The organism is Nitrospirota bacterium, assembly GCA_016212185.1.
Lineage (GTDB): Bacteria > Nitrospirota > Thermodesulfovibrionia > UBA6902 > DSMQ01 > JACRGX01.
In genome coordinates, this window is the sequence record JACRGX010000068.1 from 1 (window position 1) to 40,537 (window position 40,537).

At 42.9% G+C, this 40,537-nt stretch carries 35 protein-coding genes and 1 riboswitch; of the genes, 4 read left to right on the plus strand and 31 right to left on the minus strand.

All coding sequences use genetic code 11. The features are described 5' to 3' along the window. The 24 genes from HZA10_07915 to HZA10_08030 form a co-directional block, all read right to left on the minus strand. Positions 1-605, minus strand: a 605-nt coding sequence (locus tag HZA10_07915; GenBank protein ID MBI5196233.1) for an energy-coupling factor ABC transporter permease, incomplete at its 3' end; no start/stop codon positions are given. Then, on the minus strand, positions 602-1,342 hold the full coding sequence (locus tag HZA10_07920; protein MBI5196234.1) for a precorrin-8X methylmutase: 741 nt from the start codon (positions 1,340-1,342) through the stop codon (positions 602-604). The genes HZA10_07920 and HZA10_07915, both read right to left, overlap by 4 nt. A 264-nt stretch (positions 1,343-1,606) precedes the next feature. Further along, positions 1,607-3,169: a cobyrinate a,c-diamide synthase gene (locus HZA10_07925; GenBank protein ID MBI5196235.1), complete on the minus strand. Its 1,563-nt coding sequence runs from the start codon at positions 3,167-3,169 to the stop codon at positions 1,607-1,609. A gap of 20 nt (positions 3,170-3,189) precedes the next feature. Continuing rightward, positions 3,190-4,404 carry a threonine-phosphate decarboxylase gene (locus tag HZA10_07930; protein MBI5196236.1) on the minus strand — a complete coding sequence of 405 codons (1,215 nt, stop codon included), beginning with the start codon at positions 4,402-4,404 and terminating at the stop codon, positions 3,190-3,192. Then, positions 4,401-5,420 carry a cobalamin biosynthesis protein CobD gene (cobD, locus tag HZA10_07935; GenBank protein ID MBI5196237.1) on the minus strand — a complete coding sequence of 340 codons (1,020 nt, stop codon included), beginning with the start codon at positions 5,418-5,420 and terminating at the stop codon, positions 4,401-4,403. Before cobD ends, HZA10_07930 begins: the two co-directional genes overlap by 4 nt. Continuing rightward, complete coding sequence (locus tag HZA10_07940) at positions 5,414-7,030, minus strand: cobyric acid synthase (protein ID MBI5196238.1); 1,617 nt, start codon at positions 7,028-7,030, stop codon at positions 5,414-5,416. The genes cobD and HZA10_07940 overlap by 7 nt, the downstream gene beginning before the upstream one ends. Positions 7,031-7,069: 39 nt before the next feature. Further along, positions 7,070-7,813: a histidine phosphatase family protein gene (locus HZA10_07945; GenBank protein ID MBI5196239.1), complete on the minus strand. Its 744-nt coding sequence runs from the start codon at positions 7,811-7,813 to the stop codon at positions 7,070-7,072. Continuing rightward, entirely contained in the window at positions 7,792-8,598 is an 807-nt protein-coding gene (gene cobS / locus HZA10_07950; protein MBI5196240.1) for an adenosylcobinamide-GDP ribazoletransferase, read from the minus strand. The genes HZA10_07945 and cobS overlap by 22 nt, the downstream gene beginning before the upstream one ends. A gap of 99 nt (positions 8,599-8,697) precedes the next feature. After that, complete coding sequence (gene cobT, locus HZA10_07955) at positions 8,698-9,756, minus strand: nicotinate-nucleotide--dimethylbenzimidazole phosphoribosyltransferase (GenBank protein ID MBI5196241.1); 1,059 nt, start codon at positions 9,754-9,756, stop codon at positions 8,698-8,700. Between the two features lie 141 nt (positions 9,757-9,897). Beyond that, the gene (cobU, locus tag HZA10_07960; GenBank protein MBI5196242.1) at positions 9,898-10,419 is read right to left on the minus strand and encodes a bifunctional adenosylcobinamide kinase/adenosylcobinamide-phosphate guanylyltransferase; all 522 of its coding nucleotides are present in this window, start codon (positions 10,417-10,419) and stop codon (positions 9,898-9,900) included. Positions 10,420-10,782: 363 nt separating this feature from the next. Further along, positions 10,783-10,985, minus strand: a riboswitch (cobalamin riboswitch). An 82-nt stretch (positions 10,986-11,067) separates the two neighbouring features. Further along, positions 11,068-11,436 (minus strand): hypothetical protein, encoded by a 369-nt coding sequence (locus HZA10_07965; GenBank protein MBI5196243.1) that lies wholly within the window; start codon positions 11,434-11,436, stop codon positions 11,068-11,070. A gap of 141 nt (positions 11,437-11,577) precedes the next feature. After that, positions 11,578-12,585: a DUF3187 family protein gene (locus HZA10_07970; protein ID MBI5196244.1), complete on the minus strand. Its 1,008-nt coding sequence runs from the start codon at positions 12,583-12,585 to the stop codon at positions 11,578-11,580. Continuing rightward, the gene (locus tag HZA10_07975) at positions 12,582-13,001 is read right to left on the minus strand and encodes a PIN domain-containing protein (GenBank protein ID MBI5196245.1); all 420 of its coding nucleotides are present in this window, start codon (positions 12,999-13,001) and stop codon (positions 12,582-12,584) included. Before HZA10_07975 ends, HZA10_07970 begins: the two co-directional genes overlap by 4 nt. Continuing rightward, positions 12,988-13,233: a CopG family transcriptional regulator gene (locus tag HZA10_07980; protein ID MBI5196246.1), complete on the minus strand. Its 246-nt coding sequence runs from the start codon at positions 13,231-13,233 to the stop codon at positions 12,988-12,990. The genes HZA10_07975 and HZA10_07980 overlap by 14 nt, the downstream gene beginning before the upstream one ends. 188 nt (positions 13,234-13,421) lie before the next feature. Continuing rightward, positions 13,422-14,582: a hypothetical protein gene (locus HZA10_07985; protein ID MBI5196247.1), complete on the minus strand. Its 1,161-nt coding sequence runs from the start codon at positions 14,580-14,582 to the stop codon at positions 13,422-13,424. Between the two features lie 111 nt (positions 14,583-14,693). Then, entirely contained in the window at positions 14,694-16,445 is a 1,752-nt protein-coding gene (locus tag HZA10_07990; protein MBI5196248.1) for a hypothetical protein, read from the minus strand. 777 nt (positions 16,446-17,222) lie between these two features. Continuing rightward, a complete protein-coding gene (locus HZA10_07995) occupies positions 17,223-17,735 on the minus strand; it encodes a hypothetical protein (protein ID MBI5196249.1) in 513 nt (170 codons plus the stop codon). Positions 17,736-17,743: 8 nt separating this feature from the next. Further along, on the minus strand, positions 17,744-18,787 hold the full coding sequence (locus tag HZA10_08000) for a tetratricopeptide repeat protein (GenBank protein ID MBI5196250.1): 1,044 nt from the start codon (positions 18,785-18,787) through the stop codon (positions 17,744-17,746). Between the two features lie 15 nt (positions 18,788-18,802). Next, on the minus strand, positions 18,803-19,366 hold the full coding sequence (locus HZA10_08005) for a hypothetical protein (GenBank protein MBI5196251.1): 564 nt from the start codon (positions 19,364-19,366) through the stop codon (positions 18,803-18,805). Positions 19,367-19,382: 16 nt separating this feature from the next. Further along, positions 19,383-19,844, minus strand: a complete 462-nt coding sequence (locus HZA10_08010) for a hypothetical protein (GenBank protein ID MBI5196252.1) — start codon at positions 19,842-19,844, stop codon at positions 19,383-19,385. Then, entirely contained in the window at positions 19,844-25,864 is a 6,021-nt protein-coding gene (locus tag HZA10_08015) for a transglutaminase (GenBank protein MBI5196253.1), read from the minus strand. Before HZA10_08015 ends, HZA10_08010 begins: the two co-directional genes overlap by 1 nt. Before the next feature lie 347 nt (positions 25,865-26,211). Further along, positions 26,212-26,607 (minus strand): PIN domain nuclease, encoded by a 396-nt coding sequence (locus tag HZA10_08020; protein ID MBI5196254.1) that lies wholly within the window; start codon positions 26,605-26,607, stop codon positions 26,212-26,214. 3 nt (positions 26,608-26,610) lie between these two features. Then, positions 26,611-26,811, minus strand: a complete 201-nt coding sequence (locus HZA10_08025; GenBank protein ID MBI5196255.1) for a type II toxin-antitoxin system VapB family antitoxin — start codon at positions 26,809-26,811, stop codon at positions 26,611-26,613. 86 nt (positions 26,812-26,897) lie between these two features. Continuing rightward, a complete protein-coding gene (locus HZA10_08030) occupies positions 26,898-28,217 on the minus strand; it encodes a phosphoglycerate kinase (protein MBI5196256.1) in 1,320 nt (439 codons plus the stop codon). Positions 28,218-28,647: 430 nt separating this feature from the next. Here HZA10_08030 and HZA10_08035 point away from each other — a divergent pair, with 430 nt between their 5' ends. Beyond that, positions 28,648-29,043, plus strand: a complete 396-nt coding sequence (locus HZA10_08035; GenBank protein ID MBI5196257.1) for an adenylyl-sulfate kinase — start codon at positions 28,648-28,650, stop codon at positions 29,041-29,043. Here HZA10_08035 and HZA10_08040 read toward each other — a convergent pair. The 3 genes from HZA10_08040 to HZA10_08050 all read right to left on the minus strand — a co-directional run bounded on the left by HZA10_08040 (position 29,000) and on the right by HZA10_08050 (position 32,427). Continuing rightward, entirely contained in the window at positions 29,000-29,437 is a 438-nt protein-coding gene (locus HZA10_08040) for a DUF1344 domain-containing protein (protein ID MBI5196258.1), read from the minus strand. The genes HZA10_08035 and HZA10_08040 overlap by 44 nt on opposite strands. A gap of 160 nt (positions 29,438-29,597) precedes the next feature. Next, positions 29,598-30,977 carry a sigma-54-dependent Fis family transcriptional regulator gene (locus HZA10_08045; protein ID MBI5196259.1) on the minus strand — a complete coding sequence of 460 codons (1,380 nt, stop codon included), beginning with the start codon at positions 30,975-30,977 and terminating at the stop codon, positions 29,598-29,600. Positions 30,978-31,005: 28 nt separating this feature from the next. Beyond that, entirely contained in the window at positions 31,006-32,427 is a 1,422-nt protein-coding gene (locus tag HZA10_08050; GenBank protein MBI5196260.1) for a HAMP domain-containing protein, read from the minus strand. A gap of 106 nt (positions 32,428-32,533) precedes the next feature. Here HZA10_08050 and HZA10_08055 point away from each other — a divergent pair, with 106 nt between their 5' ends. After that, the gene (locus tag HZA10_08055) at positions 32,534-33,274 is read left to right on the plus strand and encodes a ZIP family metal transporter (protein MBI5196261.1); all 741 of its coding nucleotides are present in this window, start codon (positions 32,534-32,536) and stop codon (positions 33,272-33,274) included. Positions 33,275-33,279: 5 nt separating this feature from the next. On the opposite strand, the gene HZA10_08060 is transcribed toward HZA10_08055, so the two are convergent. Next, positions 33,280-35,715, minus strand: a complete 2,436-nt coding sequence (locus HZA10_08060) for a DNA internalization-related competence protein ComEC/Rec2 (GenBank protein ID MBI5196262.1) — start codon at positions 35,713-35,715, stop codon at positions 33,280-33,282. Positions 35,716-35,981: 266 nt separating this feature from the next. Here HZA10_08060 and mtgA point away from each other — a divergent pair, with 266 nt between their 5' ends. Then, positions 35,982-36,719 (plus strand): monofunctional biosynthetic peptidoglycan transglycosylase, encoded by a 738-nt coding sequence (mtgA, locus tag HZA10_08065; protein ID MBI5196263.1) that lies wholly within the window; start codon positions 35,982-35,984, stop codon positions 36,717-36,719. Positions 36,720-36,887: 168 nt separating this feature from the next. Here mtgA and HZA10_08070 read toward each other — a convergent pair whose 3' ends face one another. Genes HZA10_08070 through HZA10_08080 form a run of 3 tightly spaced genes read right to left on the minus strand, consistent with a single transcriptional unit; the run spans position 36,888 to position 39,680 of the window. Further along, a complete protein-coding gene (locus HZA10_08070) occupies positions 36,888-38,264 on the minus strand; it encodes a phosphoglucosamine mutase (protein ID MBI5196264.1) in 1,377 nt (458 codons plus the stop codon). Positions 38,265-38,266: 2 nt separating this feature from the next. Continuing rightward, on the minus strand, positions 38,267-38,917 hold the full coding sequence (locus tag HZA10_08075) for a YbbR-like domain-containing protein (protein MBI5196265.1): 651 nt from the start codon (positions 38,915-38,917) through the stop codon (positions 38,267-38,269). Further along, complete coding sequence (locus HZA10_08080) at positions 38,907-39,680, minus strand: TIGR00159 family protein (protein MBI5196266.1); 774 nt, start codon at positions 39,678-39,680, stop codon at positions 38,907-38,909. Before HZA10_08080 ends, HZA10_08075 begins: the two co-directional genes overlap by 11 nt. A gap of 48 nt (positions 39,681-39,728) precedes the next feature. Here HZA10_08080 and cysK point away from each other — a divergent pair. Next, positions 39,729-40,537: cysteine synthase A (cysK, locus tag HZA10_08085; GenBank protein ID MBI5196267.1), on the plus strand; the 809-nt coding region annotated here is incomplete at its 3' end.

A 40,537-nucleotide genomic window follows, 5' to 3' on the forward strand; every position in this document is an offset into this window, starting at 1 on the left:
CGTATGCCTGACGCAAGTTCAATGGATGTAGTGGTGTATGTTGCCCAGTCTGCAAGAATACCTGCCATAAAACCTGCAATCCAAAGATTAGCCTTTAACGCCCTCAATCCCCTGAATGTCAGGTATCCTGCAAACGATCCTGCCACGCCCATTGACATTATATCCGCTCCCCATGTGCTTAATCCGCCGTGAGCAAGAAAAAGCGCCTGAATGAGCAGCGCTACTGCAGTAACAAGTATGCTTATTGTAGGTCCAACGAGTATCCCGGATATTCCAGTTCCTGCTGGATGTGAGCAGGTGCCTGCGGTCGGCACAGGAATTGGCATGCAGGATATTACAAACACTATCGCAGCCATGAGTCCGACAAGAGGTTTGAAGGAAATGTCAGCATTTGACAGTTTCTTCAGTCTATACAAACCGAATGCTACAAATGGTATTGCAACGGCAAACCATAAAGCCGCCCAGTTAAACGGCAGAATACCCTCAGAGATGTGCATGGCATAGACATTGGTGACAAGTGATAAGTGACAAGTGACAAGTAAAAAAACTGTTGAAAAAATTAGTCCATAATTTTTAGATTTTAACTTTAAACTTTGAACTTTCATAACGTCTCCTCCGCTATTTTCAGCAATGCATTGACAATTGCCGCTGCCGCCGGGCTGCCGCCTTTTCTTCCAAGCGATGTGATAAATGGATACTCCATATGCAGCAGCACTTCTTTAGATTCCTGCGCCTTGACAAACCCGACAGGTACGCCGATCACAAGAATTTGAGACTTTGAACTATTTAAAAGTTTCATCACCCTGTAAAGTGCGGTAGGCGCATTTCCGATTGCAACAATGCCAATGTTTTTGTTTTCCTTTAATGCCTTTTCTATCCCCATTTCTGCTCTTGTTCTTTCTCCTGACTCCTGACCCCTGACTCCTGACTTCTTTATATTGCAAATCACCTTTCCTCCCCATCTTTCAAGCGCTTTTTTATTTATCCCGGCCTCTGCCATTCTGACATCCACAAGAATATCCTTCCCATTCTTTATTGCCTTTACACCCGCCTTCACAGCATCAGGATGAAACCGCATAATCCTGGCAAAATCAAAATCTCCGGTGGCGTGTATAACCCTTTTTACAATAGGCAGTTCCGCCTTCTTGAAATTTACTTTCCCCATTTCTTCTGTGATTATTGCAAAACTTTTATTTTCAATTTCACAGGGTTTCAAAATTTTAACTCCCTTAATATCTTTTTGGGCCCTTTCAAGAACAACCTTTGCAATGTTTTCATGTACACCAAGGGGCTCGGTAAGGATAAATTCAATTTTGCCGTACTTTCTCCGCGCATCCTCCATCATTTCAACAATATCCTCATGGAAGTGCCTTCCCTTGTACAGAAAATAAGGATGTATTATTATTTTCTTAGCGCCCTTTTTAACACATGTTGAAACTCCTTCAAAAAAATCAGGCTTTGCAAACTGCAAAAATGCAATTTCCACAAGCGGCACATCACCCATTTCCCTGACCATATGCGCAATCTGTTTAAGCGCCGCATTTGCCTCTGTCAGCCTGCTGCCGTGCCCTATAATCAGTATTGCATCTCTATGAGCCATATACCATTATTTCTCCCTGATAAAATTCATAAATTCTCCGGCACTACCGTAGTTCGAGCCAAAATGCACATGCACATAACTCGCGAGAGTGTTTTTGTATTTATAGCCTTCGTCATACAGCGTTTCACCAACATTATTGCGAATAGAGTATATTTGAGTGTCAGAGTGTCCGAGCATCAGAGTATCAGAGTTCTTGACACTTTGACACTTTGACACTTTGACGTCTTGATGCTTGATTTCCGAGTAATGAAATTCGTGTCCCTTTAATTTATCTCCCCTTCTGCCCAAGATACAATCTTCCTTTAATAAAACTTCTCTGTATCCAAGAAGCGCCCTTCCCTTAGTCATTTTTGTTTCAAAAGAAAAGACACCCGCCATTTTATGGAATTCTCCGTCAAAATCATAAATTCCCTCTGAAAGATACATAAGCCCCCCGCACTCAGCATACAGAGGTTTCCCGGAATCGGCCCATTGAAAAATGGATTTCAGCATAGATTTATTTTCCGAAAGCAATTTTGCATAAAGTTCAGGATATCCTCCTCCGATATAAACGGCGGATATGTTATCAGGAAGTTTTGAGTCAGACAGCGGGCTGAATAGAACTATTTCCGCACCGCTGTCCCTTAATAAATCAAGATTGTCCTCATAATAAAAACAAAACGCCTTATCATAGGCAACGGCAATCTTTGGTGAATAGGTGGACAGGTGAACGGGTGAATGGGTGTCATTGCGGCTTGTCCGCAATCCTTCCGTCTTTGTTGTCATTCCGACTTGTTCGGAATCCATTCCAAGAAAGATTCTGGACAAGCCAGAATGACAGGATTGGGCAAGCGGGAATGACAGAACTGTAGTCTTAGCAGATAACTCAACTATCATATCCACATCAATATGTTTTAAAACAGCATCTGCAAGCCTTGAGATATTTTCCTCAGCAACAGGATTTTCTTCAACAATCTGCAGCCCAAGATGCCTGTGGGGAATTTCAAAACTCATGTCCCTCGGAAGGCAACCGAAAACAGGCACATTACGGACACTATTTTTCAGCCGCTGATAATGTTTCTCCGATGCGACACGATTGAAGATAACACCGGCGATAAATTGTTCAACATTGTTTAACTGTTTAAAATCGTTCAACATCGGCTCAGCTTGAACTACTTCAAACAATTTAGAACTATATTGAACAAATCCGTTGACAATTGCCCCTGCGCTTTCAGCCATCCCGTAAGCATCAACCACAAGGACAATCGGCAACCCCAACACACCTGCCAGCCTTGCAGTGCTGAATTCTCCGTCGTACAAGCCCATAACTCCTTCCACCACAGATACATCAGCATCAGCAGAATTTCTACAAAAACAGTCCTTCACATAGCTCTCTCCGCACATCCACAGGTCAAGGTTTCTTGAATGTCTGCCGGTAATAAGACGGTGAAGGCCCGCATCAATAAAATCCGGTCCGGCCTTAAATGCCTGTATGCTAAAACCCTTTTTCTTTAATGCGGCAAGAATCCCAAGCGTTATGGTTGTCTTTCCGCAGCCGCTGTGCGTTCCGGCTATTACTATGCCCTGCATAGAGTTCTCATTTCATTCTGTCATTCCGTCCCGATGTTTCGGGAATGCGGAATCCAGTTCTTCTTTTCTGGATTCCCGCTTTCGCGGAAATGACGACCATTGTTAGTGGTATAAAACTTCATAATTTCATTTAACAATATCTTGTTGTGTTTACGTAATTTGACGGCAATCCTGATATATGAACCGTCAAGCCCCCTAAAGGTTGAGCAGTCTCTCACAAGAATGCCTTTTTTTCTTAAACATGCAATTGCTTTTCCTGCATTTTCTATTTTTAATAAATAAAAATTGGCATCTGACGGAATAAACCTGACGCCGGATTTTTTAAAATTTTCTTCAAGAAATTGTTTTTCTTTTTTAATTAATTTAAAAGTTCTATTTGCATAATCATAATCATCAAGCGCCGTCAGAGAGGCTTTTTGCGCCAGCGTGTTTACGGTCCACGGCTCTTTAAATTTTTTCAGCCTATCAATCAGGTTCAGGGGGAAAACCCCGAATCCTGCTCTCAGCCCCGAAAGTGCATAGAACTTTGTCATGGACCTTAATACTATAAAGCAAGGATTGTCTTCAACGCTTCTTACCACAGACTCTTCCGGACAGAAATCAATGAATGCCTCATCAACAATTAAGTAACATTTAAGTTTTTTGGCAGCCTTTGCAATTTTCAGAACGCTGTCTTTCCCTAACAAGCGCCCCGTCGGATTATTGGGATTGCAAAGAAATGCCGTATCGCATCCTTTCATTGCTGATATAAACTCGTCAGGATTAATATCAAAATTGTTATTTTCAGTTAATTTGAAATTTGAAATTTGAAATTTGAAATTTGCCATCCTGCACGCCCTTTCATATTCTGAAAAAGTCGGTGTAGGAATCAACACATTTTTCGGTTTTAACGCCTTTGTAATAAGATATATCAATTCTGTGCTTCCATTGCCGCAGATGATGGATTTCGGATTTACACCGTGATATTTACCGAGAATTGTACTAAGTCTTTCGGCATCCGAATCAGGATAATTATGCAGACTTCCAATATGGTTGCAAATCTCCAGTCTGACCCTCTGAGAAATACCGAGAGGGTTGATAGATGCGCTGAAATCAACAATCTTGTTCTCAGACACTCCTAATCCTGCGGCAAATCTGTAAATGTCCCCCCCATGCTCGTAAGAGCTTAGAGCCTGCCTGCCAACAGGCAAGGTTCGGAGTTTAGGGCTCGGAGTAATGGTTTTTCCTTCAATCATATAGCAGCCCTCATGTACAGCAATATCAGTGCAAGTCCAAGACCAAGCAAAGAAGTAAGCTTAACTATTGAGACTGCATTCTCTGAAGCATTGAAATAAATATTGTCGTCCATCCGGTCGTTAGCTCCCGGCTTATGCTCCCCTACATACGGTTTTTCCATCAGCACACCGCCGTAATAAGACGGTCCTCCAAGCACCACGCCTAAAGCGCCTGCCATTGCGGCCTCAGGAACACCACTGTTCGGGCTTGAGTGCTTCCGGCCGTCGCGCAATAAAGTTCTCAGTGAACAGCGAACAGTGAACAGTGAACGGCAGACAAAAACAGAAGAAACGGCTATCAGCAGGCCCGTTATCCTTGCAGGAATATAATTGGCAGTGTCATCCAGTCTTGCCGCTGCCCATCCAAAATTCTTGTACCTCTCATTTCTGTAACCGACCATTGAATCAAGGGTATTAACCGCCTTGTAGGTCATTGCAAGCGGTAATCCACCAATTGCAAAATAAAAAAGCGGGGCAATTATGCCGTCAGAGGCATTCTCGGCAAGACTCTCAATTGCCGCCCTTAATATCCCCTCCCTGTCAAGCCTCCCGGTGTCCCTGCCTACTATATGGCTTAGTTTTTTCCTCGCATCCTCAATGCTTCCCGTATATAAAGTTTTACTCACCAGCTTCACCGAATCAATAAGCCCCCGTGTTGCAAGTGTTGCAGAAATCAGATAAACCATCAGTAAAACAGTGAATAGTGAACCTGCCTTGCCGGCAGGCAGGTAGTGAATAGTGAACAGTTGATTAATTAGAAAAAATAAACCGTAAGTGCCGCAGGTAATAATTATCACAAGCAGTATTCCTGCAAATTTTTCCGCTTTTTCGGTTTTTGAAATAATATTTCTCAAAAAAGTTTCAATCTTTGAAATCGCATATCCTATAACCCTTACCGGGTGCGGCAAGTATTTGGGATCGCCAATTACAAAATCAAGGATATATGCTGATATAAGCATTACAGGCTCACTCATAATTCACCCTGCATTTGATATTCCTTGCAGCATTTTGCATCCAGATTCAGCAGCCGGAGGATAAAACATATATCTACGCTTTTTCTCAGGACATCCGCCCATTTTTTTATTGCATCTTCCCTGCAGGCAGAATAATTAATTGCCTCACCCTTCGCAGGCAGCCCCTTTTTCATCCTAAGTGAATTAAGAAGCGCTGTCCTGAAGTTGTCATTGTCAAAAATTCCGTGCAGATACGTTCCCCATACGTTGCCTTTTTGAGAGCCGTCCATAACAACCGTAAAATGTGAATCGTAAGGGGTAAGGCGCGAAAACCTTAATAAGCCGATGTCGCCTGTACTGACACCCATGTGAATCTCATAACCCTTAATATTTTTAAAATCACAATTTGAACTATTTTGAACTACATTAAACAAACTTAAACTGCTTACCAATTCTGCCTCCACCTGAGATGTCACTTTTGTCTTTTCAAGCACTGTTTCAATATCAAGAAGCCCCAGCCCTTCAACCTCCTTATATCCGCTTTCAATACCAAACGGGTCAATTATCTTCCTGCCTAACATTTGATAACCACCGCAGATTCCTGCAACCGGTATGCTTTTTTGAGCCGCACGCTTTATGGACTCCTCCACACCGGTTTGTCTTAATAACAACAAATCGTTCACAGTATTTTTTGACCCCGGAATTATTATTAGGTCAGCGTTGTTAAAATCTTCCTCCCTTAAAGAATAATTAAGCTCAACATCCGGTTCATACATAAACGGATCAAAATCCGTAAAGTTTGAGATATAGTTCAGCCTTGCAACAACAATTCTTATCTTACCTGACCCCTGACCCCTGACCCCTGACCCTTTATATAGCGCCAGTCCATCCTCTTCCGGCAGGTTTATGTCCCGGACATACGGCAGGACACCTATGACAAGTTTACCTGTCTTGTCTTCAATCATCCTCAGTCCCGGGCGAAGAATATCCATATCTCCCCTGAATTTATTTACAATAAACGCCTTGATGTAATCCGCATCGCATAGTTTCCCGATTTTTGAACAATTTGAACTTTTTGAACCATCTTTTAGTAACTCAACTGTCCCGTAAAATGATGCAAATACTCCGCCTTTATCTATATCGCCAACAAGAACAACTGGGGCGTTTGCATAGCGCGCAACACTCATATTAACCACTTCCTGTTCCTGCAGGTTGATTTCAGCAGGACTGCCCGCGCCTTCAATCACAATGACATCATATTTCTTGGAAAGTCTGTCATATGCCGAGGTAACGGCATTCCATGCTTCGGCCTTAAATGAATAATATTCTGACGCTTTCATATTTGAATGAACTTTCCCGTTTAAAATTACCTGACACCCGGAAGGATTAGCTGCTTTAAGCAATATGGGATTCATGTCATTGCACGGCTCAATGCATGCCGCCTGAGCCTGAAATGCCTGCGCACGTCCTATCTCGCCTCCCTCTTTTGTAATAAAAGAATTAAGCGCCATATTTTGAGCCTTAAACGGCGCAACATTAAGCCCCATGTCCGTGAATATCCTGCACAGGCCTGCGACAACAACACTTTTGCCTGCGCCGGAACATGTCCCCTGAATCATTAATGCCTTAGCCATAGCTTTAAAAGTTCAAACCGTTCAAATAGTTTAATTCGTTCAACATGTGTAATTTATTAACTTCACAACGGGATATTTATCCCAGAATTCAATAATATTAAGCGCTGCGAAATCCTGTTCAATCCTGAAAATATTTTCAAGCGGTATTCCAAGCAGATGGCAAAGCATTATCCTGTTCACGCCGCCGTGCGCAACCACAACTATATTGTTCAAGGTAGTTAAAGATTGTTCAACATTGTTTAAAATTGTGCCATTTTGAACCATATTGAACAACTTTGAACTATTTTGAACCAAGTGATTGCTTAAAATGTTATTCAGCGCCTTTACGACCCTGTCCCTGACCTCTAAAGTGCTTTCTCCCTGCATCGGGCTGAATTTCATTGGGTTGCCAGTCCACGCCTTAAATTCTTCAGGGTATTTTTCTCTTATTTCGTCAAAAGACATGCCTTCCCATATCCCAAAACTCCGCTCTCTTAAATCCGGAATCACAGCCGGTTTTATTCCGAATGGTTTTGCAATTATCTCAGCGCTCTTAAGCGCCCTGCTTAATGGCGAGCAGTAAACTGCGCTTAAAAATCCCCCCGGCCCCCCTTTGTCAAAGGGGGGTGAAGGGGGATTTGAGCTGTTTAAACCATTTGAACAACCTTGAACTATATACGTTGACAGCCTCTCTATTTGTTCAACTCCCTTTTCAGACAGCGGGACATCAATGCTTCCCTTGTACCGTTTAGCATCGCTCCCTTCTGTTTCACCGTGCCTTATCAGGTAGAGAGTTGTGACCATACAATCACCATTAATAAAAATGTTATTTCCGTAAGCTCGCTCATTGCGCCGAGCATATCCCCGCTCAACCCGCCGAATTTCTTATTGAAAAAATTGACCAATGCACGCGAAAAAACATACAGCACAATCAATGAAACCGCATAAAAGACATATTGGTTTGCCGGTGAATAATGCCCGAGAAAAAGATGAAACACTGCGAGGAGGAAGATGAATGTCAGTGTTGAAATGGCAACCTCCCTGAAGCCTATTTTGCCTATAAACAGCCTCCCAAGCCCATCCTCTCTTGCGGGTTTGCCGTAAAACATTGCAAGAGTCATCGTCCATTTGGGCATTACCGGCAATAAAATCAGAGAAGAATAGTAGGTAAAAGGCAGAAAATTTGACAGGTTTTTTAATGAAAGGTACTTTAGCGACAGGACAAAAATTATAGCAATAACGCCTATAGGCCCTGTTGTACTGTCCTTCATCACTGCAAGCCGCTTTTGCCTGTCAATCTCAGGATTGCCTCCTGATTTCACAGCAATGGCGTCAAAAGTATCGGCAAGTCCGTCAAGGTGAAATCCTCCGTTAGATACAACAAGCACAAACAGGGTCAGTCCCATAACAAGGTCTGAGTGAAATACCATGCCTGCAATAACATCAGTAACTATTAACAATAATCCCTGCATGATGCCTACAACAATAAAGGCTGATGCGCTTCCGATTATATCAGCCTCGTTAATGGCAGTTTTTATCCTGACAGGTATTATTGTGAGAAACTGCAAAGCAATCAGTAGTTTTTTCATTGTTTAATATCAATACGACCGTTCAAAATTGTTCAAGTCGTTTAAACAGTTTTATTAAAACTATATTGAACTATCTTGAACTCTTTGAACTTTTCTTAGCTATTCCTTTCCAGACACTCCTGCCTCTCCGAATGTCGCCATTTCTCTGTAAATCTTAAGCCCAGCTTCAATAATCAGGATTGCAAGCGCGGCGCCTGTACCTTCACCAAGCCTCAGATTGAGGTCAAGTATTGGTTTGAGCCCTATTTTCTCAAGCATCGCTTTATGTCCTTTTTCCACAGAGCTGTGCGCTGCAAACATATAATCTTTTGTTTTTGGTTCAATTTCATAGGCTATAAGCGCGCCGGCTGTTGATATGAAGCCGTCTATAACAACAGGAATTTTATGCTCTGCCGCCCCGAGTATAAGCCCAGCAATGCCTCCTATCTCCGCGCCTCCTAATTTTGCCAGGACATCCACAGGATCCGAGAGGTCGGGTTTGTTAACTGAAACTGCATCTTTAATAACCGTCACCTTGTTCTCCCACACCTTCTCACCTATCCCCGTACCCATGCCAGTAACTTCCTCAACAGACATTCCTGTAAACACAGATGCTATTGCGCTTGAGGGAGTAGTATTTGCAATGCCCATATCGCCGGTGGCAAATATTTTATACCCCTTCCCTGCATATTCACCGGCAAGTTCCCTGCCGACTGCAATGCATTTTAAAGCCTCTTCCCTTGTCATTGCAGGGCCTTTACGTATATTCCTTGTACCGCGCACAATCTTTCTCCTTACAAAAAAGGGGTTCTCCTTGCCGTCAAATTCATAATCAACGCCAATGTCCACCACAACGACCTCTGCGCCTGCATACCTTGCAAGGATATTTATGCCAGCACCGCCGTTAAGAAAATTAAATACCATCTGCGGCGTTACCTCCTTGGGGAAGGCAGACACTCCCTCATCTGCCACCCCGTGGTCTCCGGCAAAGGTAAAAACAACCTTTTTATCCAATTCAGGCATGGTGTTTTCAGTAATTGCAACAATTCTCCTTGCAAATTCTTCAAGCCTTCCGAGGCTCCCCATCGGCTTTGTGAGATTATCAAGGCGTTTCTGTGCAATCTCATAAAACTTTTCATCCACTGCTGTAATTTCTTTCAAATCCAATTCAAGTGTCATACTCCCTCCGTTTATTTAAAGATAGTTTAAAATTGTTTTATATTGTTCAACGTTGTTCAAATACAACTTGTTTGAAATTATTCAAAATGGTTCAATATTGTTTAAGCTGGCTCAAAATTGAACTGCTTGAACAAACTTAAACTATTTTGAACCTTTTATTTTAACCGGTATCCCTGCCGTCACCAGATAGACGTCATCTGCAATACCGGCAACTTTCTGATTTAAAATACCTGCAAAATCCCTGAATCTGCGGGCAAGCTCATTATCAGGCACAATGCCCATGCCGACTTCATTAGAGACAGTGAACAGTTGACAGTAAACAGTTGACAGTGAACCGCATAAAGAATCTATCCCTTTTTCAACGTCATTACCACTGCACATCAGGTTTGAGAGCCAAAGCGTCAGGCAGTCTATAATGATGACCTTGTATTTATCCTTAATGCCCTGCAGAACATCCGCAACCTTCAGAGGCTCTTCGTAGGTATCCCACTCACTGCCTCTTTGCTGCTTGTGTTTCTCAACCCGCTCCCTCATCTCCTCATCAAGCGCCTGAGCAGTTGCGATATATGCCTTCTGCCCCTTAAATTTATTCGCCTCGGCGAGAGCAAATGCGCTCTTCCCGCTCCTTGCGCCGCCGATTATGAAAGTAATTTTGTTTTCCATTTTATTAAAAACTCTCTTTATTAAAGATTAAAGGGCATATATGTACGAAAAAGCTTTAGTGCAACACCGTTAAACATGCCATACTGCAATACCTAACCAACCAAATTCCATAAAAAAGAACTTTTAAATGCTTTGCAGTATGGCATCTAAAAATCTTGTTGCTTTCTAAAGATTTTGAGGGCATGTATGCCCTTTAATCTCCATGTAACTAATTGAATCTAATAATCCTCGTTGCGTTTAAAAGTTTTTGAGGGCCTATGTACTTACTGTTCACCTGCCAAAAACAAAAAAACCCGGCCTTCGCATGAAGACCGGGGATAAAAGTTTTAGCCTTTACCCTCACGCCCTTTACCACGAAGGCTTATTGTGAGGCTCTGTGCAGGCAGGTCTTCTGGCTCTCCCTACTTCCGTTTGCCTTCCCATCCCAAAACACCGGGAAAGTGGCTGAGTTAACAGAAGTTTTATCCCGAACAGCTCGGGATCAGGATTACAGCGGCGGGACCGCTTCCGTATTTCACGGAATTCCCCTTTAAGCCCTTCCGGGCGCCTGAACAATTGTTTAAATTATACCTTTTTCGCTTTATATAAAGTCAAGGACAAAAAAAGTTATAAGTTAAAAGTTGATGGAGCAAATTTTATTTATTAAATCTACGGCATTGCAATATTTATCTCATAACTGCCGACTGATGTCCTGTCTGCGATGCCTTTCTGCCAGAGCAGCTCAACGGTCTTTGCCTTTAACGGCTTAGGCACCATAATAATCAATTTTACTCCAAGGGCAGTCCCGACTATTCGGGACCATTCATCAGCCTTTTCAGGCGTAACACTTTTTTCAGTCTCAATCTCCATCACCGCAAGGACCAGCCCGTGATTGCCAAGTATTAAGTCTGGGTAATGACCTTTAAATTCGTTTTTCTTTTCGCCGTTGAGATTAATGTGTATGTCTTTATAATCCCTTGAGAGCTTATGCTTAAGATGCGATACCATCCAGTCATGAATAAGTTTTTCATCCTGCATATTCCACCTCGTTTAATAAATACATGGGATGTTTTTCTTAAGCGGATTTTTTCGCTGAAAGCGAAAACCTCTCCCGACACATCGGGACGAAAATTCGGGACGAGAATGAGCGCAAGAAGAATATTCCATGTATTTGTTTGGCTATAATTTTATCTTATACGACAGGTTTAAAATAAAATCAGGCGCGCCTGCCGTATTTATGTCTTCTGCAAGCAAAAGTTCAACGCTGTTTTTTCCTGAATGGTATCTGCCTCCAAGCGAGAGCAAATACGCCGCGCGGTCCACAGCCAAAAGGTTAGTTTTAGGGTATATACGCGACTGTCCCTGAAGCTGTGCAATAAGGCTAAACCCCTTGTTTAAATCTGCCTCTACTGCCATGCCGCCATAAACAAAATCCTTTAAATTAATCTTCTCATACCCCCTGACATCTCCAGGAGAAACAGCGCCAAGATTCCAGTATGTTGCAATCCCTTGACAAATGTAATAATTCATGAGGACAGAAATGCCGGCATCAATACTGCCGTTTCCATAACCTGCCTTTGCGTCCCCTGTCGGAAGCTCAAGGTCTCCTTTCACGCTCAAACCAAAATCCCCTGATGACATCAAGGATTTCTTAAGCGTTAGCCTCACATCCCCCAAGCCTGCACCAGTTTCCCCGCGTACGACAAGTGCATTATCCCTCCTGACCTCATAGATGAATTCATTATGCGGTCTGTTGCTCCTGCCGTAGTCAGAAAAGCCGAATGTGCTGTGATATGATTCTAAAAATCCGTCCATAAACCCGCCGCCGAAATAAAGCACCGGGACCTCCAGCCCGATTTCAAAAAGGTCTTTTATGTCCCTTTTGTATCTCAGGTTAAGTTCTGTAATTTCCATGTCCATATTAAAAGACCAGTTTGCTGAATTCTGGACAGTGTATGTGCTTGAATGTGAAAGGCTTGCGGAAAAAGAACTTTCAGTATCAGCAGTTTCTAGATAAGGCTGATTTGCATGAAGTGTTATCGGGTACTGGTTTTTTATCTGAAGAGGACCTTTAAATGAGAAAGCAATAGAAGGGAGAAGCACAAGAAAAAACACAGAAAGCACAAAGATAAACTTTAAATTTCTTTCTAAAAAATTAGTTGTATAAATACTTCTTCGTGTTCTCATAAAGGATTTTTAATCTTAACCCCCTTAATTATCTGCCCATCAGTTAAGTCTTCACTTAACAATAAAACAACCCCGCCCCTTACAGCAGATTCTATAATCACTGCGTCCCAGAAAGAATATTTATGTTTTCTTTGAATTTCTATCGCCTCTAAAATTATCTCTCCGTTAACAATTATGGTATTCCATTTTAATAAATCTTTCACAATTTCTTTAGCTGTAAGCACATCAAGCGGTTTACTCATTTTTCTCGTTACGTTCACAAAAAATTCCTGCACAACCTGAGAGCTGATAATCCCATTGCCTGAATTCCAGAAACTTTCCATTAATTGCACAGCCTTTTTATGCTTTTCTCCGGCAGACGTATCATAAGCATATACAAGAATATTTGTATCTACGAACACTTTATCGCCTTTCATGGAGTTCTTCCCTTGAAATTGTAATCTTCCCTTTTGTCCCAAGGTCAAAGCCTTTCCTCATAAGCCCGATTTGTCTATCCTTTGCCGTTTGATACCCCGTCTCCCCTCTGATTTTTTCTTCAAGGGTTTCCCTTAAAAGTTCACTCAGAGATTTTTCCTTGCTTGCGGCAATTATTTTTGCCTTTTTTAACAGGGGCTTAGGTAATGATAAAGTTACATTTTGCTTCTCCATTGGCAACCTCCTTTAAACTGCACATAAATATGTGTAACACATTTTTATGTGTAATGTCAAATATGCAGTGGATAAAAGGGCAGCATAAACCTTTCGTCATACAATCTCATATGCCAAAGTCATCAAAAAAAAGGTCTGAGACCCTTTTCAACGAGCCGCAGACCCTTGCTTTAAACGTTCAGCTTTGTCTATGGACTTATGGTTATTGCCCTTGCCCTGTTATTATTCTTTTCATTTATCTCAGAAACAGCATTATTTGCATCCGCCCTGCTAATGATATAGTAAGTTCCGGCAGTTGTGCCTGATGGTATTGTCACGCGGGCACGCCCGAGGCTTGTAGCGCCGGAGGTAAGTGACGGTATACTCCTGCTTCCAAGGAGGATATCACTTGCTTCGTATGTTGCATTAGTTGAGAGATAATATTTAGTGGTTGATGCGCCTGCTGAAGTCGTGCCCTGATTCTTTGTTGTATCGGATATTGTAATGCTCTGCCCTGCAGTTGCAGTTGACGGAACTGATAAGGCAGAGATAATGAGGTCAGGCATACAGCCTTCGTCTATCAGTCCGTCACAGTCGTTATCAATACCATCGCAGACCTCAGTCTGCGGCGTCCCAGGTGTGCAGGTGTCTACCGTTGAACCATTCTGGCAGATTAATTCTCCTGTTAATAAGCAGACACCCATGCCGCAGGTTGTCGGTGTTGGGATATAACCATCATCAGCTATTCCATTACAATTTTCGTCAATTCCGTTGCAGTTGTCGTCATTTCCTGTCGGCTGACCAGGTTGACAGGTATCAATAAGCAGTCCGTTCTGACAGATTAACTCACCAGTTGCCTGACATACACCTACACCGCATGTTGTTGGTATAGGTACATAATCGTTATCAATACAAAGGATACTAAAAGTACCTGAAGTGGCACTTGAAGGAATTACAACTCCCATTGTATCAGTGAGCTTAGTAAAAGTGAAATTAAGTAAGGTACTGTCTCCCGGGTTGCCAACCACATTAAACACAAGACCTGCCAGACTCCCACTACCTCCTGACAGCCCGGTCAGTGAGGTATCTAAACCTCCAACTATTATTTGTCCAGCAGTATTAATATTAGTAGTTATCATCCATCCGGTAGTTAAATTCCCTCCCACTGCTCCTGTGGCTCGAAGTACTGACAAATCATAGGTAATAGTAAACTGAAACCCTGCTATTCCTGCGGCATTGTCTACCATCACAGGAATCTCAATCATTACCCCTGCATCCACCTGTGTGTCCGGTATTGAGACTACTGCTGAAAATGCACTGACAGGTAAAAACATTGCAACACAAAACAATAAAATTTCCCATCTTCTCATCTTAATTTTCCTCCCCTTTCAGTTGTTAGTTCTAAGTTCTTAGTTCCTATTTTTAAGTTCCCAGTTCCTTAACTCTTAACTTCTAACTTAACTTTTAACTTTTAACTCTTTTTATATACATCCCCTCAGCGGGTCTAACTCCAGCGCTCCCCTTAAAACAAGAATTACATCTACAATATCTATCACGCCGTCTCCGTTCATGTCCCCGCATTCCTGCAAACACTGCGCCATGGGGTCTAATTCCAATGCACACCTCAATGTAAGTATCACATCAACTATGTCAATCCCTTTGTCTATGTTTACATCACCCATATATCTGTCAAACGTGTTTGGATTACAATCATCATCAATGCCGTTGTTGTATATCTCAGAAGCTCCGGGATTGACTGAGGGATTAGAGTCGTTACAGTCTACCTGCCCGCAATTCCCGCCCTGAATAGAATATCCATCTTGGTCGTTGTCTGTGCATGATGGAATATCGCAAACATCGCCTATACCATCATTATCAGAATCTGTCTGTTCAGGATTGTAGAGCGTTGAACAGTTGTCGCAAGTATTTCCCACACCGTCGCCTGAATAACCTTGTCCATTAATACCCTGTTGATAGTGATTATATGCCTCTGCAGATGTTATCGCCCTGCCGTATATTGCTACTTCATCAAGAAGTCCGTTGAACATCCCTCCATAGGGGCTGCCACCGATTAATGCCGTTCCGCTCAGCGTTGTGTTAAATGTCCTTGCATAATTAAGTTCCTCATTGCCGTCAACATAAAGCTTGGCATTGCCTGCTCCGTCATATGTTAATGCCACATGATGCCATTGGTTGTTATCAACCAGTGTGCTTCCGCAACGCTCAAACGACCCGCCGCCCCAGTTGCCAATACATAAATATCCGTCTCCCCATACCATCAGATACACTGCATTCTCTGGTGCGGGGTTCCCATACCATAATATTACCTGAGTATCATTGACTGCTGTCTTAAACCATGCCTCTATTGTACGTGCGCTGTTTCCGGCAGGGAAGTTGGTATCAGACACGCTTACATAACTGCTTGAATCAAAGCTTAATGCACTGCCTGCCTTACCGGTTGTCCATGCGGCTCCGGTTATCATTCCATTGTTTGAACCGGTAAAGTCATTAGCAATACTTCCGCTTCCTTCGTCAAACTTCCAATATGAAATTGCATCAGACATTTCGCTGTCCGCCTGGTCGGGGTTGTAAGTTATAGGACAGTTGTCAATAGAATTAGCTACGCCGTCTAAATCTGCATCCATTAAGGCTATTCCGTCACAATCCTCATCTATCTCGTTATTTGGTATCTCTGTGTCTGGCTGTCCCGGTGTGCATGTGTCATGAATTGAACCGCCTGTACAAACTAATGCCCCTGTCCTTGCACATGCGCCTATACCGCAATATGTCGTGGTTGATGCATAATTCTCATCTGCAGTACCGCTGCAGTTCTCATCTACACCATTGCAATTGGAGTCTGATGCATCGGGATGGATATTTGGATTGTTGTCATCACAGTCATTACCCGCTGTTGTCTGACAGTTTGCAGGCTGACAGCTAATACCGGAACACGTGCCGTCAATTAATGAATTCACATGCCCGTCACTGTCTTTGTCGCAGTAGTAATTTATAGTTGGAACTGTTGTAATTTTAGATGTGCAGTTGCCCACTTCGTCGTAAACATACACGGTTGTTGATCCATTTTCATATTCTATTCGTATCAGCTGGTTCAGGTCGTCATAAACAAAATTAATCGTTTCAGCATAAGAGGCGATAACAAATTGACAGCAGATAAATATGATGATACCGACGGATATCAATACATGATACTTCAGTTTTACACTCATTTCCATATCCCCTCCATTTTTATGGGTATAGTACTTCAATAAGTCATACAGAATTATAAACTGTATTGCCTGTTAAATATGTTATACAAGTTTCTTACCATTACGGCTAAATATTAATTATATGACAACTCTGTTTCAAACTCGCTGCTTTGACGCTCTCATCTTTCTGCTTTCATCAGTAAACATAAGATTCACATCCCCACCGTCAAAGCCGATTGGTCTTCGCTTATGAAGACCCTGTAAGGCTCGTCCAGTCCATAGGGCGCAAAGTCAGTATCTGTGCGGAGTTGGAAGGTTTCGGTGTAAATTGTCATGTCCCCCCTTTTCAGGACTTTTTTGAAGAATCGTATCCGTAATTTTATATTTTCCCCCATGTCCGTGTCTGACCCCTTATTCTTCTGACCCCTTATTCTTTTTCCTGTTTCATCCGCTTATTATGCGCTCTATAGGAAAAAACTGTTCCTACAACGCTCAAAATGCTAAGGATAATGTTAATCGGATATGGAAACCATAAAGCAAAATTAACAATGGCCACTAAACAAACTATTGAGTACTCGTATACTCTAATCTTCAATCCTTTTCGGCCCCGTTGCGAAACAATTCTTATCCCTATCGATAGGGCGATCCAGCTCCCATAATGTGTTAGGGCCTTAATAGATAATTTGCCACCAAGCAACGGAGCAACAAGGCAAATAGAGAAAATAATCACAGACAGTATTAAGAAGAGATTAGCAATCGTATATGTCATGCCATAGACTTCTTTCTTATCCGTCAATTTGTTTCTTATTTGCATGTCTGGTTATTCCCAAGCCTTTCAATTCCTGTTGATATTCTATCAATTGAGTCTGCTCCCGCTTCAATTGCAGCTCCACCAAATATTACTGGTATCCACCAAGCTTCTGGTCCTGCCGCAAGACCTACGGCGGATGCTACTCCCATAGAGACAGAAAAACCACCTTCAATTCCACCGGTAACAATATCTGCAATTGGGGCAACATAATTTGAATTTGGAAACGCCTCCGAAAAAGAAGGTATTTGGAGAAGCGGATTATCGAATAATCCTAATGGATCAATTCTATTCACCGGATTATTTCCCACATACGCCATGAGATTCACATCGCCACCATCAAAGCCAATCGGGTCTTCGCTTATGAAGACCCTGTAAGGCTCATCTAATCCAATGGGCGCAAAATCAGTATCTATGCGGGTTTGGAAGGTTTCTGTGTAAATCGTCATGTCCCCCCTTTTCAGGACTTTTTTGAAGTATCGTATCCGTAATTTAGTATCTTTGTCCATCACAGACCTTATTCTTTCTTCCCCTTAATTTTGTATTCACGCATCCAGTCTTCCCTCTTGACGTCCTCACGCCACGGCTTGCCTGCCTTATAAGATTCTAATTGCGGGACTAACTTTAAGTTATCAATCAGATTCTCATTATTATTTTTTTTAAGTAACGTAATGGCTTTTTCCACTGTCTGGATTGCCTCTTTGAAATTACCCAATTCAGCATAAGCTGCAGCCGGGGTACCTACGAAAACCACTTCATCAGGATTGAGGTCGCCAGCTTTTAGAGCTAATTTTAACGCCTTAGCTCCATTTCTAAACCTGCTGTCGGGACAGGTGGACAATAGCCAGGAATAGTTGTTGTATACTAGTGCTTTTTTCGGGTCTAATTCTATGGCTTTTTCGTAATCAATAATTGCGGAAGCATACTCTCTTTTCTCATGCCACGTGTTCGCACGGTTGAATACTGCCTGCGCATACTTTGGATTTATCTGTATAGCTTTTGTGTAATCAGAGATGGCATTATCAAAATTACCTTTCTCGTACCATGCCTCTGCCCGGGAATAATACGCTTCAGCTTTAGTGGGATCGATTTTTATTCCCTCAGAGTAATCATCAATGGCACGACTGTAATCTTCAATCTTAAACCACGCGTATGCCCGCTTAAAATATAGATCAATCCTTGTTAAATTATCTGGATTAAACTGCAGAGCCTTAGTAAAATCAGAGATTGCAAGGTCATAATTACCCTTTTTGCTTAATATTGTCCCCCGATTAAAATATGCATCAATACATTCTTTATCTATTTCCAATGCCATTGTGTAATCAGCAATAGCTTTTTCCATTTCGTTCATATAGTCCCAAACAAGTCCGCGATTATAGTATGCTTTTGCGCTGCGTGGATTTATTTTCAGAGCCTCGTTATATCTTTTTATAGCAGATTCATAGTTTCCAGCCCTGGCGTCGCGGTTTCCCCAGTCAATCATGTAACCTTCCTCTGTGCATCCAATTAATAATAGGCAGGTAATTACTAAGCACCAAATAATAACGTTAGAACTTTTCATAGTTATAAGCTGCTCCTATTTACACATGGTCATTATTTTATTATAAACAGGTTTCATCATATCAATAGGATGAATTATTGTTTCGTATATATTAGTGTCAAGGGCATTCTTAAATGCAATCGGCATTGTTAATATAGTTACAGCCGCAGTTGGCAGATCCTTATATGCATCTTTAATGCCCATATTATCTAACATTGCATCATGCTGTATCGATGTTTCATAGAGATTAGGCACATTACGTTCAAAGAACACCATTCCTGAATCACCGGGGCGTAAGCCTTTTCTTGCACTTTCGGACCCCATAACCGGCGGATCATCCTTCCCACGCAGCCACTGCGCCAACCCCAATGGATCAATCAGAAGCATTGGATTATTTCCGACATACGCCATCAGATTCACATCCCCCCCCTCAAAGCCGATCGGGTCTTCGCTTATGAAGACCCTGTAAGGCTCGTCTAATCCATAGGGCGCAAAGCCAATATCTTCGCGGGCTTGTAAGGTTTCAGCGTAAATTGTCATGTCCCCCCTTTTCAGGACTTTTTTGAAGTATCGTATGCGTAATTTTGTATTTTGTCCCATGTCCGTGCCTGACCCTTTATTCTTTTTTCCATTCTATAACTTTCAGCTTAAGCCATTTCCCACGTAAACTGTATCCTTCCTGAATGACCTGAAACTTGGCATTCTGGGGTGTAAACCAATTATCCTTTCCAAGTCCAGAAAAATCTCCTTTCCCTCGGGGGTGCATAAAATAATGCGCCACTTTGTTATCCTTCATAAATACCAACAGGGTATCTCCTTCTGATACGCCCATAGACAATTCATTGGTTTTTAGAAACCGCTGACCTATTAAATTTTGGATTGTATCACGGCTTTCATAAGGATCAAAAATATACAACCTGTCCCATTTGAAACTCGTCAATTCAGAAAGATTAATTATTGTACCCTCACCCCTTGAAACTTTTTTAGCAATAGCTGACGAAACAGAGCTCTCATATTCTCGACAGCCAAGAAACGCGATTACGCAGATACACAAACAAAGAAGAAAGTTTGTTTTCATTAGTAACAGCCTTTCTTGCCTTGAGGGTTAGTTCTTAAATTGTTCGGATTAACTAGGCGACTTTCGCGAGCAGCATTGCGTCCCTCTGAATTATTGTGTAAGTCCATGAGCCCTTCTCTCCATGGCTGATCATCGTTTATCCAATTGTCTATTTCATGACCTAAACCTGCAGACCATGCTGTGAAGCTGTTTGTTTCCTCAGCAGTCCTCCTACTCCATTCTGCATGACGCATTGCATCACCTGTATCATTGTGATGTCCAGCAAATCTCTCCATTTCTTGATCATGAATTTCATACGCTCTTCCGTAATTGGCTGGGAGATCCCACCAATCTCCAACAGCCAACCCCAACGGATCAATCAACAGTACGGGGTTGTTCAACACATAAGCATAGAGGTTAATGCCCCCCTCAAAGCCGATCGGGTCTTCGCTTATAAATCGTCCAACCTCCGGATCGTAATATCTTGCCCGCATGTAATAGAATCCATTCGGCTCGGTCATAACCCCATGTTGACCAACAAATTTGAAAGGCTGCTGCACTGCTTCAACCTGGTTCACAACATTCCCAAATGGATCATACGAATATTTATTTACCATAGCTTGCGTTGAATCCGTCATTGCAATCGTACTACCGACTGCATTAAAGTGATAACAGTATGTTTGATTAGTCGGCGTAACCATTGCAAGCAATCCAGCGCCGTATATATAGTATTTTGTGATATTATTATTTCCATCCGCCTCTGCAAGGAGATTCCCTCCTGTGTCGTAGATGTAACGAGTCTCAATGCCATTCCTTACCGCCTTCAACCTCTTGCCACTTCCGTCATAGTAGAAGGTTGTTGTTCCAGCTATGCTCTTTAAACGGTGTTCGTAATCAAAGGTGTAAGCACCCCCTGCCTTACTATTCAACTGTCCCTCGTCATCATAACCAAAACTTGTCGTATTAGCTGTTAAGAGACGATTCTTTTTTGTGTTGTAAGTGTATGAAACATCGGCCGGGTTCGGTATCTGTGTCAACGGCTCATTCTGCACAACCTGTGTTCGGTTGCCGTTGCCGTCTAATGTAAAACTATAACTTGCCAATATCGTGGTATCCGACTTTTTATTATCGAAAGCAGTCAAACGATTAGCATTGTCATAACCATACGTAGTCACTGTTCCGTTGAAATTTGTCAAACTCGTTAATCTTCCTGCATCATCATAATTATACGTTGCAGTCTGACTTAACCAGTTGGTTACTGTCTTTAAGCGATTCAATGCGTCATAAGTATAATTCACCGTCTTATTGCCGGGATAAGTAATTGATGTAAGATTGCCTGCTGCGTCATATCCATAGGCAACTGCAAATCCATTCGCATCTGTCTGCGATGTCAGCCGTCCGACTGCATCATAGCCATAACTGCTGCTTCCAATCGCTTCCTGCATCCCTGTAAGCTGATCATACTGGTCGTACGTAAAATGGACTGTAGAAGAATCCGGATATGTTATCGTATCCGGTTTATCTGTCGGCGTGTATGAATAAGTAATGGTCTGATTATTCCGGTCTTTCCTGCTTGCAAGCCTTCCTGCATCGTCATATGTAAGGATGGTGTCCTTCAAAAGCGGGTCTGTCTTCTTCGTCAGCAAACTGCGTTTGTCATAAACAAAACTCGTGGTTGAAGTTACTTGATCAGTCAAGTCCGTCATTCTTCCTATCGAATCATACGAATAATCTATTGCCGGATGGCTACCGACTTTTATGGTGTCAGGATTTCCGTAACTGTCGTAAGTCAATGTAGTCATTGTTGCGCGCCCGTCTGTTACCGTATTCTTCAAGCCGTTAGCATAATAAGTGGAACTGTTCTGATACAGTCCGCTGTCTATGGGATTGAGACTTGAATCATATCGAATGCCGAACTTTGACAATATCGGATGATGTTCGCTGTCATACTCAAGATGAGTCCCGTGGTATATGTGATCAACGGTGTCGGTCAGCCTGAATTGGGCATCGTAATTATAGTCGGTAATAAGACCCAGCGCATTTATGCTTGCGATGAGATTATGATTGCCGTCATAATAAAACCATGACGGATTTGCTTTCGCGTCAACCGTCTCTACCACATGGTTTTGCCCGTCGTATTGGGTTGTTTTTGAATTTCCAAGCGCATTCTGTTCACCGACTGTCCGCTTCTTGTCGTCAATGAAATAAATTGTCTGATTCCCGGATTCTTCGCGAATATTTCTGAAGCCTGAGAAGTAATAATTATGCGTTGTACTCGTCCCGCCCTGACGGGGCTCCACCTGCTGTTTTACTCTGCCGAGGCTGTCATAGGTATTGGTGACGGTTGTTATGCTCAACGGATTTGTCTGGCCTGTTATCCTGTGGTCTGTATTGTATCCGTAACTCCACGCTTTGTTTTCAGGGTCGGTGTAAGTATTCAGATTGTCATTGGGATCATATCCATAAGACGCAGTCCTGCCGGCAGAATCAGCAACAGCAGTAAGTTTATCTCCTGTATATTGCAGGGTTAGTGTGCGATTAATTGCATCCGTCACTGTAGTCAAATTATTTCCGCTGTAAGTAAATGTCAAGGAGTTGCCGTCAACATCGGTCCATGAACTGACCCTGTTATTGGCATTAAAATCAATCACTGTGCCGAATCGCTCCTGCAATTGATACAATCCTGTCTGTTTTGTGAGTTTCGTGGTAACACCCGGCGGGGAGTTAAAGCTTCCATCCGGCAGCATGATATAAGTCAAAACCCTGTCCTGCAAATGGACCGATACGGCGTTTTCAAAAAGCTCATCCATGGACCATTTATTGACCAATACCGCTGTAGCCCATTCTTTGACAGCAGGCATAGATGAACTCATAAGATCGAGAGTTACAACGGATGCTACCAGTGAAGCAACTGCATCCACAGGTTGTCGCATTGCAAGACCGGCATCCACGTCGCTGTGAATGTTGAGATAGATGTTATAACTATGTGTCCAGCCATAGCCGAGACTACTTTTCTCGTTATGGTTGTCGCTGTTGTAGTAGCGTTTGAAATGCAAACCCAATGGCTCTGCGCCTCCGAGCGCAAGGTCTTCATGGTCAAGCACATACGCTCCTGTAGTCATATCAATAGGATCGCCGCATTGAGAGGTACGTATCTGAGATGGAAAGAACAACTCTGAGTCAAATTCATTTTGAACGCAATAAATGCATGTTTGCCACGGATACGCTCCATATCCTCCGTAATAATCACCACCGATTATCATGCCCATCTCGGCTTTCCCATCAACGTCCTGTTTGAATTTTACGTATCCTTTTCCACTCCATTGCTGTAGAGCTAACTGTCCGTCTGCAGGAAGAATCAATGTAAATCCGTCATTGACCGCGCTTTGAAAATCCTGTATATCTTCAGCGCTGTAGCCTGTCAGTTGTGATTGTATAGTTGAGAAATTGCCGGAATCGGCAAGAAATATCTTGTCTCCATTACCATTGGCTATGTTCATTAATTTAATGGTTGACGCAGCAGGTCTGTCTACTCCCTGCAATTGTTCAAGCACGCCGTGCTCCAGCGCGCTGCCAAGGAAACTGCCTGCCTTGAAACATGCGTTTTCATCAGAGGTATTATTGTTTTTGGAGATATATGAGCCAACCTGCGTCTTGACGTCAACATAATAGCCTTCCTCCTGAGCCATGATGCCGAAGCGATGATGCCTTATCTGTATGACATTGGAAAGCTGAGCAAGCAGGTTGTCCGAAAGGGTAGTCTGCTGCATCCATGTCTGTCCCATAACATTGAGCGTCTCTGTCAATACCTCGCGCGAAGAATCGGATAATCCGCTTGTGCGGTAGTCTTCAAGAATTCTCTGGCGTTTCTTCAAAAGCCGGGCGTCTTTGCTGCCCCCGAAATCGGAAATAACAACATAAGATGAGCCGCGCTTCAGATTATATGTTGATGTTTGGTCACCGTAAGCGCCTGAATCAGCGCTGTAAGGATGATCAATCGTCAATGTCATTGTTGCCAGCCCTGCTCCTGAAACCGGCGGAGACTCCTGTGTAATTAATTCGTCATCAAGCCATAATTGGGCTGCCGGCGCAGAAATGGTTTCTCCCACATTCGGCAGCGTGACGCCGGGGTAATCATAAGTAATCCCGTCATAGGAGAACGCGATTTCAATGTCCGCATTATGGACTCCAACAGCGCCGGCCAGATAACGGATGTTAATATCCCGAGTCTGACCCGCCCCAAGACTTCCTGACCCGCTGCCGCTCAAGAACTGAAATTGACCGCTGCCTGAACCTGTCCATCTCATCCCGTTGATCGTTACAGTATAAGAACCATTATTCTTCAATTTGGCTGTGCCGTCAGCAAAATCGTCCAGATAACGCTGACCAAAGTCTATTCCATAAGAACCCGGTGAAAAATTAGGGTCATCTGCCTTAAAACCAGTGCAGTTATAGTAATCGGTAGATGGAGTATATCCGGAGCCCGATATATTGACATTGAGTGTGGCTGTCTTTGTCCCGCGACTCTGGCCGGAACCTGAAAACGTGACGCTTGTCGTAATTGATTGTCCGGGGCCAACATTATGGACTCCGCAATTCTGGGTACACGAATAGGCGCCGCTGCCGTTGTTTGAAAGCCATGAATTGAATGTTGCCGTAGGATAGCCGGCTTGGACTGAATATGTAGTGCTATAAGTAACTGAACTATAACTGTTAATTCTGCCAAAGTCCCATGTGGTTGTTGACCGAGCTGTCAAATTGGTATTACCAACTTTGATAACCTGATTAGATATGCTTTTTTCTGACTTTGTGAAATTTAGATTAATTTGAAGTTTTTGATCTGTGTTCGGTAAAGCTTGACTGGATCCAGAAACATTTAGCGCGCTGGACCCGCTACCGCCAGTATCATACGTAATCGCCAGCCTCTTCCCGGCTATATCATGGATTGAGAATAATTGATCTATCTGTCCGTGCTGGATATGAACTTTATGAACATAGGCGTCCGGCACATTGTCCCAATATGCAGTAACCGAATACGGAAATCTTAAACCTGTTGGATATTGTTCAATGATCTCTGAAATGATATTCCTGCCCCCTATAATCCCGGACATTTCTGAATTTGGATAATTTGCGCGAAGAGAGGTTATCAGGTTTGTTGAATATTCAACAAGCTTGCTGCGAAGGGCGCTGTCATTTAGATTGCGAATATAATCAGTCCCTGTTTCACCGCCGGCTGCTGTCAGAAGCGCATTACGGTCATAGTTCATTGCGGTTTTCAGATTAATGCCCGCTGTCTCTTCGTATTTTTTGAATGACGGGTCAAACATATAGTCTGTTCCGTTGATTGCTGCCTTAACCCACACTCGATCCATCGTTGTATCCAAATAATAAACAGCTGCAGGAATGCCTCCGCTGCTCAGCAGCCTTGAAATGACGCTTGAACTTGCACTTACTCCAAGCCAGTGCTGCAGATCATAATCGTCAGCTCCAAAATAATTAGGTATGGTCATTGTCCCGTAAACATATTGAACCGTTCCGATATTTGTGTTGTAATTGCTGCTTTCCCTCAACAAAGCTATCATCAATGACGTCTGGTCAAAGTCATTTCCGCTTCCATCTAGATATGTCAAAGTGGCCCCTTTGAGCGAGCCGAAGTAAGGAACGTAATCAATGTAATTATGAACATAGTCGTATATCAACTTGGGGTCATATTGAAGCGCCCGCGCAAGTTCCTCAATTCCATCAGTTATAGTCGCTGCAGAAGCAGTGAAAGCGGCAATTCCCATTGTTCCAAGAGTGTTTTCTCTTGACTGTTTTGAATTGTAGTAAGCCTCTGCATCTTCCGGACTGACAGGCTCAGCAGTCCCCATAAACCAGCCCGGACCAAGCACTTCTGCCTGAGAAATGGAAGCACTATTAGATAGTGCTCCATCAATACCTTTTGATTGATTCACATCCTCTGCATGTATTTGAGCAATCCCTAAACAACTTAAACCCAAAAACAGAAAAAATATTATTGCCTTCTGTCTGATTTTAAACATAATGGTTACCTCCATGTAATGATTTTTAAATTATGAATATAAACACAGAGCAAAAACATTGAAAGGAAAGCTACAGAAAAGAATGTTTTCTGCATTGAAAACTTCTCCTTAAGAGATAAAAAAATCCCTCATTAAATTCAGTGTTAACTGGTTAAGAAACAGGAAAAGATAAGTAATTGTTATTACACTGTATAAAAAGATTTGTCAAGACATTTTTTATACAAACTTTATAGGTACTATAACTATTTTTTATAAAACATTTTTATACGGTTTCCAATCAAACAGAATCAATGCTATTTAACAGCCCTTGATTTTTAAAGAGGAGTAATTGAAATTATAAGATTTACTTAATAAAACTTCAGCCCTGCAACCTTTGCTATCTTTTCAAAATCTTCATCATTATGCAAAAGCAAAAGGTTATTTTCTATAGCAGTCTGGGCAATAAGGCAGTCAATAGTGCCGCCGACCTGAAACCCTTTTTTTCTGCATTTAAAGTAAAGTTCTGCAGCCTCTGTAAAAGAAATCTTTTTATCTTTTAAATCATAAAACACCTGAGTTTCAAGATATGCCTTTAACTCGTTAAATTCCTTTTCTGTCTTTGTACCCTGAAGCAGTTCCTGATAGATGTATGAGTTAATGCCAAAAGGGATGCCGGTATCAAGAATGAATTGCAGTTTCTCTACAGCGTGGTTTTGCGTTCCTTTTAAATAATCTATTAATACAGAGGTATCTACGAGGACCACCGGTTAGTTGCCTTTTCTTAATGCCTTATAGTCGTAATCTTCCATGAAGCGGACTTTCCCTTTAAGTCTTCTTAAATCCATCCTGCTGTGGTCTTCCACAAACTTTTTAAGCGCCTCATTTATTAACCCTTTCTTAGTTTTTGCATCAGAATATTGAAACGCCTTTTTTATAAGTTTATCATCAATTGCAATATTCGTTCTCATTAATACACCTCCTCATACACATAATAATACACCCAATTCCATCTAAAGTCAACTATTGGATGCAGATTGGATGCAGATGCTGCTTTCTATCTCACGCCGAACTTTTCCTTATTCTCCATCAGCGCCTGAACAGGCTTCAGCCCGTAAGGACTGCCCTGCTCAATGGCGGTAAGCACAGTGCCTCCGCCGGTAAAAAAGTAATACTGGCTGTTGTCCAAAACAGAGAGGTAAAGCCCGGGGCAGAGGCTTTTAAATTCCTGGAGGGTGTCACCGCCGCCATACATCTTTAATGCAACGGCGTTTTTGTCAATTGTCTTATCCAGCGCCTCAGAGCCTTCGGTAAAATGCGGGGTAAAGCCCATAACTGCATTCACAAAAATCGTTTTTGCATTAAGTATGACTTCCGACACCCTTTTGTCCTCAAATGACCTCTGGTCCACATCAAGGATGTAACTATGTTTATCGCCTTTTTTAAAATCCTTAACGGCAATAGTCCTGTACTTGCTTTCAATTTTCCCTTCAAGCGTATCTGATTCAACAATGTAAGGAAGTTCTACAATTTTTTGCCTGTCCTTGTCCATGCTCACAAGGTCTTTTGCCGCCGCTATGTCTTTGTCAGAAACGCCTTGAATGGATATCCCGTATCTGGCGCAGAGGTATGCGTTATAAATAACGCCTCCTAAAATCAGAAAATCAACTTTCTCATATATCGCATGAAGAGGTCCTATCTTTGTGTCATATTTTGCGCCTGCAACAACTGCGACAAACGGTCTTTCAGGATTTATAACACGGCTCAGGTTCTCAATCTCCTGCTGCATAAGAAAACCAGCATAAGACGGCAGGTGCTTTGTAATGTCATAAGTGGTAGCATGCGCCTGCCATGAACCAAAGGCGTCATTAATATAAATATCCGCAAGCCCTGCAAGCTGAAGCGCGAAGTTTTCCCTGAATGCGCCCTTGTCTTCTTCCCCGCGAAACCACCGGGTATTGGGCAGGTATATACCGCCGATTTTTCTTTCCCTGAGATTCTTTACAGCCAGATTTATGGATGTGTCAATGCCTGTTATCCCCTGCCCTGAGTCTATGTTGTTAAATTTAGGTATGTAAAATTTCGTGTGGAGTTTTTGCCTGAGGTATTCAACAATGGGTTCTACTGAATCTCCGGAGTCGCATGTTATCTGACCGGTCTTTTTATCAAGGGGTCTGCCCACATGGGTCATGAGTATAGGCCTGCCGCCGCGCTCTACAATGTTATAAAGTGTGCCAAAACTCCTGTCAATCCTATATGGGTCCCTCACAATGCCTTTTTTTACGACATTGTGGTCAAAACGGACAAGGACTATCTTGCCGTTAAGGTCCGCCTCCTGAATTACGGGCAGTTTTCTATCAAGATTTTCTGAGCTCATGACTTGTTTAAGATACAAAATTCAGGATATAAGATGCAAGGCAAAGGCATATGTGTCCGAAAAAGCTTTAGTGCAACACCGTGAATCATGCCATACTGCAATTTTCAACTGACCAAACTCTACAAGAAAAAACTTTTAAACGCTTTGCAGTATGGCATCTAAAAATCCCGTTGCTTTCTAAAGGTTTTGAGGGCATGTATGCCTTTGCTCAATATGCAATTTAGAGGTATTTAAGAAAGCACAAATACCTTCAAAACTCTATCAAAGCAACAATATCTATTAGATGCCATTACACAATATACAAGTCTATTTTTTATAGTCTATGCTTTTACCGTGTGTAATGGCATGGTTAAGGTGTTGCACATAGAGCTTTTCAGGCATCTATGCCTTCTTAAAACTTTTCAGTTAACCCTTTTTAGTATAATATTACATGCCGTGGGTCATCTGGATAACAGGACTGCCGGGAAGCGGAAAGAGCACTCTTGCCATTGCTTTGAAGAAAAAAATCCCTGATGCCGTCATACTCAGGATGGATGAACTCAGAAAAATCGTTACACCCAAACCTTGTTATTCCGATGCAGAAAGAGAATACGTATACAGGGCGCTCGTTTTTACCGCAAAAAACCTTTATGCACTCGGACCTAATGTAATCATTGATTCCACGGGAAACAAAAAATCATGGAGACTGCATGCAAGAAAACTGATTAAAAACTTTTTTGAAGTTTACCTGAAAAATAAGGCGCTGAAAACTCAGCGCCTTATTCATATCCTTCAAGCCAAACTTATTTCTTCGGCTCTGCCGGTTTTGCTGGCTCAGCCTTCTTAGGCTCTGCCTTCTTTTCCTCTGCCTTTGCCGGCGCTGCTGCTGCACTGGCTTTTACGCTCTTTGCAACATTCTTGCCGTCAACTTCTGTGTACTTTACAGTAACCTTGTCGCCGACCTTTACTGCTGTCTTAGCGTCTACGGCAGCGGTAACATCACCCTTTTTGCCTTTTACAGTAATAGTGCCTGCCTTTGCGTCAACTGCTGTCACATCACCGGTAAGCTGCTGCACCTTCGCAGGCGCTTTTTTCTCCTCAGCCTTTTTCTCTGCCGGCTTTGCCGCCTCTTTCTTCTCTGCTGCCGGAGCTGCAGGGGCTGCCTTTTCCGCTGCAAATGCAACTGTTGTCATTGCAAATGCAAAAAGAAGCACTGCAACTAATGCAATTATTTTCTTCATTCTCTGTTCACCTCCTCTCATTGTTTTATTTTTATTCAATTTGCTATATAGCAAGCAAAATCCATACCATCTGACATTAACACAGAACCAGCTGAAAAAATTATAAAAAATAAAAGGGAAATGGCTTGTGGACAAAAAAAGAGGGCAATATATCCTTATTTCAGGACATGTTTCCCTCTTTTGGGGAACTTGCAATGCCGAATTTATCCAGTCTGTAACAAAAAGTTTTATAACTCATGCCAAGCAGCCGTGCCGCCTTTGCCGCTACATTATTGCTTCTTATCATCGCCTTTTTCAAAAGTTCTTTTTCAAGTTCTTCAAAGTTAATCCCTTCGTCAGGGATATCCATATCAAAAGCGCCCTGCTGACCTATTGTTCGCAGTTCGCTCTTTATATCCTTTAATTTTATTATGCCTGTTTCGCACATAAGAACCGCCCTTTCAATTACAGACTCAAGCTGCCTTATATTTCCGGGCCAGTGGTATTCCGTAAGCGCCTTTAACGCAGGGTCATCCAATCCCTTTACCCTCTTGCCGAATTCATTGTTATATCTTTCAAGAAAATAAATAACCAATTCAGGTATATCTCCCTTCCTTTCCCGCAGCGGCGGAAGCTCTATAGTCACGACCTTCAGCCTGTAATATAGATCTTCCCTGAATCTGCCTTCCTTCATCTCCTTTTCTATATCTTTGTTAGTCGCTGCGATTATCCTGACATCAGCCTTTATAGCCTCCCGGCCGCCAAGCCTCCTTATTTCCTTCTCCTGCAAGGCCCTGAGAATTTTTGCCTGCGTCATTGCAGGCAGGTCGCTGACTTCATCAAGGAAAAGGGTGCCTCCGTTAGTAGCTTCAAAGATGCCCGCTTTCTTCGCTATCGCACCTGTAAAGGCTCCGGGCTCATAGCCGAACAATTCGCTCTCAAGAAGGTTCTCCGGTATGGCGGCGCAGTTTATGGCAGTAAAAGGTTTTGTACTGCGGGGGCTGTTATAATGTATGGCCCTGGCGACAAGTTCCTTGCCTGTGCCGCTCTCACCGATAACAAGAACTGTTGCAGGGCTGAATGAAACCTTTTTGATGATATTAACAACATCTTCCATAAGCTTTGAATGTCCCACTATCCCCTCAATCGTAAGTCTGTCATACAAGGCCTGCTGAAGTTCCTGATTCTTCCTTAGAAGGTCTGCCCTCTCCATTGCGCGTCTGACAGTCAGCAAAACATCATTGCTGTCAAGTGGTTTTGCGAGATAATCATATGCCCCTTTTTTCATTGCCTCCACCACTGAAGCTATCGTGCCGAATGCAGTCATAATAATTATTTCGGAATTTGGGCTTTGGGACTTTATTTTATCCATAAGCTCTATGCCGTCCATGCCCTTCATCTTGAGGTCGGTCAAAATGACATCGGGGCCGACGGTTTTTATCATTTTCAGCGCTTCGTCCCCTGACAACGCCGTATAAGTCTCAAACCCATTTTCAGAAAGAATGGTCTTAAGAATATTCCTCTGCAATGGTTCATCATCAACTACAAGGACAATATTCATTGGATTGTTTTCCTCTTCACTATAACAGTCAGCTCAGTTTAAGGCTTATAGTAACAGTGCTCCCCTTGCCTTCCCCGCTGTCAAAATCTATTTTACCGCCGTGTTCTTCTACAATGCGTTTTGTTGTGGCAAGGCCCAGTCCAAGTCCGTCACTCTTAGTTGTAAAAAACGGCTCAAAAACCTTGGAAAGATTTTCCTTTGACACTCCGGCGCCTGTGTCGCCTACAGAGATATTAAACTGTCCGTCATTTTTTTCAGTTTTAATGGTAAGCGTACCCCCGCCGGGCATTGCCTCAATGGAATTTATGAGTAAGTTTAGAATACATGTTTTCATAAGTTCCGGATCCACCAAAATGTCAGATACAAAATCATAGGCTTTGATTATCATGACCCTTTCAGCGTCCGCCTTTGCCTTAACTATCTCCACTGTTTCGTTCAGCATCCTGTTAAAATCTACCTTCTGTAAATTCAGCTTTAGCGGTCTTCCATAGTCAAGAAAATTTGTTACGAGCTTGTCAAGCCTGTGTATTTCATGTTTAATGCTTGACATAAGTGATTCAAAGTCATCCGCACCTTTATCAAAACCGGGCTTGTACTTTTCCCTTATGTGGTCAATGCTGAGACTTATGAAATTCAGGGGGTTTCGTATTTCATGGGCAATGCTCCTTGACAATTCCCCGACGGTTGAAAGATGCTCTGCCTCGCGCAGCCTTTCTTCAAGGCGCTTGTTTTCCCTGAGCCTCCTGACCATAAAATTAAAGCTTTCGGTGAGGTCGCCAATTTCGTCCTTTCTGTTAACAGGAAGATTCAAGTTCAAATTCCCTGACGCCACCTTTTTTGCGGCATCCACCACATCCTGTATAGGCCTCGTATATTTTACCGATAGGAATACGGCAATGCCAATCCCTATCCCGAAAACCAGCAGCGACACCAACAATCGCTTAATTAAATTCTGCTTAAGCAGCTTAGAGACGTCTTCTGCATTAATTTTTAAATGAATATATCCGTAGTGAGCCTCGCCTGCGATAACCGGTACAATGACATTATAGACCTTTCCTTCCTTTGAAACCGGTTCGCCGAGCTCTGCCTTAATAATCAATTCTTTTTTTTTGGGACTTACGGATGAGCCGATCTTCGTGGGATTAGTGCTGGCGATTATCTCATCAGCATTGCTGATAATGGAAATCTCATTTATCCCTTTTGAATTAAGGTGTTTCAAATAACCGGCAAGTCTGGTTTCATCTGCCACGCCGCTGCCGGTTACCTCCTCCACACCGATCTGAATCGCCTTTGACAGTTCGGAAGTCTCGTTTGCAAGGTGATTGAACAAAGCCTTTTCCGACTGCCAGTAAAGCACCCACAGTGCTGAAAAAAGTATAAAACTCAGGAAGAGCATCATCAGGATGAGCTTCTTGTTCAGGGAAAGATTTAAAAAATAAGTCGATAACATACCGGGGTAATATTATAGCCTAAAACGGCATTATTAGGAAAATTAAGACGCCCAAAGATTTAGCGCTTATTGACAGAAACATTGCTAAAACCCTAAGATTATTCTGATGTCAACGTTTGGGCTTATCATACTCTCAACCATTGGAATAAGTTTCATTTCCCTCATCGGGGTATTTTTTATAGGGATGAAAGGCAGCGCCACGGAAAAATTTCTGGAGCGCTTTGTAAGTTTTGCCGTGGGAGGCCTACTTGGAGGCGCATTTTTTCATCTTTTGCCTGAGTCCATAGAGTTAAAAGACTCCCTGATTTTCACTTATGTCCTTTCCGGGATAATTATTTTTTTTGTGATAGAGAAATTCCTGCACTGGAGGCACTGTCACAAAGACAAATGCGATGTGCATACATTCACCTATCTTAACCTTATCGGCGACGGGGTGCATAATTTTCTGGACGGGATAATAATAGCAACATCATTCATGACAGATACGCACCTTGGCATGGCAACAACTATTGCAGTTGCAGCCCATGAAATACCGCAGGAGGTCGGCGATTTCGGGATTCTTATATACGGAGGCTTCAGCAAGGCAAAGGCGCTTTTATATAATTTCTTGTCGGCGCTCACCTCTGTGGCAGGAGCAATAATCGCTTATTTGTTCTTTGGTCAAATTCTATGGCTGAAGATTTTTTTAATTCCGTGCATAGCCGGCGGATTCATCTATATCGCTCTCGCTGACCTAATACCTGAACTGCATAAAGAAAGGGAAAGCTCAAAGATACCGGTACAGCTTGTGACGATGTTTTCAGGGCTGGGACTAATGTGGGGATTAAAGATATTTTTTGAGCGCTGAAAATATTACAACAAGACCTTCAAATTTTTTATTTCATCACTGAAACTCTTAACTTCTTTAAGTCTGCTGTCCTGCCATGTCGTTACCTCAAATCCCTTGTTCTTGAATGTTACAATAACAGAGCCGTCCTTGTCTGTCCTGAAGATCTGCGCACCGGCCCTGCTGTATTTATCAATCGTCTCAGAGTGAGGGTGGTTAAACGGATTATTTTTGCCCACGCTTACAACCATAACTTGCGGGTCTACAGCCTCAATAAATCCCATAAAGCTTGACGTCCTGCTGCCGTGATGGGGCGCTTTAATAATATCACACCTCAGCAGTCTGCCTAAATGCATTAAATTTTCCTCTGCCTCAGCTTCTATATCACCCGTAAAAAGCGCAGCAACGCCGCCCGATTCAATTTTTAAAACAAGCGAATCACTGTTCTGATTGGAAAAATCGCCCCTTGACGATGATGCATAAAATTCATCATATGGATGAAGCACATAAACACTGAACTCCCCGCCCTCAAGCACATACCCTCTTTTAAGGATGCGTGAGGGAATACCCTTCTCAGATAGTTTCCGGAAAAAATTTCCGGCGCCCGGGATTCTCCTGCCGTTCAGCCACGCCTCGCTGACCTTAAAATTATCCATCAGGTAAGTAAGCCCTCCGTAATGGTCCGGATGGGGGTGGCTAAGCACCATGTAATCAATTTTCTTTATTCCTTTAGCCCATAGATACGGAGCAATAACCCTTCTGCCGGCATCATAATCCTCAGCGCCTCCGTCCACAAGCATAACCCTTTCATCGGGAAACTCTATGAAAGACGCATCACCCTGCCCGACATCCAGAAATGTAATCCTGAGATTCTTATCTGCAGGAAGGAACGAAGATGTCATATAGAAACAAAAAACCAGAACAAGGGGCAATAACTTCCACTTTGACTTTGCTTTAATAAAAAATGCCAGTGACAAAAAATAAATGGCAATAATTATCACGGAAGGTTTGTGCAGATGCAGGCTGGAAAATGGTATATGCGAAATGGTTTTTGTCAGGTTCAACGGAAAATCCGTAAGGACCTCTATCAGATAGCCTGCAGGCAGGGAATTCATATTAAAAAGCAATGCAAAAAATCCGGCAAAAAACCCGGCGGGAAGAACTACAAAGCATACAAACGGGGTAATTAACAGGTTTGTAACAGGAGAGATAACCGGAAATTGATAAAAATAATACAGGGCCACCGGCGCCGTACCCATGATTGCCGCAATAGTTATCAGCAGGGATATTTTTATTTTTTCTGACAGCTTCCGGACCGCGGTTAATTCCAACTCTCTATGCCCTGGTTCCCCAGCATTATCCTCCGTATTCCCGCGCCCTGCGATTTCAAGCGTGCAGCCGGTTGACAGTACCGCAATAAAAGAAAGCTGAAACGACAGATCAAAAAGGGCGTCCGGCTGCCAGATAAGGATAACCGCCGCCGCTATGGCGAGCGAATTCAGCCACTGCCCTTTCCTTCCGAGAAAAAGCGCAAGCATATAAATAGAAATCATTATCAGCGAACGGACCGTAGGCGTGCTGCCGCCTGAAATCAGGGCGTACAAAATTAAAACCGGCAGGGTCAGGGTAACGGCTGTCTGTGAAGGAGTTGCATACAAGGTCATTTTCGTCAGGATTCTTATTGGAAAAAATTTAGCGGCTGTTTTGACAAGTGTAAAAAAAATAAAGGCAAGCAATGCAAAATGGGTTCCTGAAATACTCAGCAAATGTGCAAGGCCGGTGGCATTAAAGGCGTCTCTCATCTCCTTTGTTATGCCTTTTTGAAGCCCTAAGATTATTGCCTTGTGAAATGATGCATTCTCCGGTGAAAGGCTGTTGTCTATTATCCGTGCAAGCGACTGGCGCATTTTATAAATCCGGGACAAAAGACCTGCATCACTGCCGATTACCTGCATTTGCTTTACATAGCCGGCTGCAATAATCCCGTACTTTTCAGGATCATACGAATAAACTTCGGGGTTGCGGAAAACATCCGGCACTCTTAATTTTGTAAATGCCCTGATTCTGTCGCCAAAGGCGGTGTATCCGTCTTTATAAAGGATTCCAGGCAAAACAGAAAGCCTTATTTTTCCGTTAATATGTTGCCCGCTGATATACACATTATCAACTGTAAATCTGATTTTATCACCTGAAACTTCAGGAACATCGGCAACCGTGCCTGCAAGATATACTTCTTTATCAGGCAAAGCTGTTTCGGGAACCTTTTCCTGCCGCAAAAAACTGTAAAGACAGCCGAATAAAAAAATCAGGGTTATGAAAAAAATATTTTTTGTGTCTTTACGGCGCCAAAAAAATAAAAAAACACATGCAGCAATGCCGGATACGGTTATTAAAAAAGGGAAAAAAGGGAAAAAATTAAAGGCGGCGATACCGCTCATAAAAGACAATGCAAAACTTATCATCCTATTTTGCTCTTTGCCGTGTTAAAAATCTCCAATTTACTTGCTAAAACCTAATATCACTTTCAAAATAGCCTCTAACGTCGTTCCCCGATTAAATCGGGGAATCCAGACGCCGTCCCCCGACTAAGTCGGGAGAACCAGACATAAAGGTACTGGATACTCCGGTCAAGCCGGAGTATGACAGACATCTAATATTTTCTGCTATGATACATTATTTTCTTCAAAATGTTGATTTAACACAACCGCATGCCTTAAAATTCTCATTAATGAAAAACTTAAAATTTATTGCAATAACTTTCATTGCCTTACTGCTTCTAAGTATAATTTACTATCTCTTCTTCCCCGATGTTTCAAAACTTAAAAAAGACAATCCCACAAAAACATCTTTCATGAAATATCGTGAAAGAGAATGGCAGGAAAAAGGAAAGAAGAGAAAAATAAATCAGGTCTGGGTCTCGTTTTCACGCATATCATCATATCTTGTAAAGGCCGTCTTAATTGCAGAAGACGATAAATTCTGGAGGCACGAGGGCTTTGACTTTGAGGCCATTGAAAAAGCAATTAAAAAAGACATAAAGCAAAAAAAATTCAAATTCGGCGGAAGCACCATAAGCCAGCAGCTTGCAAAAAATCTCTATCTCTCTCCGTCTAAAAATCCAGCAAGAAAAATTAAAGAAGCTGTTCTTACATGGAGAATTGAAAAAACACTTTCCAAAAGAAGAATCCTTGAACTTTACCTTAATGTTGCTGAATGGGGTGACGGGGTCTTCGGCATAGAAGCCGCATCACTTCATTATTACGGAAAATCCGCATCGGACCTGAATCCCGAAGAAGCGGCACTTCTTGCATCAGTGCTTCCGAATCCAAGAAAATACAGCCCCGTCAAAGAGTCGCAATATGTGGCAAACCGCTCAAAAATTATTTACAACATAATGGTAAAGAGGGGAATTGTTGAGCCGGAGTATGAGGAAGAATTAGAGCCTTCGTACGAAGAGTTATACTAATAACAGCAACGGCATATGTGCTTGAAAAACTTTAAGGGCAACACATTGGAAGTCATGCTGCCTTTTGCAAGATAGTTCAAAAGCAGATACTTAAAATTTTTTGCAGCATGACAGATAATAATCTTGTTGCTTTCTTAAAGTTTTGAGGGCATATATGCCGTTGCATCTTCACGCCATATTTGTCTTTATGACCTCAGCCAGCGCCTCAACCACCGCTGTAATTTCCTTCATATCATCTCCCTCAGCCATTATCCGTATCTTAGGCTCGGTACCCGAGGGCCTCACCAGAATCCTTCCGCCGGCAAGCTGTTTCTCGGCTTTTTTTATTGCAGTTACGACCTTTGGGAAATCTTCAATCTTTCTGGGTTTTATCACCGGTACATTTATAAGTATCTGCGGATAAATCGGAATGGCGGATGCAAGCTTGGAAAAAGTTTTTCTGCTCTTGCACATAATTGCAAGCAACTGAAGCGCTGTTATTGCACCGTCTCCTGTAGTATTGTAATCCATGAAAATAATATGTCCGGACTGCTCACCGCCGAGGTTGTAACCCCCCTTGAGCATTGCCTCAACAACATACCTGTCTCCAACAGTAGTTCTGATAAGGCCTATGCCTTTTTTATTTAAAAACTTTTCAAACCCTAAGTTGCTCATAACTGTTGCCACTACCGTATTCCCTCCGAGCCTACCTTCTCTATGCATGTCAACGGCGCATATGCCCATTATCTTATCGCCGTCAACTAATTCGCCCTTTTCATCGCAGAAAATCACCCTGTCGCCGTCTCCGTCATGAGCAATGCCGATATCCGCATTATTTTCCAATACCGCTTTCTGCATGGCCCCGGGATGTGTTGAACCGCACCCTGCATTAATATTCAATCCGTCAGGTTTGTCATTAATTGCAATAACCTGCGCGCCTAATTCCCTGAGCACCGGGGGAGTAATTTTGTACGTTGAACCGTTGGCGCAATCAACCACAATCTTTATTCCTTCAAGCGTCTTGCCCTTAGGGAAAGAGGCTTTGACATATTCAATGTATCTGCCCGCCGCATCGTCCACCCTGTGCGCCTTGCCAATGCCTGCGCCTGTGGGCCTGATATCTTCAAGCGTATTTGAAAACACTGCTTCCTCTATCTCCTTCTCAACGCTGTCAGGAAGCTTAAAGCCGTCAGAAGAAAAAAACTTTATCCCATTATCGTCATATGAGTTATGGGATGCAGAGATTACAATTCCCGCATCCACCCTCAGACTCCGCGTCACAAAGGCAATGCCCGGAGTCGGCATGGGGCCTACGAGGACTACATTTACACCCATTGAACATATACCCGAAGTAAGCGCGCTCTCAAGCATATAACCTGAAAGCCTTGTATCCTTGCCGATAAGAATCATATCCCTGCCGTGTTTCTGCTTAAGGACATAAGCCGCAGCCCTGCCGACCTTAAATGCAATCTCGCCTGTCATCGGAGGATAATTAGCCTTGCCTCTTATGCCGTCTGTCCCGAATAGTTTTTTGCCCCTGATTTTTTCATCCTTCCGGCACTTCATCTTTACCTTATCCTCCTTACATATATATTCACTTTAACCTCTGAAACATCAGACCTGACGTTTTTTCGGGTTATGTTTAAATAGACAGTATAATGAAAATCCTCGGTAACATCCGAAATATCCACGGGCTCTGTCTTAACGGAATAGACTTTTGCAACGCTGTTGACCGGCCCTTCTATCTCAATAGTCCTGGGTTCCACTTCTATTTTCTTAACCGCAAACCCCTCTGCCGGCAGGCCTGTAATTACGGGTTTTACCGGAACACTCTTCTTCAGTTTCTCCTCAATCGTTAATTTTACTTTCTGCGGAGAAATTTTTGTGACAACAAGGCTTTTGGGCAGGCGGATATCATCTCCCGCAATCAAAAAATTCGTCTCTCCCTTTTTAGCGTTTTTGAGGTCTATGGCAACGCTTATGTTATCCTGTTTCAAATTCTTTAAAAGTCTCTCCTGCCCTTCTATCGTAAGGCTTACTGTCTTGGCAGTCTCTACGAATTCCAGTCCGGGAGGTAAATTTTTGAAACCTAAGGGAACATCCATAATAATCCCGGAACGCCCTTTTGAGACAACAAAAAACCAGAGCGCAACCGCCAATGCAAATGAAATCAGCTTCAAAAGGGGATTTGCCGTTATAAAACTAATTTTATTTTTCATTTTTTTTGTCCTTCGGCGACACAAAAATTTCAGTAAGAAATTCCCTGAGCGACCCCATATCCACGTTCTTCCTTATATTTCCTCCAATTGATATGGCAATAGTGCCGGTTTCCTCGGAAACTATTATGGCAACGGCGTCCGTCTCCTCTGTTAAGCCTATACCTGCCCTATGCCTTGTGCCCAGAGATTTGGAAAGCTCTGCACTGAGCGTCAGCGGCAAAAAACAACCTGCCGCAACAATGCGGTTGCCGCTGATAACCACAGCTCCGTCATGAACAGGAGACGTGGGGTGAAAAATACTTAAAAGCAATTCCTTGGCAATCTTTGCATCTAACTGCACGCCTATCTCAATAAAATCTTTTAAACTTGTTTCCCTTTCTATCACCATCAGGGCGCCTATTTTCCTGTTTGCAAGCGCAACCGACGCCCTTACGATTTCCTCAAGAGACCTAAGCTCCTCGGCAGGTGTTAGCGAAGACAGAAAACGCGCCTTGCCCATCTGCGCCAAAGCCCTTCTGATCTCCGGCTGGAACAGGATTACTATCGCCAGAACCATCTGTGCCCAAAGGCTCTGAATAAGCCAGTCCACTGTATACAGCCCTGTGTAGCCGGAAAATAAAAAAGCCAGAAGCAGCACGCCGAGGCCTATAAGCATCTGGGCGGCTTTTGTGCCCTTGATTATCAAAAGCACGCGGTAAACTATAATTGTTACAAGAAAAATATCAAGGATATCCTGCCATCTGAGCTGACTTAAAATTCCCATATGTTTTATTATAACAGTTTTTTTCAATTCCTGTGGTATAATCCCCCTATGAAACCTCATGGAAATATTTTAAATCTCATAGGGAATACCCCTGTTGTCAGGCTTAACCGCATACCTGAATCCGGAGGCGCAGAGATATGGGCCAAACTGGAAGGCTTTAACCCCGGCGGCTCTGTCAAGGACAGGATTGCCCTTTCTATGATAGAGACGGCTGAAAAAAACGGGCAGTTAAAACCCGGCGGAACAATCATTGAACCTACAAGCGGCAATACGGGAATCGGGCTGGCAATGGTGGCTGCCGTAAAAAAATATAGATGCATACTTACTATGCCTGAGACCATGTCCATGGAAAGAAGGCAGATATTTAAGGCCTTCGGGGCAGAGATGATCCTGACGGCCCGGGACAAAGGGATGATGGGCGCTGTGGAAGAGGCAGAGATAATACTGAAAAATAATCCGGAATATTTTATGCCGATGCAGTTTGAAAACCCGGCAAATCCTGAAATTCACAGGCAGACAACCGCTATTGAAATCCTTGACGCCCTCAGCGATGAAATAGGCGGGTTTGTCGCCGGAGTCGGCACCGGCGGCACTATTACAGGCGTCGGCGAAGTGCTGAAAAGCAAAAATTCCGGCATATGGATTGCGGCAGTTGAACCTGCCGGCTCGCCGGTGCTCTCAGGAGGAAGTCCGGGCCCGCATGAGATTGCGGGCATAGGCGCGGGTTTTTATCCTGGGGTTTTAAATACAAAAATTTATGATGAAATAATTACCGTTGCCAATGCAGATGCGGCTGATATGACAAGACAGCTTGCCGTGAAAGAAGGCATTCTTGCAGGCATTTCCTCAGGCGCGGC

Coding starts and splice junctions, on each gene's coding strand:
- HZA10_07920 (MBI5196234.1), bottom strand. CDS start 1,342: ATGGAGGATGCGCGGAGAAAGTACGGCAAAATTGAATTTATCCTTACC.
- HZA10_07925 (MBI5196235.1), bottom strand. CDS start 3,169: ATGCAGGGCATAGTAATAGCCGGAACGCACAGCGGCTGCGGAAAGACA.
- HZA10_07930 (MBI5196236.1), bottom strand. CDS start 4,404: ATGATTGAAGGAAAAACCATTACTCCGAGCCCTAAACTCCGAACCTTG.
- HZA10_07940 (MBI5196238.1), bottom strand. CDS start 7,030: ATGGCTAAGGCATTAATGATTCAGGGGACATGTTCCGGCGCAGGCAAA.
- HZA10_07945 (MBI5196239.1), bottom strand. CDS start 7,813: ATGGTCACAACTCTCTACCTGATAAGGCACGGTGAAACAGAAGGGAGC.
- cobS (MBI5196240.1), bottom strand. CDS start 8,598: ATGAAAAAACTACTGATTGCTTTGCAGTTTCTCACAATAATACCTGTC.
- cobT (MBI5196241.1), bottom strand. CDS start 9,756: ATGACACTTGAATTGGATTTGAAAGAAATTACAGCAGTGGATGAAAAG.
- cobU (MBI5196242.1), bottom strand. CDS start 10,419: ATGGAAAACAAAATTACTTTCATAATCGGCGGCGCAAGGAGCGGGAAG.
- HZA10_07965 (MBI5196243.1), bottom strand. CDS start 11,436: ATGCAGGATGAAAAACTTATTCATGACTGGATGGTATCGCATCTTAAG.
- HZA10_07970 (MBI5196244.1), bottom strand. CDS start 12,585: ATGAGAACACGAAGAAGTATTTATACAACTAATTTTTTAGAAAGAAAT.
- HZA10_07975 (MBI5196245.1), bottom strand. CDS start 13,001: ATGAAAGGCGATAAAGTGTTCGTAGATACAAATATTCTTGTATATGCT.
- HZA10_07980 (MBI5196246.1), bottom strand. CDS start 13,233: ATGGAGAAGCAAAATGTAACTTTATCATTACCTAAGCCCCTGTTAAAA.
- HZA10_07985 (MBI5196247.1), bottom strand. CDS start 14,582: ATGAGAAGATGGGAAATTTTATTGTTTTGTGTTGCAATGTTTTTACCT.
- HZA10_07990 (MBI5196248.1), bottom strand. CDS start 16,445: ATGGAAATGAGTGTAAAACTGAAGTATCATGTATTGATATCCGTCGGT.
- HZA10_07995 (MBI5196249.1), bottom strand. CDS start 17,735: ATGGACAAAGATACTAAATTACGGATACGATACTTCAAAAAAGTCCTG.
- HZA10_08000 (MBI5196250.1), bottom strand. CDS start 18,787: ATGAAAAGTTCTAACGTTATTATTTGGTGCTTAGTAATTACCTGCCTA.
- HZA10_08005 (MBI5196251.1), bottom strand. CDS start 19,366: ATGGGACAAAATACAAAATTACGCATACGATACTTCAAAAAAGTCCTG.
- HZA10_08010 (MBI5196252.1), bottom strand. CDS start 19,844: ATGAAAACAAACTTTCTTCTTTGTTTGTGTATCTGCGTAATCGCGTTT.
- HZA10_08015 (MBI5196253.1), bottom strand. CDS start 25,864: ATGTTTAAAATCAGACAGAAGGCAATAATATTTTTTCTGTTTTTGGGT.
- HZA10_08025 (MBI5196255.1), bottom strand. CDS start 26,811: ATGAGAACGAATATTGCAATTGATGATAAACTTATAAAAAAGGCGTTT.
- HZA10_08030 (MBI5196256.1), bottom strand. CDS start 28,217: ATGAGCTCAGAAAATCTTGATAGAAAACTGCCCGTAATTCAGGAGGCG.
- HZA10_08035 (MBI5196257.1), top strand. CDS start 28,648: ATGCCGTGGGTCATCTGGATAACAGGACTGCCGGGAAGCGGAAAGAGC.
- HZA10_08040 (MBI5196258.1), bottom strand. CDS start 29,437: ATGAAGAAAATAATTGCATTAGTTGCAGTGCTTCTTTTTGCATTTGCA.
- HZA10_08045 (MBI5196259.1), bottom strand. CDS start 30,977: ATGAATATTGTCCTTGTAGTTGATGATGAACCATTGCAGAGGAATATT.
- HZA10_08050 (MBI5196260.1), bottom strand. CDS start 32,427: ATGTTATCGACTTATTTTTTAAATCTTTCCCTGAACAAGAAGCTCATC.
- HZA10_08055 (MBI5196261.1), top strand. CDS start 32,534: ATGTCAACGTTTGGGCTTATCATACTCTCAACCATTGGAATAAGTTTC.
- HZA10_08060 (MBI5196262.1), bottom strand. CDS start 35,715: ATGATAAGTTTTGCATTGTCTTTTATGAGCGGTATCGCCGCCTTTAAT.
- mtgA (MBI5196263.1), top strand. CDS start 35,982: ATGAAAAACTTAAAATTTATTGCAATAACTTTCATTGCCTTACTGCTT.
- HZA10_08070 (MBI5196264.1), bottom strand. CDS start 38,264: ATGAAGTGCCGGAAGGATGAAAAAATCAGGGGCAAAAAACTATTCGGG.
- HZA10_08075 (MBI5196265.1), bottom strand. CDS start 38,917: ATGAAAAATAAAATTAGTTTTATAACGGCAAATCCCCTTTTGAAGCTG.
- HZA10_08080 (MBI5196266.1), bottom strand. CDS start 39,680: ATGGGAATTTTAAGTCAGCTCAGATGGCAGGATATCCTTGATATTTTT.